General features: G+C 66.6%; 56 protein-coding genes and 1 tRNA gene (2 of these 57 running past the window's edge). 36 read left to right on the top strand and 21 right to left on the bottom strand.

Annotation, left to right across the window (positions count from 1 at the left end):
* The 3 genes in view from AC1DIN_RS06475 to upp are tightly spaced (at most 40 nt apart) and all read left to right on the top strand, a layout consistent with a single transcriptional unit that may run on beyond the window.
* Window positions 1–257, top strand: partial view of a GTP cyclohydrolase II gene (locus AC1DIN_RS06475; protein ID WP_476809109.1) — the end only. It extends 1,006 nt beyond the left edge of the window; 257 of the gene's 1,263 nt are visible here — the last part of the coding sequence; its start codon lies beyond the left edge, outside the window; its stop codon occupies window positions 255–257.
* A gap of 31 nt (window positions 258–288) precedes the next feature.
* Window positions 289–1,506: a URC4/urg3 family protein gene (locus AC1DIN_RS06470; RefSeq protein ID WP_441468810.1), complete on the top strand. Its 1,218-nt coding sequence runs from the start codon at window positions 289–291 to the stop codon at window positions 1,504–1,506.
* 40 nt (window positions 1,507–1,546) lie between these two features.
* On the top strand, window positions 1,547–2,188 hold the full coding sequence (gene upp / locus AC1DIN_RS06465; RefSeq protein ID WP_441468809.1) for a uracil phosphoribosyltransferase: 642 nt from the start codon (window positions 1,547–1,549) through the stop codon (window positions 2,186–2,188).
* A gap of 151 nt (window positions 2,189–2,339) precedes the next feature.
* On the opposite strand, the gene AC1DIN_RS06460 is transcribed toward upp, so the two are convergent.
* From AC1DIN_RS06460 to AC1DIN_RS06425, 8 genes are all read right to left on the bottom strand, one after another.
* The gene (locus tag AC1DIN_RS06460; RefSeq protein ID WP_441468808.1) at window positions 2,340–2,765 is read right to left on the bottom strand and encodes a DUF1236 domain-containing protein; all 426 of its coding nucleotides are present in this window, start codon (window positions 2,763–2,765) and stop codon (window positions 2,340–2,342) included.
* A gap of 137 nt (window positions 2,766–2,902) precedes the next feature.
* Window positions 2,903–3,334 (bottom strand): DUF1236 domain-containing protein, encoded by a 432-nt coding sequence (locus AC1DIN_RS06455; protein ID WP_476809108.1) that lies wholly within the window; start codon window positions 3,332–3,334, stop codon window positions 2,903–2,905.
* A gap of 239 nt (window positions 3,335–3,573) precedes the next feature.
* A complete protein-coding gene (locus tag AC1DIN_RS06450; protein WP_476809107.1) occupies window positions 3,574–4,548 on the bottom strand; it encodes a tripartite tricarboxylate transporter substrate-binding protein in 975 nt (324 codons plus the stop codon).
* Between the two features lie 65 nt (window positions 4,549–4,613).
* The gene (locus AC1DIN_RS06445) at window positions 4,614–6,125 is read right to left on the bottom strand and encodes a tripartite tricarboxylate transporter permease (RefSeq protein ID WP_476809106.1); all 1,512 of its coding nucleotides are present in this window, start codon (window positions 6,123–6,125) and stop codon (window positions 4,614–4,616) included.
* Between the two features lie 3 nt (window positions 6,126–6,128).
* Window positions 6,129–6,647 carry a tripartite tricarboxylate transporter TctB family protein gene (locus AC1DIN_RS06440; RefSeq protein ID WP_476809105.1) on the bottom strand — a complete coding sequence of 173 codons (519 nt, stop codon included), beginning with the start codon at window positions 6,645–6,647 and terminating at the stop codon, window positions 6,129–6,131.
* Complete coding sequence (locus tag AC1DIN_RS06435; RefSeq protein WP_441468803.1) at window positions 6,647–7,633, bottom strand: LysR family transcriptional regulator; 987 nt, start codon at window positions 7,631–7,633, stop codon at window positions 6,647–6,649. The genes AC1DIN_RS06440 and AC1DIN_RS06435 overlap by 1 nt, the downstream gene beginning before the upstream one ends.
* A 126-nt stretch (window positions 7,634–7,759) precedes the next feature.
* A complete protein-coding gene (locus tag AC1DIN_RS06430) occupies window positions 7,760–8,686 on the bottom strand; it encodes a DMT family transporter (RefSeq protein WP_476809104.1) in 927 nt (308 codons plus the stop codon).
* Between the two features lie 72 nt (window positions 8,687–8,758).
* Window positions 8,759–9,421 carry a glutathione S-transferase family protein gene (locus tag AC1DIN_RS06425; RefSeq protein WP_476809103.1) on the bottom strand — a complete coding sequence of 221 codons (663 nt, stop codon included), beginning with the start codon at window positions 9,419–9,421 and terminating at the stop codon, window positions 8,759–8,761.
* Between the two features lie 336 nt (window positions 9,422–9,757).
* Between AC1DIN_RS06425 and mgtE the strand changes: the two genes are divergently transcribed.
* Window positions 9,758–11,125, top strand: coding sequence for a magnesium transporter (mgtE, locus tag AC1DIN_RS06420; RefSeq protein ID WP_476809102.1), 1,368 nt, complete (start codon window positions 9,758–9,760; stop codon window positions 11,123–11,125).
* A gap of 133 nt (window positions 11,126–11,258) precedes the next feature.
* On the opposite strand, the gene AC1DIN_RS06415 is transcribed toward mgtE, so the two are convergent.
* A complete protein-coding gene (locus AC1DIN_RS06415; RefSeq protein ID WP_476809101.1) occupies window positions 11,259–14,216 on the bottom strand; it encodes a sensor histidine kinase in 2,958 nt (985 codons plus the stop codon).
* Window positions 14,217–14,438: 222 nt separating this feature from the next.
* On the opposite strand from AC1DIN_RS06415, the gene AC1DIN_RS06410 reads away from it, so the two are divergent.
* From AC1DIN_RS06410 to AC1DIN_RS06390, 5 genes are all read left to right on the top strand, one after another.
* On the top strand, window positions 14,439–14,834 hold the full coding sequence (locus AC1DIN_RS06410) for a phasin (RefSeq protein ID WP_441468798.1): 396 nt from the start codon (window positions 14,439–14,441) through the stop codon (window positions 14,832–14,834).
* 93 nt (window positions 14,835–14,927) lie between these two features.
* Window positions 14,928–15,851, top strand: coding sequence for a phasin family protein (locus tag AC1DIN_RS06405; protein WP_476809100.1), 924 nt, complete (start codon window positions 14,928–14,930; stop codon window positions 15,849–15,851).
* A gap of 151 nt (window positions 15,852–16,002) precedes the next feature.
* Window positions 16,003–16,079: transfer RNA gene (locus AC1DIN_RS06400), tRNA-His, on the top strand.
* Window positions 16,080–16,264: 185 nt separating this feature from the next.
* Window positions 16,265–16,693 (top strand): Hsp20 family protein, encoded by a 429-nt coding sequence (locus tag AC1DIN_RS06395; protein ID WP_441468796.1) that lies wholly within the window; start codon window positions 16,265–16,267, stop codon window positions 16,691–16,693.
* A 110-nt stretch (window positions 16,694–16,803) separates the two neighbouring features.
* The gene (locus AC1DIN_RS06390; protein ID WP_441468795.1) at window positions 16,804–17,070 is read left to right on the top strand and encodes a BQ00720 family protein; all 267 of its coding nucleotides are present in this window, start codon (window positions 16,804–16,806) and stop codon (window positions 17,068–17,070) included.
* A 22-nt stretch (window positions 17,071–17,092) separates the two neighbouring features.
* On the opposite strand, the gene AC1DIN_RS06385 is transcribed toward AC1DIN_RS06390, so the two are convergent.
* Complete coding sequence (locus AC1DIN_RS06385) at window positions 17,093–17,869, bottom strand: alpha/beta hydrolase (RefSeq protein WP_476764906.1); 777 nt, start codon at window positions 17,867–17,869, stop codon at window positions 17,093–17,095.
* Between the two features lie 107 nt (window positions 17,870–17,976).
* On the opposite strand from AC1DIN_RS06385, the gene AC1DIN_RS06380 reads away from it, so the two are divergent.
* Window positions 17,977–19,194: a glycosyltransferase family 4 protein gene (locus AC1DIN_RS06380; RefSeq protein ID WP_441468793.1), complete on the top strand. Its 1,218-nt coding sequence runs from the start codon at window positions 17,977–17,979 to the stop codon at window positions 19,192–19,194.
* Window positions 19,195–19,311: 117 nt separating this feature from the next.
* The gene (gene infC / locus AC1DIN_RS06375; protein ID WP_476809382.1) at window positions 19,312–19,854 is read left to right on the top strand and encodes a translation initiation factor IF-3; all 543 of its coding nucleotides are present in this window, start codon (window positions 19,312–19,314) and stop codon (window positions 19,852–19,854) included.
* A gap of 132 nt (window positions 19,855–19,986) precedes the next feature.
* Here the strand turns inward: infC and AC1DIN_RS06370 are convergent, their stop codons facing one another.
* Window positions 19,987–20,574, bottom strand: coding sequence for a TetR/AcrR family transcriptional regulator (locus AC1DIN_RS06370; protein ID WP_476809099.1), 588 nt, complete (start codon window positions 20,572–20,574; stop codon window positions 19,987–19,989).
* A 102-nt stretch (window positions 20,575–20,676) separates the two neighbouring features.
* On the opposite strand from AC1DIN_RS06370, the gene AC1DIN_RS06365 reads away from it, so the two are divergent.
* Window positions 20,677–21,885, top strand: coding sequence for an MFS transporter (locus tag AC1DIN_RS06365; RefSeq protein ID WP_476809098.1), 1,209 nt, complete (start codon window positions 20,677–20,679; stop codon window positions 21,883–21,885).
* 24 nt (window positions 21,886–21,909) lie between these two features.
* Here AC1DIN_RS06365 and AC1DIN_RS06360 read toward each other — a convergent pair whose 3' ends face one another.
* Window positions 21,910–22,935 carry an amino acid ABC transporter substrate-binding protein gene (locus AC1DIN_RS06360; protein ID WP_441468790.1) on the bottom strand — a complete coding sequence of 342 codons (1,026 nt, stop codon included), beginning with the start codon at window positions 22,933–22,935 and terminating at the stop codon, window positions 21,910–21,912.
* Between the two features lie 271 nt (window positions 22,936–23,206).
* Here AC1DIN_RS06360 and rpmI point away from each other — a divergent pair, with 271 nt between their 5' ends.
* Both rpmI and rplT read left to right on the top strand, forming a co-directional pair.
* The gene (gene rpmI / locus AC1DIN_RS06355) at window positions 23,207–23,407 is read left to right on the top strand and encodes a 50S ribosomal protein L35 (protein ID WP_377846399.1); all 201 of its coding nucleotides are present in this window, start codon (window positions 23,207–23,209) and stop codon (window positions 23,405–23,407) included.
* A 28-nt stretch (window positions 23,408–23,435) separates the two neighbouring features.
* The gene (gene rplT / locus AC1DIN_RS06350; protein WP_441468789.1) at window positions 23,436–23,810 is read left to right on the top strand and encodes a 50S ribosomal protein L20; all 375 of its coding nucleotides are present in this window, start codon (window positions 23,436–23,438) and stop codon (window positions 23,808–23,810) included.
* A 134-nt stretch (window positions 23,811–23,944) separates the two neighbouring features.
* On the opposite strand, the gene AC1DIN_RS06345 is transcribed toward rplT, so the two are convergent.
* Window positions 23,945–24,721, bottom strand: a complete 777-nt coding sequence (locus AC1DIN_RS06345) for an LOG family protein (protein WP_441468973.1) — start codon at window positions 24,719–24,721, stop codon at window positions 23,945–23,947.
* 113 nt (window positions 24,722–24,834) lie between these two features.
* Between AC1DIN_RS06345 and pheS the strand changes: the two genes are divergently transcribed.
* From pheS to AC1DIN_RS06310, 7 genes are all read left to right on the top strand, one after another.
* Complete coding sequence (gene pheS, locus AC1DIN_RS06340; protein WP_476809097.1) at window positions 24,835–25,917, top strand: phenylalanine--tRNA ligase subunit alpha; 1,083 nt, start codon at window positions 24,835–24,837, stop codon at window positions 25,915–25,917.
* Between the two features lie 28 nt (window positions 25,918–25,945).
* Complete coding sequence (locus AC1DIN_RS06335; protein ID WP_476809096.1) at window positions 25,946–27,127, top strand: ceramide glucosyltransferase; 1,182 nt, start codon at window positions 25,946–25,948, stop codon at window positions 27,125–27,127.
* Window positions 27,128–27,153: 26 nt separating this feature from the next.
* Window positions 27,154–29,577 carry a phenylalanine--tRNA ligase subunit beta gene (pheT, locus tag AC1DIN_RS06330; RefSeq protein ID WP_476809095.1) on the top strand — a complete coding sequence of 808 codons (2,424 nt, stop codon included), beginning with the start codon at window positions 27,154–27,156 and terminating at the stop codon, window positions 29,575–29,577.
* A 193-nt stretch (window positions 29,578–29,770) separates the two neighbouring features.
* On the top strand, window positions 29,771–30,682 hold the full coding sequence (locus AC1DIN_RS06325; protein ID WP_476809094.1) for an alpha/beta fold hydrolase: 912 nt from the start codon (window positions 29,771–29,773) through the stop codon (window positions 30,680–30,682).
* Window positions 30,679–31,755, top strand: coding sequence for a tartrate dehydrogenase (locus tag AC1DIN_RS06320; protein ID WP_476809093.1), 1,077 nt, complete (start codon window positions 30,679–30,681; stop codon window positions 31,753–31,755). The genes AC1DIN_RS06325 and AC1DIN_RS06320 overlap by 4 nt, the downstream gene beginning before the upstream one ends.
* An 88-nt stretch (window positions 31,756–31,843) precedes the next feature.
* Window positions 31,844–32,548, top strand: coding sequence for a TerC family protein (locus AC1DIN_RS06315; protein ID WP_476764913.1), 705 nt, complete (start codon window positions 31,844–31,846; stop codon window positions 32,546–32,548).
* Between the two features lie 21 nt (window positions 32,549–32,569).
* The gene (locus AC1DIN_RS06310) at window positions 32,570–33,310 is read left to right on the top strand and encodes a TerC family protein (RefSeq protein ID WP_441468782.1); all 741 of its coding nucleotides are present in this window, start codon (window positions 32,570–32,572) and stop codon (window positions 33,308–33,310) included.
* Between the two features lie 3 nt (window positions 33,311–33,313).
* Here the strand turns inward: AC1DIN_RS06310 and AC1DIN_RS06305 are convergent, their stop codons facing one another.
* Window positions 33,314–33,928, bottom strand: coding sequence for a 4'-phosphopantetheinyl transferase family protein (locus AC1DIN_RS06305; protein WP_476809092.1), 615 nt, complete (start codon window positions 33,926–33,928; stop codon window positions 33,314–33,316).
* Between the two features lie 183 nt (window positions 33,929–34,111).
* Here AC1DIN_RS06305 and AC1DIN_RS06300 point away from each other — a divergent pair, with 183 nt between their 5' ends.
* From AC1DIN_RS06300 to AC1DIN_RS06285, 4 genes are all read left to right on the top strand, one after another.
* Complete coding sequence (locus tag AC1DIN_RS06300; RefSeq protein WP_476809091.1) at window positions 34,112–34,771, top strand: AzlC family ABC transporter permease; 660 nt, start codon at window positions 34,112–34,114, stop codon at window positions 34,769–34,771.
* Entirely contained in the window at window positions 34,758–35,075 is a 318-nt protein-coding gene (locus AC1DIN_RS06295; RefSeq protein ID WP_476809090.1) for an AzlD family protein, read from the top strand. Before AC1DIN_RS06300 ends, AC1DIN_RS06295 begins: the two co-directional genes overlap by 14 nt.
* Before the next feature lie 126 nt (window positions 35,076–35,201).
* Window positions 35,202–36,074, top strand: coding sequence for a branched-chain amino acid aminotransferase (locus AC1DIN_RS06290; protein WP_441468778.1), 873 nt, complete (start codon window positions 35,202–35,204; stop codon window positions 36,072–36,074).
* A gap of 16 nt (window positions 36,075–36,090) precedes the next feature.
* Window positions 36,091–37,071, top strand: a complete 981-nt coding sequence (locus AC1DIN_RS06285; protein ID WP_476809089.1) for an NAD(P)H-dependent flavin oxidoreductase — start codon at window positions 36,091–36,093, stop codon at window positions 37,069–37,071.
* Between the two features lie 3 nt (window positions 37,072–37,074).
* Here the strand turns inward: AC1DIN_RS06285 and murJ are convergent, their stop codons facing one another.
* Together murJ and AC1DIN_RS06275 are read right to left on the bottom strand one after the other, a co-directional pair.
* The gene (murJ, locus tag AC1DIN_RS06280) at window positions 37,075–38,601 is read right to left on the bottom strand and encodes a murein biosynthesis integral membrane protein MurJ (protein WP_476809088.1); all 1,527 of its coding nucleotides are present in this window, start codon (window positions 38,599–38,601) and stop codon (window positions 37,075–37,077) included.
* A gap of 116 nt (window positions 38,602–38,717) precedes the next feature.
* Window positions 38,718–39,749 (bottom strand): glycosyltransferase family 2 protein, encoded by a 1,032-nt coding sequence (locus tag AC1DIN_RS06275; protein WP_476809087.1) that lies wholly within the window; start codon window positions 39,747–39,749, stop codon window positions 38,718–38,720.
* Window positions 39,750–39,872: 123 nt separating this feature from the next.
* Here AC1DIN_RS06275 and AC1DIN_RS06270 point away from each other — a divergent pair, with 123 nt between their 5' ends.
* Both AC1DIN_RS06270 and AC1DIN_RS06265 read left to right on the top strand, forming a co-directional pair.
* Window positions 39,873–40,706 carry a ChbG/HpnK family deacetylase gene (locus AC1DIN_RS06270; RefSeq protein ID WP_476809086.1) on the top strand — a complete coding sequence of 278 codons (834 nt, stop codon included), beginning with the start codon at window positions 39,873–39,875 and terminating at the stop codon, window positions 40,704–40,706.
* A 121-nt stretch (window positions 40,707–40,827) separates the two neighbouring features.
* Window positions 40,828–42,513 (top strand): methyl-accepting chemotaxis protein, encoded by a 1,686-nt coding sequence (locus tag AC1DIN_RS06265; protein WP_441468773.1) that lies wholly within the window; start codon window positions 40,828–40,830, stop codon window positions 42,511–42,513.
* A 71-nt stretch (window positions 42,514–42,584) separates the two neighbouring features.
* Here AC1DIN_RS06265 and AC1DIN_RS06260 read toward each other — a convergent pair whose 3' ends face one another.
* The gene (locus tag AC1DIN_RS06260) at window positions 42,585–43,184 is read right to left on the bottom strand and encodes a superoxide dismutase (protein WP_476809085.1); all 600 of its coding nucleotides are present in this window, start codon (window positions 43,182–43,184) and stop codon (window positions 42,585–42,587) included.
* Between the two features lie 288 nt (window positions 43,185–43,472).
* Between AC1DIN_RS06260 and AC1DIN_RS06255 the strand changes: the two genes are divergently transcribed.
* Window positions 43,473–44,831, top strand: coding sequence for a hypothetical protein (locus tag AC1DIN_RS06255; RefSeq protein ID WP_476809084.1), 1,359 nt, complete (start codon window positions 43,473–43,475; stop codon window positions 44,829–44,831).
* On the opposite strand, the gene AC1DIN_RS06250 is transcribed toward AC1DIN_RS06255, so the two are convergent.
* The gene (locus AC1DIN_RS06250; protein WP_476809381.1) at window positions 44,832–46,943 is read right to left on the bottom strand and encodes a S9 family peptidase; all 2,112 of its coding nucleotides are present in this window, start codon (window positions 46,941–46,943) and stop codon (window positions 44,832–44,834) included.
* 392 nt (window positions 46,944–47,335) lie between these two features.
* On the opposite strand from AC1DIN_RS06250, the gene AC1DIN_RS06245 reads away from it, so the two are divergent.
* From AC1DIN_RS06245 to AC1DIN_RS06235, 3 genes are all read left to right on the top strand, one after another.
* Window positions 47,336–47,752 carry a Ros/MucR family transcriptional regulator gene (locus AC1DIN_RS06245; RefSeq protein ID WP_441468770.1) on the top strand — a complete coding sequence of 139 codons (417 nt, stop codon included), beginning with the start codon at window positions 47,336–47,338 and terminating at the stop codon, window positions 47,750–47,752.
* A 193-nt stretch (window positions 47,753–47,945) separates the two neighbouring features.
* A complete protein-coding gene (locus AC1DIN_RS06240; RefSeq protein WP_476809083.1) occupies window positions 47,946–48,308 on the top strand; it encodes a helix-turn-helix domain-containing protein in 363 nt (120 codons plus the stop codon).
* Window positions 48,308–49,105, top strand: coding sequence for a DUF6456 domain-containing protein (locus AC1DIN_RS06235; protein WP_476809082.1), 798 nt, complete (start codon window positions 48,308–48,310; stop codon window positions 49,103–49,105). The genes AC1DIN_RS06240 and AC1DIN_RS06235 overlap by 1 nt, the downstream gene beginning before the upstream one ends.
* A 6-nt stretch (window positions 49,106–49,111) precedes the next feature.
* On the opposite strand, the gene AC1DIN_RS06230 is transcribed toward AC1DIN_RS06235, so the two are convergent.
* Together AC1DIN_RS06230 and AC1DIN_RS06225 are read right to left on the bottom strand one after the other, a co-directional pair.
* Window positions 49,112–49,540 carry a SufE family protein gene (locus AC1DIN_RS06230; protein ID WP_476809081.1) on the bottom strand — a complete coding sequence of 143 codons (429 nt, stop codon included), beginning with the start codon at window positions 49,538–49,540 and terminating at the stop codon, window positions 49,112–49,114.
* A 103-nt stretch (window positions 49,541–49,643) separates the two neighbouring features.
* Window positions 49,644–49,910 (bottom strand): hypothetical protein, encoded by a 267-nt coding sequence (locus AC1DIN_RS06225; RefSeq protein WP_476809080.1) that lies wholly within the window; start codon window positions 49,908–49,910, stop codon window positions 49,644–49,646.
* Between the two features lie 326 nt (window positions 49,911–50,236).
* On the opposite strand from AC1DIN_RS06225, the gene AC1DIN_RS06220 reads away from it, so the two are divergent.
* The 3 genes from AC1DIN_RS06220 to AC1DIN_RS06210 are packed head-to-tail and all read left to right on the top strand — an operon-like array spanning window position 50,237 to window position 53,002.
* Window positions 50,237–52,039 (top strand): sensor histidine kinase, encoded by a 1,803-nt coding sequence (locus tag AC1DIN_RS06220; protein ID WP_476809079.1) that lies wholly within the window; start codon window positions 50,237–50,239, stop codon window positions 52,037–52,039.
* Window positions 52,040–52,054: 15 nt separating this feature from the next.
* Window positions 52,055–52,648, top strand: a complete 594-nt coding sequence (locus AC1DIN_RS06215; protein WP_476809078.1) for a hypothetical protein — start codon at window positions 52,055–52,057, stop codon at window positions 52,646–52,648.
* A gap of 18 nt (window positions 52,649–52,666) precedes the next feature.
* On the top strand, window positions 52,667–53,002 hold the full coding sequence (locus tag AC1DIN_RS06210) for a DUF1491 family protein (protein ID WP_441468763.1): 336 nt from the start codon (window positions 52,667–52,669) through the stop codon (window positions 53,000–53,002).
* A gap of 9 nt (window positions 53,003–53,011) precedes the next feature.
* On the opposite strand, the gene AC1DIN_RS06205 is transcribed toward AC1DIN_RS06210, so the two are convergent.
* On the bottom strand, window positions 53,012–54,148 hold the full coding sequence (locus AC1DIN_RS06205; protein ID WP_476809077.1) for a DUF2336 domain-containing protein: 1,137 nt from the start codon (window positions 54,146–54,148) through the stop codon (window positions 53,012–53,014).
* Window positions 54,149–54,317: 169 nt separating this feature from the next.
* Between AC1DIN_RS06205 and AC1DIN_RS06200 the strand changes: the two genes are divergently transcribed.
* On the top strand, window positions 54,318–54,521 hold the full coding sequence (locus AC1DIN_RS06200; RefSeq protein WP_476809076.1) for a hypothetical protein: 204 nt from the start codon (window positions 54,318–54,320) through the stop codon (window positions 54,519–54,521).
* Window positions 54,518–54,747, top strand: partial view of a hypothetical protein gene (locus AC1DIN_RS06195; RefSeq protein ID WP_476809075.1) — the beginning only. It continues 568 nt past the right edge of the window; only the first 230 of its 798 coding nucleotides appear in the window; it begins with the start codon at window positions 54,518–54,520; its stop codon lies off the right edge, out of view. The genes AC1DIN_RS06200 and AC1DIN_RS06195 overlap by 4 nt, the downstream gene beginning before the upstream one ends.

Here is a 54,747-nt window from a genome sequence, read left to right as displayed (position 1 = left end):
TCATGCCGGATGTGCTGCATTGGCTCGGCGTCACCCATATCGACCGGCTGATGTCGATGTCGAACATGAAATACGACGCCATGGTCGAGAGCGGCATCACCATCGGCGAGCGCGTCGCCATCCCGCCCGAATTGATTCCACCCGACGCCTCGGTCGAGATCGAGGCCAAGAAGGCCGCCGGCTATTATTCGCCGGAAGGCACGCCCGGAGACAATGCGCTCAAGGCCACCGTCGGCCGTGACCTCGACAAGTTCTGATCCCGCCCCGCTCACGTCCCCCGAGTTGACGATGCCTGACCGCGATCCCGAGGCGTTCCGCGCCCTGTTGAAACCTGCCGCCGTGCGTGAGCGTGCGCGGGAGATGCTCGAGCTGGGACTCGCCGGCAAGCTTTTCCATTTCAGCGTCCAGCCCGAGCGGCTGGAAGCCTGCGCGGACTATGTGCTTGAGACCATCCGCGCGAATTATCCCACGCTCGAGATCCCCTTCCATGCGCGCTGGCGCCATTTTGTGGTCGCAGGCGATGATCGTTGGCAGCGGCTCGATCAGGCGAGGGGCTTCCCGGACCCGGCTGCCCGTGGCCGCGCCGCCTATGATCTTGCCGTGGTCAGCGTCCTGCTCGATGCCGGTGCCGGCCAGGACTGGCGCTATCGCGACGCCGCGACGGGCCGCGACATCGGCCGTTCCGAGGGTCTGGCGCTCGCTTCGCTCGACATGTTCGCCGCCGGCCTGTTCTCCAGCGATCCGGCCGATCCGCTGCGCGCCGATGCGGCCGGGCTGAAGCACCTCGATGCGGCGACGCTGGCGCGCGGCTTCCAGGCGGGGCCGGACAATCCGCTGCTCGCGCTCGAAGGGCGTGCCGCCCTGCTTAACCGCCTCGGCGAGGAGATGGAAAAGCAGGGCTTGTCGCGCCCCGGCGAACTCTTCGATCGTTTCGAAGCCGCCGCCGACACCGGCACGCTGCGAGCCGCGCATATGCTAGGCGAGGTGCTCGCGACCTTCGGTGGCATCTGGCCTTCGCGCCTGACGCTCGCCGGCGTCGCGCTCGGCGATACCTGGCGTCACCCCCTGATCGCGCCCGGCGAGGTGACGGAAGGGCTCGTACCTTTCCACAAATTGTCGCAATGGCTGACCTACTCGTTGATCGAGCCGCTGCAATGGGCCGGCATTGCCGTCATCGACATCGACGATCTCACCGGCCTGCCCGAGTATCGCAATGGCGGGCTCTTCCTCGACAGCGGCGTGATCGCGCTGAGGGACGAGGCGGATCGAACGAAGTCGCATGAGGTCGCATCGCCGCTGGTCGTCGAATGGCGGGCGCTGACGGTGGCGTTGCTCGACGAGATCGGCCTCTTGATCCGCAAGCGCCTCGGCCGCTCGCGCGAGGATTTGCCGCTTGCCAAGGTGCTCGAAGGCGGGACCTGGGCCGCGGGCCGGCGGATCGCGCGTGAAAAGCGTGTGGATGGCGGTCCGCCCTTGACCATTGTCAGCGATGGCACGGTATTTTGACGGTGAGCAAAGATGCGAGAGATAAAGGGGTAGCCGGCGTATGACTTCGAGCCAGGACGGCGTCACTGTCGTCGATCACCCGCTGGTCCAGCACAAGCTGACGCTGATGCGCCAGAAGGACCGCTCCACCAAGAGCTTCCGCCAGCTTCTCAACGAGATCGGCATGCTGCTCTGCTATGAGGTGACACGCGATCTGCCGACACAGATGATCGAGATCGAGACGCCGCTGACGACCTCGATGCAGCCGGTCATCGCCGGCAAGAAGCTGGTCTTCGCGCCGATCCTGCGGGCGGGCGTCGGCTTCCTCGACGGCATGCTGGAGTTGGTGCCGGCCGCGCGCGTCGCCCATATCGGCCTCTACCGCGATCCCGATACGCTCCAGGCGGTCGAGTACTATTTCAAGGCACCGTCGGACATCGCCGACCGCATGATCGTGGTGATGGACCCGATGCTGGCCACCGCCAATTCCGCCGTGGCTGCGGTCGAGCGTCTCAAGGAGCGGGGGGCCAGGGATCTGCGCTTCGTCTGCCTGCTGGCGGCGCCGGAGGGCATCGCTCACCTGCGCAGCGCGCATCCCGATGTCCGCATCTGGACCGCCGCCATCGACGAACGCCTCAACGAGCACGGCTACATCATGCCGGGTCTCGGGGATGCGGGCGATCGCATGTTCGGCACGCGCTGAGCACCGAAAAGGCCCATGCCGTCACTGGCACGGGCCTTTACCGCCTATGGCATCGGCCCGAAAAGCAGCATCCCCTTTCGGAAAATCCGATGCGACAACAAATAGATGGATCGCCGCCATCGCGTCCGACGGGGCGCGCGGCGATCGAGCGTCATTCGATGATTTCGACCACGCGGCGGGTGCGCGGCTCGACGACGACGGCTTCGCCGTTCACGATCGTATAGCGATAGCCGGGCGCGCCATATGCCGCCGGCACGTTGTGATAGACCACGCCCCGCGCCGGTAGCACAGTGCCGACCCCGATCGGTTCTGCATAGCGATACGACCGCATATGCTGTCCCATCACATACGTCCGGAACCCTGCGTCGTCGTTGATCATCGTACCGCCGGCGGGATCCCGCCTGAGGGGCGGAGCGAATACGTCGAACGGCATCATATTCGTCTCGGTGCCGACGAGGGCCGGGTCATGAGTGAAGCCGCCGCTGGCGGGGTCGCGGATGATAGGCCCCATGCTCTGTGCGAAAACGGTTGCGGGAATGGCTGCAAAAGCCGCAGCCAGTAGAATCCGCTTGATCATGATCGACCTCCGATATCTGCCTAGCCCCGGTACGAGAATGCGCGCCTTCTGCGGCAGTTCCGTGCCTCGACGATCACAAAAGCGAGAATGGCCCGCCCCGTTGCCGGGGCGGGCCGTTCCGTGCCGAGAGACGAGCGTCACTCGATGATCTGGACCACGCGGCGCGTCTGCGGCTCGACGATGAGCGTGCGATCGTTCACCACCGTGTAGTTGTAGCGCGAGGCGGACGGTCCGTACTCGGCCGGTACGCGGTGATAGACGACGCCCTGCGCTGGCAGGACCGTGCCGACCGCGACCGGCTCGGCATAGGCATAGGACGGGACGCGCTGCTCGACGACATAGGTGCGGAAGCGCGGCTCCGCAGCATCGCCGACGATCGCGCCGACCACGGCGCCGCCGACGCCGCCGACAACCGCACCGACAGGGCCGCCGACCACGGCGCCGCCGACGGCGCCGGCAGCTGCACCGCTGGTCGCACCGCCGACCGCACCGCCCGAAGGCTGGGTCTGGGCGAAGGCAATCGCCGGAGTAATGGTCAATACGGTAACAAGAGCGAGCTTCTTGAGCATGACGTTCTCCTTTCGAAGTGAACTTCGGGAAGGAAAACCGCAGCAAGCCGAAACAGTTCCCCAAAAACGGGGTCACGAGATGTTAACGTTTGCAATCGGCGTCGAGAAGATGAGGCGCAACAACGACTTGTCAGTTCATTGCGGAGGGGCGGAGGGGCGCTCGCCGGGCGCGGATGTTCGCTGGAAATGAAAACGGCGGGCACGAGGCCCGCCGCGAACACGATGGAATTGGCCTGATCTCACTGCTTCGGGGCTGCCGAAAGCGCAGGCGTCAGCTTGTCGGCATCGCGCTTGATCAGAGCAGCGAAGCCTGCCGGGGTGCGCTCCTCAGCCGTCGGCAGAACGGTGCCGAGGTCGAGCAGGCGCTTCTTGGTGCCTTCGTCGTTGAGCGCCTTGTTCAGCGCGTCGACCAGCTTGTCGACGGCCTCCTTCGGCATGCTCTTCGGGCCGGCGATGCCGTTCCATGCCTCGATCTGGTAGTCCGGCAGGCCGGCTTCCTTCGTGGTCGGCACGTCGGGCAGGGCCGGCGAGCGCTGCGCCGAGGCGACGGCATAGGCCTTGATCGAGTTGGCGCGGACCTGCTCGGCGACGGAGACGATCTGGTCACACATGAAGTCGACCTGACCGGAAACGAGATCGTTCAGCGCAGGCCCGGTGCCGCGATAGGCGACGGCGTTGATCTTCGGCGTGCCGAGGATGCCCTTGAGGAGGGTGCAGGTGGTCCAGGAGACCGAGCCGAGGCCGGCATGGGCTTCGTTCACCTTGTCCGGGTTCGCCTTCACATAGGCAGCGAATTCCTTGAGGTCTTTCGGCTCGAAATTCTTGCGCGCCACGATCAGGATCGGCGTCCCGCCGGCCAGACCGATCGTCTGCATGCCGTTTATCGGGTCGTATTTCAGGCCGGGATAGGTGGCGGGGGCCGCCGAGAAGGTGCCGAGATGGCCCATCGCGATGGTGTAGCCGTCGGGCGCGGCCGTGACGGCGCGCGCGATGCCGGTGGTGCCGCCGGCGCCCGCGACGTTCTCGATCACGATCTGCTGGCCGAGAGTCTTCGACATGTGATCGGCGACGATGCGGGCGATGATGTCGGTCGGCCCGCCGGCCGCGAAGGGTACGATCATGGTGATCGGTTTCGTCGGATAGCTCTGCGCCTGTGCGCCACCGGTTAAGGCCAACGCCGCAGCTGCGGCGAGGCCGAGAACGAACTTCTTCATCAGCATTCCTCCCAGAGATTGCTTGAAACGAAATTGGAGGGATTGCCGCCGTGGCGGCAACCCCGTCATTCGGTGAAGACTTCGTCGCGCTTCTTCGAGATCGAGGGCAGCAGGGCGATCGCGAGCACGAGGACGGCGACGATCAGCAGGCCGAGCGAGATCGGCCGGTTCTGATAGTCGATGAAGGTGTAGAACGAGCCGCGCGAGATGATCAGCGCCTGCCGGAGCTTCTCCTCCATCAGCTTGCCGAGCACGAAGCCCAGCAGCATCGGTGCCGGCTCGAAGCCGAGTTTGATCAGCAGATAGCCGAACAGTCCGAACAGCGCCGTGAAGGCGACGTCGAGCGGCTGGTTGTTCACCGAGTAGATGCCGATGCAGCAGAAGATCAGGATCGCCGGGAACATCAGCCGGTAGGGCACCTGGAGCAGCTTCACCCACATGCCGACGAGCGGCAGGTTGATGATGAGCAGCATCAGGTTGCCGATCCACATCGAGGCGATCATGCCCCAGAACAGGTCCGGGTTTCGGGTCATCACCTGCGGGCCGGGAATGATGCCGTGGATGGTCATCGCGCCGACCATCAGCGCCATCACCGCGTTCGGCGGGATGCCGAGCGTCAGCAGCGGAATGAAGGCGGTCTGGGCGCCGGCGTTGTTGGCGGATTCCGGTCCTGCCACGCCCTCGATAGCGCCCTTGCCGAAGCGCGACGGGTCCTTGGCGATCTTCTTCTCGATGGTGTAGCTGGCGAAGGGGCCGAGCACCGCGCCGTTGCCGGGCAGGATGCCGAGGATGCTGCCGATGAAGGTGCCGCGCAGCACCGGCGCTGCCGACTGCTTGATGTCCTCCCAACCGGGCAGCAGCCGGCCGATCTTGCCCTTCACCACGTCGCGGGCTTCCGGGCTCTCGAGGTTGCGCAGCACCTCGGCGAATCCGAACACACCCATCGCCAGAACCGAGAAGTCGATACCGTCCGCAAGCGCGGGAATGCCGAAGGTGAGCCGTTCCTGACCCGTTTCGAGATCCGTGCCGACGGTCGAGAACAGCAGCCCCAGCATGATCATGCAGAAGGCCTTGAGGATCGAGCCGCGCGCCAGCACCACTGCGAAGCACAGGCCCATCACCATCAGCGAGAAATACTCGGCGGGGCCGAACAGCAGCGCCATCTTGGTGAGCGGCGCACCGAGTGCCGCAATGATGACGGTGGCGACGCAGCCGGCGACGAAGGAGCCGATCGCGGCCGTGCCCAGCGCCACGCCCGCGCGCCCTTGCTTGGCCATCTGGTGGCCGTCGAGCGTGGTGACGACCGAGGTTGCCTCGCCGGGGATGTTGACCAGGATCGCGGTGGTCGAGCCGCCATACTGGGCGCCGTAGTAGATGCCGGCCAGCATGATCAGCGCGCCGGTCGGGTCGAGACCGAAGGTGATCGGCAGCAGGATCGAGATCGTCGCGATCGGGCCGACGCCGGGCAGCACGCCGATCAGCGTGCCGACAAGACAGCCGGCGAAGCAAAGCGCGATGTTCTTGAGCGTGAGCGCGACGCCGAAGCCGAGTGCAAGGTGGGAGAACGTCTCCATCATCGCTCAGATACCCAGGAGCCAGGGCGCGAGCGGGATCGGCAGGCTCAGCGCGTATTTGAAGAGAAGAATGCAGGCCGCCGACATCGCGATCGCGAAGATCAGCAGTTCCTTGAGCTTGCGGTCATCCGCGGCCAGCCCCGAGATGAAGATGAGCAGCGGCCCGGCGACGAGCAGGCCGAGCGCCGGAACCTGGATCGGGCCGAATTCGAAGCCGCGGATGGTCAGCGCGAACAGGCAGGCGCCGCCGAGTGCGAAGAAGATGCCCTTCCAAGACCAGCCCGAGAGGCTCTCGCCGTTGTAGCGCAGCGAGGCGAGCGCGAGCATGATGCCGAGCGCACCGCAGATCACCGCGAAGGCCTTCGGCAGCATGCCCGGGCCGAGCTGGCGCAGCGTTCCGACCGGAAGATCCCAGGAGAAGATGCAGGCGCCGATCGCCAGCACCACCATGAACAGGCCGCCGGCCAGATCCTGCGTCGATCGTATGCGCAAACCCTGCGCCCGTTCTATCTGATTGAGACTCATCAGGCTCCTCCGACTGGCGACCCGGGGCGGGCGGTCCGTTTCTGCGTTTTGGGGGAAGGGGAGAGGGGAACGCTGTGGCGCTCGTCGAGCAAGGTCACGCTTTCGCGCAGGATCGCCAGGAAATCGTCGCGCGCCGGCAGTTTCTGCTGGGGACGCCAGGCCACGCCGACCAGCGCGCCTGGCGGTGGCGGGTCGAGCAGCGCGCCGCGTAGCCGCCGCATCGTCACCCCGGGGAAGGAGAGGCGCGAGACCCAGTCCGGCGCCAGCGCCATGCCGAGCCCGGCCGCGACTGCGGACATCATCGCCGGCTTCTCGGTTGCCTCGATGGTGACGTTGGGCACCGCGCCGACGCTCTCGAAATAGGCCATGACGAGATCGTAGGCGTAGGGGCGGATGCGCTTGGACGGCACGACGAAGGGCTCGCCGACGAGATCGAGCATCGTCAGGTGCTCGCGGGCGGCGAGTGGATGGGCCTCGTTGAGCACCACGAGCGGGCGTTCCACCCGCAGGATCTCGAAGGCGCAGTCCGTCGGCTTGCGCGGTGGGCGGGTGAGGGCGAGGTCGAGCTTGCCGGACTCGAGCATTTGCACCAGCGCAGCCGTCATCGCTTCGACGAACTTGATCTCGATGCCGGGGAAGCGGGCGCGGAAGGCTACCAGCGCTTCAGGGACGAAGCTGGACGAGGCTGCGTCGATCGCCCCGACGCGCAGCACCTTGCCCGAGGCAAGAGAGGCCTCGCGCACGGCCCGGGATGCATGCTCCATCTTGACGAGAATGCTTTTGGCTTCCTCGAGCATGATCAACCCGGCGCGGGTCATCGCGACCTGGCGGGTGGTTCGCGTCAGCAGGCTGACGCCGAGCTCGTCTTCGAGCGCACTGATCTGGCGTGACAGGGCGGGAGGCGCGACGCCGAGCCGCTCGGCCGCGCGGCCAAAATGCAGCTCCTCCGCCACCGCGATGAAACATCGCAGTTGCCGCACGTCCATGGCCGTCCCCTGTTCCCCAGTATCGCTTCCCGCGATATCTCTGTCAGTGGCACGTGCCCTTAGCGCCTCCAGCCGACAAGTCGACCCTACTGCAATTCATAATTTTTTGGCAATAAACTCTTCGGCTCATGCCGGCCGTGTCCGTGCCTTCCGAAACAGCCTTCCATCGATCAGGGCAAGCCCGGCGAAGATAGCGGCCATCCCCAGGAAATGCCGCGGCTGCAGTGCCTCGCCGAGGAAAAGCGAACCGAGCAGAATCGCACTGACCGGGATCAGGAACGTCACCAGCATGACGTTGGTGCCGCCGGCGCGGCGCATGATCCGGAAGAAGATGACATAGGCGAGAGCTGTCGAAAGCAGTGCGAGTCCGACAAGCGAGAGCACGACCCGGGTGCTTGGGGTGGGCAGCTGCCAGGGCGGGTCGAAGGCAAGCACGAGCGGGATGGCCATCAGCGTCGTGGCACTGACCTGCCCGGCCGCCGTGACGAGGGGCGGCAGGCCGCGGAAGCGCCGGCCGAAAAGGCCTGCGAAAGCATAGGACAGGGCGGCCGCGAGGCAGGCGAGTTGCGGCAGGAGCGCTCCCGACAGGCCGCCGACGGCATCAGGGCCCATCAGGATCGCAACGCCGACCATGCCGGCGCCGACCCCGGCGAGCCTGAGCCCCGTCGCCTTCTCGTCCTGGCTGAAGAGATGGGCGACGACCACGCCGAAGAGCGGGGTCGTGGCATTGAGGATCGAGGCGAGGCCGCTGGCGATCTGCGTCTGGCCCCAGAAGATCAGTCCGAACGGGATCAGGTTGTTGAGCAGACCCATGCCGAACAAAGCGAGCCACATCCGACCGCCGACGCGCATGGACAATCCCGATAGCCTGACGACAAGGAGCAGAGCCGCTGCGGCCATGCCGACGCGCGCGAGGACGACAGCCAGCGGCGGCCATTCGGCGACGGCGATCTTGCCGAAGAAGAAGGCGCCTCCCCACAGCAGCGAGAGCAGCAGGAGCAGCAGCCAGTCGCTGAGATCCATGGCAGGCTGCGAGGTGGGGGAGGAGGACATGGCGAGCCTGCTGAAAAGGAACGAGCCGGAGCGATAGGCTCGCCCCGGCTCGTTCTCCACCCGTTTTCTGTTTCAGGCGGCTTCGGCGTCGCGCGCCTGCCACATCGCCTGGAAGGCCGGTCGCGCCTGACAGGCATCGAGCCAGGCCTTGACCCGCGGAGCGGCGTCGAAGAGCTGCGTCGCGGGCTTCGCATATCGGATGATCTCGGCGACGTTGATGTCGGCGACGGTGAAGCGGCCGCCCATCACATAGCCGTTGCCCTCGGCCAGCGTCTTGTCGAGCACCGCAAAGGGGCCGGGCAGGGCTGTAAGCGCCGCCTCGACCAGCTCCGGCTTGCGCTTCTCCGGCGGATAGGCGGCGAGATGGAACTGCAGGTTGAGCGCGTGGGTCTCGCACTCCGTCGCCGCCCAGAGCGACCACATCACCGCGAGGCCTTCCTCCTGCGCGTTCTGCGGTGCCAGGGGCCCGCCATGCTTGCGCGCGAGATAGAGGTTGATGGCCAGCGATTCGTGCAGCTTGAAGCCGTCATCGTCGATGCTGGGGATGTGGCCATTCGGGTTGATCTTCAGGAACTCGGCGCTGCGGGTATGCAGCGGCACGCCGGGAGCGTTCTGATCCGGCACGCGATAGGCCTGGATCACCGGCACGTGCGTGAACGGCAGACCGAGCTCGTTGGCGAGCCAGATGACGCGCGTGGCGCGCGAACGATAGCAACCGTAGATCGTCAGGGACATCGGCGGGATTCCGGTGAGAGATGGCGAGCTGGCGACTTGAGCCGGCGAAGGCGCCGATTCCGTCGCTGCGACATTAGGCGCGGGATCGCGCTGCGCCAATGCGGCAGCCCCCGATTGCCGCATGCAAAAAACCGTTTGACGCGGGCGCTTTGCGGGTGCATTGGCCCTCCTGCTCCCGGCCCGCGTGGCCGGCTGCTCACAGGAAACCTCAACCCGATGCCCAGCGACAGTCCCAGCCGACAGTCGAAGCCGTCTGCAGCCGCCTCGCGCGCCTGACCGGGTTGTCCGGCTCGCCTGCGATCCGGCCATGACGGCCCGATCGCAAGGAACAGAGCCATGAATGATACTGTCGCCACGACGGACCTCCTCGCCGTGACGCTGGCCCAGACGCTGGCGCAAGAGCACGTCGCCGACATCGTCGAGACGCTGAACGAACAGGACGAGGCGACGATCGCCCATGTCCTGGCGGAGCTGCCTTTCGACCGTGCCGTCGAGGCGCTCGATCAGCCCGAGTTCACCGCTGCCGCCGAGGCGCTGGCGCTGCTGCCGGATGGGCGCGCCGGCGCGCTGCTGTCGGCCATGTCGGCGGACCGAGCGGCCGACGTCTTCCAGGAGTTCGACGAGGAGACACGTCAGCGTTTGAGCGGTCGCATCGACCGCCAGACCCGCTCCGATCTCAAGAAGCTGCTGGCCTATCCCGAGCACAGCGCCGGCTCGATCATGACGACCGAGTTCGTGAGCGTGCCGAACAACTGGTCGGTGCAGCAGACGCTCGACCATATCCGCCGCGTCGAGCGCTCGCGCGAGACGGTCTATGCGATCTACGTGCTCGATTCCGTGACGCGCAAGCTGGTCCGCGCCGTCTCGCTGCGGCGCCTGATCGCCGGCGATCCCGAGGCGCCGGTCGAGTCGGTCGTTCCGGCGCACAAGCCGATTACCGTTGCCCCCGAGGTCGATCGCGAGGACGTGGCACGGCTCATCACGAAATACGACCTGCTCTCCGTTCCCGTCGTCGACGCCGACGAGCACATCATCGGCATCGTCACCTTCGACGACGTGATCGACGCCATGATCGCCGAGACGACCGAGGACGTGCAGAAGCTCGGCGGCATGGAGGCGCTCGACGAGCCGTACAACGAGATCGGCTTCCTCTCGATGATCCGCAAGCGCGCCGGTTGGCTCTCGATCCTGCTGGTCGGCGAGATGCTGACCGCCTCGGTCATGCAATACTTCGAGGGCGAGCTCGAGAAGGCGATCGTGCTGACGCTGTTCATCCCGCTGATCATGAGCTCGGGCGGCAATTCCGGTTCGCAGGCGACCTCGCTGATCATCCGGGCGCTGGCGCTGCGCGAGGTCACGCTGAAGGATTGGTGGCGGATCGCACTGCGCGAATTGCCGACCGGCCTCACGCTCGGCGCCATTCTCGGCGTGATCGGCGTGGTGCGGATCATGGTGTGGCAGTGGCTCGGTCTCTACGACTACGGACCGCACTGGATGCTGGTCGCCGCGACGGTGGGCGGCGCGCTGGTCGGTATCGTCACCTTCGGCTCGCTCGCCGGCTCGATGCTGCCCTTCGCGCTGAAGCGGCTCGGTTTCGATCCCGCCAGCGCCTCGGCACCTTTCGTAGCCACGCTGGTCGATGTCACCGGTCTGATCATCTACTTCGGTGTCGCTGCGGCGATCCTGACCGGGACGCTGCTCTAACCGAAGAGGCCCGTCATTCTCGGGCGGAGCGCAGCTCCGACCCGAGAATCTCAGGTAGGAAGAGGTTCCTGCACCTACCGGTTACGAGATGCTCGGGGCGAGCCCGAGCATGACGAGCGTTTGAAACGTAAGATCAGCTGGCCAGAACGCGCTGCGGCGGGAAGGTGATCTCGACCAGCGTACCCTCCTTCTTGACGCTGGTGATCGACATCGCGGCGCGGTTGGCCTCGACCAGCGCCTTGGTCAGCGGCAGGCCGAGGCCGGTGCCGCCGGCGCGTCGCGTCGTCGGCACCTGCCGGAAGGGCTCGAGCGCGAGCTTCAGCTCGTCGTCATCCATGCCGATGCCGGTGTCGCGCACCCGCAGGATCGCCTCGCCCTGATCGCCGAGCGCGGTCGAGATGATGACCTGCCCGCCGGCATCGGTGAACTTCACCGCGTTCGACAGCAGGTTGATCGCGATCTGGCGGATCGAGCGCTCGTCGGCGACCACTGGCGGCAGCTTCGGCGACAGGCCGGAGCGCAGTACGACGCGCCCGCGCTGTGCCTCGGGCTGCAGCAGCGCCACGGTCGACAGCGCGATCTCGTTCAGGTTGACGCTGGCGAAGTCGAGATCGAGCTTGCCGGCCTCGATCTTGGCGAGGTCGAGCAGGTCGTTGACGAGGCTGATGACGTAGCCGCCCGACTGATGGATGTCGCGCAGATATTCCTTGTAGCGCTCATTGGCGATGGGTCCGAAGCGCTCCTCGGCCATCACCTCGGCGAAGCCGATGATGGCGTTGAGCGGCGTGCGGATCTCGTGGCTGATCTTGGCGAGCACATCCGATTTCTGCGCACTCGCCATCTCGGCTGCCTTGCGGGCATCGACGAGCTCGCCCTCGGTCTTCTTCCAGGCGGTGATGTCGCGCAGCACCGCGCAGAAGCGCGGCTCGGTGCCATGCGCGATCTGGCCCATGGTCATGAACAGCGGGATCTTGCCGCCCTGGCGCACCCGGCCCTGCACCTCGCGCCCGTCGTTCAGCACCGAGGCGACGCCGCCGCCCTTCAGCCCCTCGAGGTAATCGAGTGCTGGCGCATGGCTCTCGCTGGCGAAGAGCAGCGTGAACAGCTCGCCGGTGACCTCGCGCTGGTCGTAGCCGAACAGCGCTTCGGCAGCCTTGTTGAGCGACAGGATGCGCCCGCGATCATCGACGGTAACGACGCCGTCGGTCGCCGTGTCGAGCATGGCTGTGAGCTCGGCGATGCGGCCGTCGCGCGCTTCGGCGTCGAGCCTGAGCGCTTCCACGCGGGCGGCCGATTCCGCCTCCTCGGCGGCGAATTCCGCAGCGAGTTCGGCTTCCTCCGCCTCTTCCGGCGTCAGCACCGGTACTTCGCCACCGCCGCCGTTCGGATGGCGGAAGGCCATCAGCGTCGCCGGCTCGTCCTGCCAGCTCACGCTGGAGAGCACGGCATCGACACTGACCAGATGACCGAGGCGGTCGATCAGCGTCATCGCGCCGCCATCGGCCCGCGACGCCTCCTTGATCAGCCGGCTGACATTGCCGCCGGCCTTCAGGTCGGCGAGGTCGGCGAAATCAAGCAGCGCGAGCAGGGTGCGGTTGGCATAGAGCGCCTCGTCGCCGCGGTTGACCAGGACCGCGATGGGCAGCCGGTCGAGCACGTCGGCATGGGAGTTCCGCTGCCGCGCCGGGGCCGTGACCGTTTCGGCCTCCGCTGCCGGCTTCTCAGTGACGGCGGCGGCCTCTTCCTGTTCCTTGACCTGGAGCGGCGCGACCGGCGGCAGGCGCGGGCCGCTGGGCTCTTCGTCGCCGGCGAGGCGCGCACCGAGCGCCTTGGCGATCTCGCGGAAGGCATTGCGCTCGGCCGAGCTCAGATGCGGCTTCGACGGCTCGAGAATGGGGCGCAGCGTCGTCAGCGTGCCGCCATTGCGCAATGGAACGATGTTGTCGGAGGGCGCCTTCGTCCGCTGAGCAGACCGCTCGTCGTCCGCTTGATCTGCGGGGGACGCTTCGGATTCGTCGCGCCCTCCCAGCTCCGAGAGCGGAATCTCGACGCTCTCGTCAGGGAGGTTTTCCGCTTCGGGCGCCACTTCGCGCTCTGCCGCGCGCTCCTCTGACGGCTCGTCTGCCTCGTCGGCTTGGGACCATCCCGCCTCTACGTCGGCAATGGCATGCGTCGCCTTGGCAGCTTCTTCCTGCTGATTCGCGTCCTCGTCCGCTAGGGTGGCTTCCACTGGCGCAACAGGCGCGTCCGCCGCGGCCTGTTCAGGCGCGACACTGGACGCAAGGAACGGCTCGCGCTCGTTCAGGCGGGCGATGCCGAAGCCGCGGAAGCCGGCGAGCGCGCGCGCCGCATCGAGGATCGGCACGCCCGACAGCTCGACGCGCGCGCCTTCACCGGGCGTATCTGTCTGCCAGAGCAGGTTGTGGCTGCTCCAGGTCGTGGCGGTGCCGAGCCGCTCGATCAGTCCGCCGTCACGGTCGAGAATGGTGGAGCCGAGGAGATCGTGCCAGCGCTGGCCGATCAGCCTGGCTGCTGCGTCGGCGCCCGTCAGGGCGGCGATCTGGTCGGACAGCTTGGTCAGCCGGGTCTCGCCGTCGCTCTGCCAGAGGAAGCGGATCGTCGACGGGCGTGGCGAGGTGGGCGAATCGGTCTCCGCCGACGGCGTGGCCGTCGCCGCTATGGCCGGCGTCGGCTCGGCCTTCGGAGGTATCGTGATGCCAAGGCGGCGCAGCTCGGCAGCGGGGATGGCGATCGCCAGGACAGTCTGCCCGTCCGGGCAGGGCAGGAGCTTGCAGCCGCAGGTGACGGGGATGGCCGCGAAGCCGGACGTCAGGCGCAATCGTTCGAGGCGGATGCCGGCCGCGGAGGCAAGGCCGCCGGCGAGCGCATCGAGCCGCCGCCGCGCCTGATTCGGAATGGCATCGGCCGCCTTGCCACCGAGCAGTGCCCAGCCGGCGTCGTTCGCGAAGCCGGGGCGCCCAACGGCCGCGTCCCAGAGCAGCAGGGCGCCGCCCGCGGCAAAGGACGCAAGGGCGGCGTCTTCAGCCGCCGCCACGCCCCGTCGCGTCCAGTCCTCTCCGGATTCGCTCATGCCTGCCCGCTCGTTCGATCCGCGCCTGTTATACCTAATGAATGCTTAATAGCTCCCAAACGGCGGCGAATCCATGGAACCAAAGATCGCTCTCCCGCTTCTCCTCGAAACAGCGTTAACATGCGCAGTGTCGCAACTGTCACGTTGTTGTCATTGCGGTGCAACAATGATATTGCAGTGCACAATGACGTAGGATTGGCTGTAGGACGACAGGAGGATCCCATGAACGGCAAACTGCCTTATGAAGTGCCGACCGAGATGCGCGAATTCGCCGAGCGTAGTGTCGAGCAGGCTCGCAAGGCCTTCGACGGTTTCATTGGCGCGGCTCAGAAGGCTGTGGACAGCGCCCATGGCTCCGCCGAGAGCGCCCGCGCCAACACCCATGATGCGACCCGCAAGGCCATCGCCTATGCAGAGAACAATGTCGCCGCCGCCTTCGACTTCGCCCAGAAGCTGGTGAAGTCAAAGGATCTCACCGAGGTCATGCAGCATCAGTCGGAGTTCCTGAAGTCGCAGATGGCGGCGCTCCAGGACCAGCTCAAGGATGTCGGCGCTGCCGCGCAGGAAGCTGCGGCCAAGGCTGCCGAGACCGTCAGCAAGGCCACGAAGGGCCGCTGAAACCTGACTGCCGGCGCGCGACGCGCCGGCATCGTCCTATCGGGCCGGGCCTTGCGCCCGGTCTCCGCTGTTTGCCGCTGAAGGAGAGCCGTCATGGTCAAGCCTGCTCCCACCAGGACGAAGTCCAAGGTCCCCGTCAGCCTGCCTCCGGTGAGGGCGCTGCCGTCCGTATCCGCCGAGCCGCAAGCTGCAACGCCGCCGTCGACGAGTGCCGAGGCCCGCCCCGCGACCAGCGCTGCGGTGCCCCCTCACGTCACTTTCGCCCCCGAATCGGCTGCGAAGCCCGCTTTGCCGACCGCAGCCGCTCCTCCGGTTGCCCAGAAGCCGTTGGTGACCGAAAAGCCGGTTTCATCCGCCATTCCGGCGCCGGTGCGGAACGATACGGTTGCTGCGGCCAAGGCGAATCCGGCCGACATGGCGCCGGCATCTGCGGCTGTGGTGAAGGCGGCTCCTGCCCAACAGCCGCCCGCGAAGATCGTTGCGTCCAAAATTCCAGCCACGGCCCCTGGGGCGCCGCTGAAGACCGCAGTAGCCAAAGCTTCCGTTGCTCCGAAGGCTGCCTCGCAAGAGACCGCCCCGCGCGTCAACGCCGCGCCGGCCGCGTTGAAGCCGGCTCGGGAACCCGCACGGTCGGCCGAAGCCGCGCCGTCTACCCCGGTCGTCAAGCCGGCCGATCCGGTCTCCGCGCCCGTGGCAGCCAAGCTGATCCAGCCGGTTTCGCTCGATTCGCTGCCGCTGCCGCGTCCGCCCGAGGCTGCAGCCGTCGCGTCTTCGACCATCATGAGCCAGGCGCTGACGATGGCGCGGGCCTTCGGCGCTCTGCAGGCCCACATGCTCGACCATGCCTGCGCCGAGCTTGAGGCGACGTTGCAGGATGCGCAGAAGCTGGCGCGCAGCAACAGCGCCTCGGAGGCCATCACGCTTCAGGCCAAGGCGGTTCGCCGCAGCTACGAATCCTATGCGGAGCACCTGAAGGAGCTCGCGCGCGTCGCCAATACGGCGCTGCGCAAGGACTAGGTGCGGGGACAGGATCGGCGCGCTTGTGGGTGCGCCGAAATTCCTGCGGTGGAAATCGAATTCCGCGGTTGCAAAAGCGGCACGTCGGCTCTAGGGTCCGCGCCGCTGGTGATCCCCGCTGCGGCGGCCGGGTTCCACGCCCCGGGTACGGGCAGCCATAGCTCAGTTGGTTAGAGCGCTAGATTGTGGATCTAGAGGTCCCCCGTTCAAGCCGGGGTGGCTGTACCATCCTTCAAGTTTTTCCCTCATCGTCATGCGGCGCGGTCGGCTGCGGCCGAGTCCGCGGTCCTCTTGAAGCGCGGCCATGGCTTCGCCATATCCTGCGCAAGCGAAAGGGTTCGCCTTTCGCCCGCGGGATGCTGCCGGCGGCGGGTCCCGATGTTCGTGAGGCGCCTTTCGAGGGCCTGGAAGAGATGACGCGTACGCCTAGCCTGTCACACCCGTTCCTGCTCGGCTTCGACGATATCGAGCGTGCGCTCGATCGCGTGGCCAAGGGCGCGAGCGAGGGTTACCCGCCCTACAATATCGAGCGGCTGCCCCGAACGGAGGACGAGCCCGATTGTCTGCGCATCACGCTGGCCGTGGCGGGCTTCTCGCGCGAGCAGCTCGAGATCACGCTGGAGGAGAACCAGCTGACGATCCGGGGCCGCCAGGGCGACGACAAGAATCGGCAATTCCTGCACCGCGGCATCGCCGCCCGTCAGTTCCAGCGGAGCTTCCTGCTGGCCGACGGCATGCAGGTTCTCGGCGCCGATCTGTCGAACGGCTTGCTTGCGATTGATCTCGTCAGGCCGGAACCGGAACGGCTCATCCGGCGTATCGATATCATGAGCCGAAAGTAGAGGACGGGTCCCCGTCCAGCTTCGAAGGATGCGGCCGCGGTTTTCGCATCTGTTCATAATTGAAGGCGCAGTATCAGAACCGCATTCGCACTGCTCTGAAGGAGGGCGCGATGAAACAGGACAGAATCCTTATCCAGGCCGACCCGCTGACCCCTGCGGAATTCGCCGCGCTCGGCACCGGCGAGGTCGCTTACGTCAAGCCGATGACCTCTGACGAGTTGATGCGGATCTTTCCGCAGGCTCCGAAGATCGAGTCCGGCTTGCAGCTCTTCACTCTGCTCTCGGCCGACGGCGCGCCGATCCTCGTCACGGATTCGCGCGAGGCCGCCACGGCCAATGCCTGGGAGCATGATCTGAAGATGGTCAGCGTCCACTGACGCTGACCAGGCTTCCAGCCGCTCAGGGCGCGGTCGCCATCCCGGCGACCGCCGATTGCAGCCTCACAATATCCTCCGGCGTGGACAGGCGATGATCGCCGTCCTTGATCAGCGTCAGGACGACTGGATCGCCGCTGAGATGTTCGACGAGCTTCAGCGCCTGGCGCCAGGGCACGTCGGGATCGCGCATGCCCTGCAGGATGTGGACGGGGCAGCCGGCCTTGATCTCGCCGCCGAACATCAGATGCTGGCGCCCGTCCTCGATCAGGGCGCGGGTGATCGGAGTCGGATCGGGTGAATATTCGGAGGGGCGCTGCCAGACGCCCTCTTCGAGAATCGTCCGGCGGATGGCATCGGGCATCTGCGCCCACATCAGCTCCTCGGAGAAATCGACGGCGGGCGCGATCAGCACGAGGCCGGCCGGCTGCAGCGGCGTGCCGAACAGGCGGCGCGCAGCGAGCAGCGCGATCCAGCCGCCCATCGAGGATCCCACGAGGATCGGACTCTGCCGGCATTGGGTCTGGATGACCGCAAGCGCGTCCGCCAGCCAGTCCGACAGGGTGAAGCTGGCGAAGTCGCCTTCGCTCTCGCCATGCCCGCCATAGTCGAAGCGCAGATAGGTTCGCCCCGCGTCTCGGGTCCAGTCTGCAAGCGCCTCGGCCTTGGTCGCGCGCATGTCGGAGCGGAAGCCGCCGAGCCAGACCACGGGGGTTCCCGTGCCGTCCTGGATCAGATAGGCGAGGCGGCGTCCGGCGGGCCCATCTCCGACCTTGAGCCATTGCGGCGGCTGGCGCTCCAAGGCAAATCTCCTGTGACGAATCGCGCGGCCGCGGCGATTAAAGGCTGCGGCGGCTCTCCGATAGGGGCATATTCGCCCAAACGAATGAAAGTCCAGACCAAGAGAGCATGTCCTTCAAACCGGGTGCCCATCTTTCGCTGCCTTCTACCGAAACGCATCCGCTGGCGGGGCGGACGATCCTGCAGATCATTCCGGAGCTCGAGGCGGGCGGTGCCGAGCGGACCGCGGTCGACATCGCCAAGGGACTGACCGATGCGGGCGCCCGCGCGCTGGTCGCGACCGAGGGCGGGCGCCTCGTCGCCGAGCTTCAGGCCAAGGGCGGGGTTTGGCTGCCTTTCCCGGCGGCGTCGAAGAACCCGGTCGCGATGGCGCTCAATATCCGCAAGCTCGTGCTGCTCTGCCGGCAGGAGGGGGTGGAATTGATCCATGCCCGCTCGCGCGCGCCGGCCTGGGTCGCGCTCGGCGCGGCGCGGCTGCTGAAGCTGCCCTTCGTCACCACCTATCACGGATCCTACAACAGCCGCTCCGCGGTGAAGACGCTCTACAATTCGGTGATGGCGCGCGGTGATGTCGTCATCGCCAATTCCGGCTACACGGCCGAGCTGATTCTCGCGAAGCATCCGATGGCGCGGGACCGGATCAGGGTGGTCAACCGCGGCACCAATTTCTCGGCTTTTGCACCGGCAGCCGTCGGGGCGGAGCGGATCCAGGCGTTGCGCAAGGCCTGGGGGGTCGAGCCGCATCAGCGCATCGTTCTGCTGCCTGGCCGACTGACCGGCTGGAAGGGCCAGCGCGTCCTGATCGAGGCTGCACGCCTGATGCGGGACGGTGGTGATACCGATACCGCCTTCATCCTCGCCGGCGACGCCCAAGGGCGCGACGGCTATGTGAAGGAACTCGACGGGCTTATTGCCAAGGCGGGGCTGGAAGGCCGTGTCCGGCGCGTCGGCCACTGCACGGATATGCCGGCGGCGATGCTTTCGGCCGCGGTCGTTGCCGTGCCCTCGACCGAGCCCGAAGCCTTCGGCCGCGTCGCGGTGGAGGCGCAGGCGATGGGCGCGCCCGTCGTGGTCTCCGATCTCGGCGCCGTGCCCGAAACGGTGCTCGCGCCGCCGCAGGTCACTCCCGGCGAGCGCACCGGCTGGCGCGTCCCGCCGGGCGACGCGACCGCTTTGGCGGCCGGTCTCGCCGAGGCGTTGTCGCTCCGGCCTTCCGCGCGCGATGCGCTGGCGAGGAGAGCGCGCGAGCATGTGGAGAAGCACTTTTCGCTGGAAGCGATGGTCACCGAGACCCTCGACGTCTACTGCGCGCTGCTGGAACGCTGAGGTGTCAAGGCGCGGGCGAATGCCTGCCGCAGCGGCGTCATGCATTGACAACGCGCATCATTATGCAATGTGTCTGAATCAACGGCGCGAACTGCGCCAAATACAGGAGAATACCCCATTCGTCGCCCTTACCGTGCTGCCCCGGCCCCGACCAAAGAAGGTCCCCGCTCGAACCGCGACATCCGCGGAGTTCGCGAAGTCCAGCTCATCGACGATACCGGCGCCAATCGTGGCGTGGTTTCGTTCTTCGATGCGTTGAAGCTCGCCGAGGATGCCGGTCTCGACCTCGTCGAGATCGCCCCGAACTCCGTCCCGCCGGTCTGCAAGATCCTCGATTACGGTCGCTTCCGCTTTCTCGAGCAGAAGAAGGCCTCGGAGGCGCGCAAGAAGCAGCGCACCATCGAGATCAAGGAAATCAAGCTGCGCCCTGGCATCGACAAGCACGACTACGACGTGAAGATGAAGGCCATGCACGGCTTCTTCGAGGAAGGCGACAAGGTGAAGGTCACCCTGCGCTTCCGCGGCCGCGAGATGGCGCATCAGGACCTCGGCGTGAAGGTGCTCGAGCGCGTCAAGGTCGATACCGCCGAGATCGCGAAGGTCGAAAGCGACTGGCAGCTCGAAGGCCGCCAGATGGTGATGGTGCTCGCACCGCGCTAACGCGAACGATCTCACGATCTCGTTCGGGTCGAGAAATGGGGCGCCTCCGGCGCCCTTTTTCATTCCGGTCGGAGCACTCTCGAGCGAAGTGTGTGCCGGTTCGCGTGAAGAAAATGCACTAAAAGCAAAGAACTAGCGCAGGAGCCCGCCGAGCATCGCGTCGAAGGCGTCGGTCGCAGCCTGAAGGGCGGCTTCGGGTTCCGGCGCATGCGCGATCCATTGCGCCGCATGCTGGGTCGCGCCGACGATCAGTCGCGCCACGGCCTCCGGATCGAGCGGCGCCAGCACGCCTTCCGCGACGAGCTCTCCCAGTCCTCTGGTCATCATGTGGATGCAGTCGTTCTGGATCGGCCAGTTCCAGGGATCGCCGAGCACGGCCGGCCCGTCGCGCAGGACGATGCGCTGGATCTCCGGTTCCAGCGCCATGGCGAGATAGGCTGCGCATTCGTCGCGGAAGCCGGTCCAGCGATCCTCCGCCTTGGCCGAGACGGCGCGCAGCCTGACCGTCATCTCCGCGTCGATCTGGTCGAGCACCGCGGCGAAGAGGCCCTTCTTGTCGCCGAAATGATGGTAGAGCGCGCCGCGGGTGAGGCCCGCTGCCGCGGTGAGGTCGTCCATCGATGCGGCCGCATAGCCGACCGAGCCGAACGCCTCGCGCGCGGCGGCGATCAGGCTGGCGCGGGTTTCCGCGATCATGTCGGCGCGAAGTCTGCGGGCCATCACATCCCTTTCACATACATCTCGTATGTTAATTGACATACGCGGCGTATGCAATTATCCATCTGTATATGCGGCATATGTCCGCTTCCTTCGGGACAAGCCATGCCTAACCCTTACCGCGAGATCTTCCGGGTGCCCGGCGCGCTCGCTTTTTCCTCCGCTGGCTTCGTCGCACGTCTGCCGGCCTCGATGGTCGGCCTCGGTATCGTCACCATGCTGTCGGAGCGACGCGGCGAATACGCCCTTGCCGGCGCTGTCGCCGCCGTGTTCGCGCTGGCCAGCGCGCTGATCACGCCGCAGGTCTCGCGTCTCGTCGATCGCTATGGCCAGCGCCGGGTGCTGATGCCGGCCGCCGGGGCAGGAGCCCTGGCGCTGAGCGGCCTCATGATCTCGACCTGGGCGGGCGCCCCGAGCTGGCTGCTCTTCCTCTTCGCGCTGCTCGCCGGCTTGATGCCGAGCATCGGCGCGATGGTGCGGGCGCGCTGGACGGAATTCTACCGCGACACGCCGCAACTGCGCACGGCCTTCGCCTTCGAATCGGTGGTCGACGAGGTCATCTTCATCGTCGGGCCGATCGTGGCGATCGGGCTGAGTGTCGCCCTGTTCCCCGAGGCGGGGCCGCTTGCCGCCATGATCTTCCTGGTGGTCGGCGTGCCGCTGCTCTGCGCCCAGCGCCGCACCGAACCGCCTGTCCGAGCCCGCTCGGCGGGAATGGATGCGTCCGTCATCCGGCTCGGCGGGGTTCAGGTCGTCGTGCTGGCGATGATTGCCGTCGGCGCGATCTTCGGCACGGCCGAGATCACCGCCGTCGCCTTCGCCGAGGCGCAGGGGCAGAAGGCGATGGCGAGCGTCGTCCTCGCCACCTATGCCGCGGGCTCGCTGATCGTCGGTCTCGTCTTCGGCACGCTGCGGTTGAGGGCCTCGCTCGCGACGCAGTTCGTCGCGGCGATCGCGCTCGCGGCGGCCACGACGCTGCCGTTGCTGGCAGTGACCGGCCTGGCTTCGCTGGCGCTGGTCTTCTTCATGGCAGGCGCGGCCGTCTCGCCAACGATCATCATCGCCATGGGGCTGATCGAGCGGCTGGTGCCGCCGCGCCAGCTCACCGAGGGCATGACCTGGGGCATCACCGGCATCGGCATCGGCATGGCCTTCGGCGCCTCTGCCGCCGGCACTCTGATCGATGCTTTCGGGGCGCGCAGCGGCTTCTGGATCTCGGTCGCGGCCGGCGCCGTAGCGCTGATCGTCACGCTCCTCGGCTACAGCCGGCTGCTGGGCGAGCGGAAGGAGACGGTGGTTTGCGAGCCGGCCTGATCGGCCGGCCCGCATTTCGGCACGTCAGCGGATCGGCGGGCCATATTGCAGGCCGCCCTGCGTCCACAGCTTGTTGACGCCGCGCGGCAGCGGGTTGCTGGTCTTCGGACCGAAATGGCGCTCGAAGCTCTCGCCGTAGTTGCCGACGGCCTTGATGATGCGCACCACCCAGTCGTTGGTCAGGCCGAGACCTTCGCCGAACTTGCCTTCGGCGCCGAGCATGCGGCGGACTTCGGGGTTCTGCGAGGTCTTCGCCAGCTCTTCGACATTGGCCTGGGTCACGCCGAGCTCCTCGGCATTGATCGTCGCGATCACGGTCCAGCGCACGAGATCGAACCAGGCCGGATCGTTCTTGCGGACCCAGGGGCCGAGTGGCTCCTTGGAGATGACCTCCTGCAGCAGCATGTGCTCGTCGGGATTCTTCAGCCTGCCGCGCGTGCCGGCCAGCGCCGAGAGATCGGTGGTGTAGGCGTCGCAGCGGCCGGCCTCATAGGCCTGCACCGTATCCTCCAGCGTTGCGAAGGCGACGGTCTCGAACTTGATGCCGTTGGTGCGGCCGTAATCGGCGAGGTTGAGCTCGGTGGTCGTGCCCTGCGCGACGCAGACCGAAGCGCCGTTGAGGTCCTTGACCGTGTTCACGCCGAGCTTCTTGCGGACGATGAAGCCCTGGCCGTCATAATAGTTGATGGCGGTGAAGGTGACGCCCTGGCCGATGTCGCGGCCGAGCGACCAGGTTGTGGTGCGGGCGAGCACGTCGATCTCGCCGGACTGCAGCGCGACGAGGCGGTTCTTGCTGGACAGCGAGAGATAGCTCGCCTTGTCCGGGTCGTTGAAGATCGCGGCGGCCAGCGCCCGGCAGACATCGGTGTCGAAGCCCCGCCAAATGCCGTTCTTGTCTTGCAGGGAGAAGCCGGGCACGCCTTCGCTGGTGCCGCAGATGATGTTGCCGCGTGCCTTGATCTTATCGAGGGTCGACTGGGCAAGCGCTGGGGCCGAGGCGGCAGCCGTCAGGGCGAGGCCTGCGGCGAGGCTGAGCAGAAGCTTCTTCACGGGGGGATTCTCCAGATGCAGAACGCGCCTGTTGACCTTACGTTGTGACAGGCGTCTGAAGGAAGCGCGTGGATTGCTGCTGCTTTTACGGGCAGCCTCACATGGCATTGCCGGCTTCGCACTTGCCAGAACGGCACTTTTCTGCGATAGGGCCGGCCTTCGATCGCCCGGCTGATAAGGGCTGCCGTGGCGGTCGTGCTTTGCTTCCTGAAAGCAAGACATTGGCAACGCGTTCAAAAAAGCGCAGCGCCGCGACCATTGAGGAGCTGAAATGCCCAAGATCAAGACTAAATCGGCCGCGAAGAAGCGGTTCAAGATCACCGGAACCGGCAAGGTGATGTACGCCCAGGCCGGCAAGCGTCACGGGATGATCAAGCGGACCAACAAGCAGCTCCGCAATCACCGCGGCACCACCGTCCTGTTCGAGGGCGATGCGGCCAACGTGAAGAAGTTCTTCCTCCCCAACGGCTGACGCCCCCTGACATTCCGGAGATCATGACATGGCTCGCGTGAAACGGGGCGTAACGTCCCACGCCAAGCACAAGAAGACACTGAAGGCCGCCAAGGGCTTCTATGGCCGCCGCAAGAACACGATCCGCGCCGCCAAGGCGGCCGTCGATCGGTCGATGCAGTACGCCTATCGCGACCGCAAGAACAAGAAGCGCTCGTTCCGCGCTCTCTGGATCCAGCGTCTCAACGCTGCGGTGCGTGAGCACGGCCTGACCTATTCGGTCTTCATCGGCGGCCTGATCAAGGCCGGCATCGAGCTCGACCGCAAGACCCTGTCCGCGATGGCCATCGACGATGCGGCTTCGTTCGCCGCCGTGGTCGAGACGGTCAAGGGCGCGCTCGGCGCGCAGGCCCAGGCCGCCTGAGCGGTTTGATATCGCTGAATTGGGAAAGGCCGGCGGTGACGCCGGCCTTTTTCTATGGGCCGCCTTCCCCCGTCATTCTCGGGCCGCGCCAGCGCGGACCCGAGAATCTCTGGTCGAAAGAGGCACAGGCCGCGTCACGTCTGCACGCTGCCGTTGCCGGGCGGGTTCCAGCCGTCGCCGGCGCCCGCGACGATCCGGTCATAGGCCTCTTCCGGCGTATCGGCATAAGCGAACAGCTTCAGATCCGCCGGGCGGATGAAGCCGGCCGCTTCCATCCGGTCGAGGTTGAGCAGGCCCTTCCAGTACCCGGAATCGTAGAGCACGATCGGCACCGGCCCCATCTTGCCGGTCTGCACCAGCGTCATGATCTCGAACAACTCGTCGAGTGTGCCGAAGCCGCCGGGGAAGACGACGAGGGCCGCGGCGCGCATCGCCAGATGCATCTTACGCATCGCGAAATAATGGAAGAGGAAGGTCAGGTCGGGCGTCGACCAGGCATTCGGCTCCTGCTCGTGCGGCAGAGTGATGTTGAAGCCGATCGAGATCGCGCCGGCTTCGGTGGCCCCGCGATTGGCCGCTTCCATGATGCCGGGCCCGCCGCCCGTGGCGATGACGTGATGGCGTCCGGCCTCGCCGTCCAGCAGCGCGCCACCGCGCTCGGAGGCGATGCGGCCGAATTGCCTTGCCGCCTCGTACCAGGGATTGCCCTCGCGCACGCGTGCCGAGCCGAAGACGACGATGGTCGAGACGACGCCGCGCGCCCGCAGATGATCCTCGGCCTTCTGGTATTCCAGCATGAAGCGCACGCCGCGGGTCGAATCGCCGAGGATGAAATCCGGGTCGAGTGCGGCGAGCCGGTAGGACGGCGATTCCTTCTGATGGGTGTTGTCGGGCAAGGCATCCTCCTGCATCGGCATCGGCTGCGCCGGGTTGTTCGGCAAAGCGTCGCTTCGCTCTGGCATAAGCCGGCCGTTCCCGCTAGAACGCGCCCGTTCCCACGCCTTCAAACGCTTGCGACCTGTTCATGACCGATATCGCCACCCTGGAACGCGACGTGCTCGTTGCGATCGACACCGCCGCCGACGAAGCCGCCGTCGAGGACGTGCGGATTGCTGCACTCGGCAAGTCGGGCTCGATCTCGGCGCTGCTGAAGACGCTGGGCGCGATGACGCCCGATGAGCGCAAGGAAAAGGGCCCGCAGATCAACGGCCTGCGCGATCGCGTGCAGGGAGCGATCGCCGCCCGCAAGGAGGCGCTGGGCGAGGCTGCTCTCGAAGCCAGACTCGCTTCCGAGCGCGTCGACGTGTCGCTGCCGGTTCAGGACGGCCCGGAGGCGCGCGGCCGCATCCATCCGATCAGCCAGGTCATCGACGAGATCACCGCCATCTTCGGCGACATGGGCTTTGCCATCGCCGAAGGGCCGGATGTCGAGACCGACGATCTCAACTTCACCAAGCTGAACTTCCCGGTCGGCCATCCCGCCCGCGAGATGCACGACACCTTCTTCTTCGCGCCGGACGCGAACGGCGAGCGCAAGCTGCTGCGCACCCACACCTCGCCGGTGCAGGTCCGCACCATGCTGGCCCAGCAGCCGCCGATCCGCGTGATCTGCCCGGGCCGGACCTATCGCAACGACTCCGACCAGACCCACACGCCGATGTTCCATCAGGTCGAAGGGCTCGTCATCGACAAGTCGGCTCATCTCGGCCATCTGAAGTGGATCCTCGAAGAGTTCTGCAAGTCGTTCTTCGAGATAGACGACGTGAAGATGCGCTTCCGCCCGTCCTTCTTCCCCTTCACCGAACCCTCGATGGAGGTCGATATCCAGTGTTCGCGCAAGGGCGGGGAGATCCGCTTCGGCGAGGGTGACGACTGGCTGGAAATCCTCGGCTGCGGGATGGTCCATCCGAACGTGCTGCGCAATTGCGGGCTCGACCCGGAGGTCTATCAGGGCTTCGCCTGGGGCATGGGCATCGACCGCATCGCCATGCTCAAATACGGCATGCCGGACCTGCGCCCCTTCTTCGAGGCGGATGTGCGCTGGCTCGCCCATTACGGCTTCCGCCCGCTCGACCTGCCGACGCTGACGGGTGGCCTCTCCTCATGACGGCACGGACCGGGCGGGGGAGGGCGCGATGACGCCTGCGGGCTGGGCGGCGGCGATCGCCGTGCTGCTGGTTGCGATGAACCTGGTCAGCCAGGCCATCGCGCTCTGGCGGCTGCGCCGGCCCATGCAGCGCTCCGCCCTGCTCGACAGATTGCCGCCGGTCACGATCATCAGGCCGGTGCGCGGCATCGAGGCTTTCAGCCGCGAGACCGCGGTCTCGGGCCTTGAGCTCGATTATCCCCGCTACAGCACGATCTTCTGCGTCGCCGATGCCCACGACCCGATCATCCCGCTGATCGAGGAGCTGATCGGAACCCATGGCACGGAGAAGGTCCGGCTCATCGTCGGCGACGTCGCCGTCAGCGCCAATCCCAAGCTCAACAACTGCGTCCGGGGCTGGGAAGAGGCGACGACCGATTGGGTCATCCTCGCCGATTCCAACGTGCTGATGCCGAAGAACTATATCCAGCGCATGCTCGCAGCCTGGCAGCCTGATACCGGCCTGGTCTGCTCGACGCCGGCCGGCTCGCGGCCGCAGAGCTTCGGCGCCGAGGTCGAATGCGCCTTCCTCAATGCCTTCCAGGCGCGCTGGCAATATGTCGGCGAGGCGCTGGGGCTCGGCTTCGCGCAGGGCAAGTCGATGCTCTGGAACAAGCCTTTCCTGGATGCGAATGGCGGGATTGCCGCGCTCGGGCAGGAGATCGCGGAGGATGCCGCCGCCACCAAGCTCGTGCGCGGGGCCGGCAGGCATGTCCATCTCGTCGGCCAGCCCTTCGAGCAGCCGTTGGGGCCGCGCCGTCTGGCGGATGCGGTGCAGCGTCAATTCCGCTGGGCGCGGCTTAGGCGTGTCACCTTCCTGCCGTTCTTCATGCTGGAGATCCTCTCCACACCGTTCCTGGCGGCCGTGCTGGCGGCTGTTGGTGCCTCGGCTGTTGGCCTGCCCTTCTGGGCGCCGCCGCTGCTGGTGCTGTTGCTCTGGTATGCCGGCGACATCATTCTGTCGGCGAGCGTCGGCTGGTTCCTGAACTGGCGCGCGCCCATCGCCATGCTCGTGCGCGATATCTCCTTCCCCGGCGTCTGGGCCTATGCCTTCGTCGGTGGCGAGGTGAGCTGGCGCGGCAACGCGATGAAGATCCGCGCTGACGGCACCAATGAGCTCAACGATACGGCCCCGAAGCTTTCGGCGGCGAACGCGAAGATTTCCGACTGATCCGAAGATACTGACCCGATAGCGCGATGAAATTCACGATTTCCTGGCTCAAAGAGCACCTCGCCACCGACGCCTCAGTCGCCGAGATCGCCGAAACCCTCACCCGTATCGGCCTCGAGGTCGAGGCGATCGAGGATCGCGCCGCCGCGCTGTCGGCCTTTACCATCGCCTATGTCATCGAGGCGAAGCAGCACCCGAACGCGGATCGCCTGCGCGTCTGCATGGTCGACACCGGTACCGGTGAGCCCGTCCAGGTCGTCTGCGGTGCGCCGAACGCCCGCACCGGCATGAAGGGCGTGTTCTCGCCGCCGGGCAGCTACATCCCCGGCAAGAAGGTCACGCTGGGCAAGGGCGTGATCCGCGGCATCGAATCGAACGGCATGCTGGTCTCGGAAGCCGAGCTCGAGCTCTCGGACGACCATGACGGCATCATCGAATTGCCCGCTGACGCGCCGGTCGGCCAGCCCTATGCGACCTATGCCGGGCTCGACGACGCCGTGATCGAGATCGCCGTGACACCGAACCGCGCCGATGCGCTGGGCGTCGCCGGTATCGCTCGCGACCTGGCGGCCGCCGGCATAGGCAAGCTCAAATCGCAGCCGATCCAGCCGGTGCGCGGCTCCTTCCCGTGCCCGGTCAAGGTTACGCTCGACTTGACTGACGAGGACCGCAAGCTCTGCCCGGCCTTCGCGCTGCGTCTCGTGAGGGGCGTGAAGAACGGCCCGTCGCCGGATTGGCTGCAGGCGCGTCTGCGCGCAGTGGGCCTGCGCCCCATCAACGCGCTGGTCGACATCACCAATTTCATGACGCTCGACCGCAACCGGCCGCTCCACGTCTTCGATGCGGCCAAGGTGACGGGCAATCTCACCGTCCGCCGCGCCAGGGCGGGCGAGACCATCCTCGCCCTCGACGGCAAGACCTATACGCTCACCGACGAGCAGGTCGTGATCGCCGACGAGCACGGCGTCGAGTCGCTCGCCGGCATCATGGGTGGCGAGGCTTCGGGCAGCAGCGAAACGACGACCGACGTGCTGATCGAGAGCGCGCTCTGGGACCCGCTCAACATCGCCCGCTCTGGCCGCGCACTCGGTATCAACTCGGATGCGCGCTATCGCTTCGAGCGTGGCGTCGACCCCGATTTCGCCCGTCCGGGCCTCGATCTCGCCACGGCGATGGTCATCGAGCTCTGCGGTGGCGAGGCCTCCGAGATGGAGTTCGTCGGCGAATTGCCTGGCAGCCCGGCCACGATCGATTTCCCCTGGTCCGAGGTCAAGCGCCTGACCGGGCTCGACCTGCCGCAGGACGAGATGAAGCTCGCGCTGACCTCGCTCGGCTTCCACGTCTCGGGCGCGGGCGACCGGGTCAAGGTCGCGCCGCCGTCCTGGCGCGGCGATGTCGGCGGCAAGGCCGATCTCGTCGAGGAGATCGTGCGCATCGCCGGCCTCGACCGCGTCGCCTCGACGCCGCTGCCGCGCATCAAGGGGGAGGTCGTCAAGCCGGTCCTCACCGTGCTCCAGAAGCGCACGCGCATCGCCAAGCGCACCCTGGCGGCGCGTGGCCTCGTCGAAGCCGTGACTTGGTCCTTCATCTCGCATGACCAGGCCAAGCTCTTCGGTGGCGGCTCGCCCAAGCTCGCGCTCGCCAACCCGATCGCCGCCGATCTCTCCGACATGCGCCCGTCTCTGCTGCCGGGCCTGATCCGGGCGGCGCAGGCCAATGCCGACCGCGGTCTCCCCGACGTCGCTCTGTTCGAGGTCGGCCAGGTCTTCAAGAGCGACGAGCCGGAAGGACAACTCATCGCCGCGACCGGCTTGCGTCGCGGCACCGCCCGCCTCGACGGCGTTGGCCGTCATTGGGACGGCGGCGCCAAGAATGTCGACGTCTTCGACGCCAAGGCCGATGTGCTCGGCCTGCTCTCCGGCCTCGGCGTCCCGACCGGCGGCTTGCAGATCGTTCCGGGCGGCCCTAGCTGGGCCCATCCCGGTCGCTCGGCCACGCTGCAGTTCGGCCCGAAGGGCATCGTCGGTGCCTTCGGCGAGGTCCACCCTCGCATCCTCAAGGCACTCGACGTCAAGGGGCCGCTGGTCGCCTTCGAGATCCATCTCGATGCGCTGCCGCTGCCCAAGTCCAAGCCGACCAAGGTCAAGCCGAAGCTCGCCCTCTCCGATTTCCAGCCGGTGACGCGCGACTTCGCCTTCATCGTCGACAAGGCAGTGGCGGCCGGTGACATGGCCAGGACGGCGCAGGGCGCGGACCGGGTCCTGATCGCGAATGTCGGCGTCTTCGATCTCTATGAGGGCCCGGGTGTCGAGGCCGGCAAGAAGTCGGTCGCGCTTGCGGTGACGCTGCAGCCGACCGAGAAGACCCTGACCGAGGCCGAGATCGAGGCCGTCGGCTCGAAGATCGTCGCAGAGATGGGCAAGCGCTACGGCGCAACTCTGCGCGGCTGAGAGCGACACCACGCCTGCGTCATGCTCGGGCTTGACCCGAGCATCTCCTGATCGGGATTCTCGAGTCTGCGCTTCGCTCCGCCCGGGAATGACGGCCCCGGCCACCATTGATCAGGATTATGTAATAATCCGCAGAAGAAATCCCTGAGCTTTCAGGGTATCGGCTGGCGCATTCTTGCATCGCCGCGATCTGATGACACTCACCGAACGTCCCGTTGCGGACAATCTGTTTCCCGGTTTTCGTCTGCTCGACGTCGAGACGTCGGGCGCGCGTATCCGTGTCCGCACGGGCGGAGAGGGGCCGCCGCTCCTGCTGCTGCACGGCTACCCGCAGACCCATGCGCTCTGGCACAAGGTGGCCGAGCGGCTGAAGGACCGCTTCACGCTGGTCTGCGCCGACCTGCGTGGCTATGGCGACAGCGAGAAGCCGGCGACCGACGCCGAGCACGCGCCTTATTCCAAGCGCGCCATGGCGCAGGACATGGCGGAGGTGATGACCGCGCTCGGCCATCACAGCTTCTTCGTCGGCGCCCATGATCGCGGGGCGCGGGTCACGCATCGCCTCGCGCTCGACCATGCCGAGCGTGTCATCCGCCTCGCTACGCTCGACATCGCGCCGACGCGCGAGATGTACGCCCACACGACGGACGCCTTCGCCCGCGCCTATTGGCACTGGTTCTTCCTGATCCAGCCCGCCCCCTTTCCGGAGCGGATGATCGGGGCCGACCCGGAGGCTTACTGGCGCAAGAAATGTGGCTCGGGTTCGGCCGGGATGACGCCCTTTGCGCCGGAGGCGCTCGCTCATTACCTGCGCTGCTTCGCCGATCCGGCGACGATTCACGGCTCTTGCGAGGACTATCGCGCTGCCGCGACCATAGACATCCGCCATGACGACGAAGATGGCGGCCGCAAGCTGACGCAGCCGCTGCTCGCGCTCTGGGGCGCCAACGGCATTATCGGCAAGTGCTTCGACCCTCTGGCCTTGTGGCGTGAGCGTGCGCAGGATGTGCGTGGCCACGCCCTCCCGGGCGGGCACTACCTCGCGGAAGAGGTCCCCGACCTCGTTGCCGCGGAATTCAACGCCTTCTTCGGAGCAACATCATGAGCGGGACCAATCGCGTCTATCGTATCGCCGTCATCCCCGGCGACGGCATCGGCAAGGAAGTCATGCCCGAGGGACTGCGCGTGCTGGAGGCCGCTTCCAAGAAGTTCGGGTTCGAACTGCGTCTCGACGAGTTCGATTTCTCTTCCTGCGATTACTACGCGAAGCACGGCAAGATGCTGCCGGACGACTGGAAGGAGAAGATCGGCGGCCACGACGCGATCTATTTCGGCGCGGTCGGCATGCCCCAGCAGGTGCCCGACCACATCTCGCTCTGGGGCTCGCTGCTGCTGTTCCGGCGCGAGTTCGATCAATACGTCAACCTGCGCCCCGTGCGGCTGATGCCGGGCGTTCCCGGCCCGCTGGCCAACCGCAAGCCGGGCGAGATCGACTTCTTCGTCGTGCGCGAGAACACCGAGGGCGAGTATTCCTCGGTCGGCGGGCGCATGTATGCCGGCACCGAGCGAGAGATCGTCATCCAGGAGACGGTGATGAGCCGCGTCGGCGTCGACCGCGTGCTGAAATACGCCTTCGAACTGGCGCAGCGCCGGCCGCGCAAGAAGCTGACCTCGGCCACCAAGTCGAACGGCATCTCGATCACCATGCCCTATTGGGACGAACGGGTGAAGGAGATGGCCAAGAAGTTCCCGGATGTGGCGGTCGACCAGTATCATATCGACATCCTGACCGCGCATTTCGTGCTGAATCCGGACCGTTTCGACGTGGTCGTCGCCTCCAATCTCTTCGGCGACATCCTCTCGGACCTCGGCCCGGCTTGCACCGGCACGATCGGCATCGCGCCTTCCGGCAATATCAACCCGACGGGCGATCATCCCTCGCTGTTCGAGCCGGTTCACGGCTCGGCGCCGGATATCGCAGGCCAAGGCATAGCCAATCCGGTCGGCATGATCTGGTCCGGCGCCATGATGCTCGATCATCTCGGCGAGCACGAGGCTGCCAAGGGCATCGAGGCGGCTGTCGAGCGGGCGCTGGGCGATGCCCGGACGCGTACCCGCGATCTCGGTGGCTCGCTCGGAACGGAAGCGGCGGGCAAGGCGGTCGAACAGGCTCTCTGATCGGCGACGAACAGGGACGTCAGATTGCAACAAGACGAGCCCCGGCCGCTTCGACCGGGGTCATGAGGCTGAGAACGGATTTGAGCTCATGGATATTTCGTCGATTTCCATCGTCGACCCCCGGATGTGGGGCAAGCTTGCAGAGATCATCGCCCTCAACATCGTGCTCTCGGGCGACAATGCGGTCGTGATCGCGCTCGCCTGCCGCGCGTTGGCGCCGGCACAGCGCACCAAGGGCATCGCACTCGGCGCCGGCGTCGCCGTCGTGCTGCGCGTGGTCTTCACGGTGCTGATCGCCTCGCTGCTCAATGCGCCCTTCCTGCGCATCGTCGGCGCTGCGCTGCTGATCTGGATCGCGGTGAAGCTGATCGTCGAGGACGAGGGGCAGGACGAGAACTCCGTCGCCGCCAGCAGCAAGCTGTGGAAGGCCGTGCAGACGGTCGCCATCGCCGACATCGTCATGAGCCTCGACAATGTGCTGGCCATCGCCGCCGTCGCCAAGGATTCGATCCCGTTGCTGGTCGCCGGCCTGATCATCTCGATCCCGCTGATCGTGCTTGGCGCCTCGCTCATCACCAATCTCCTGAGCCGCTTCCCGATCCTCGTCTGGGCCGGCGCGGCGCTCCTGGGCTGGGTCGCGGGCGAGATGTTCGAAAGCGATCCGTGGCTGGTCGACCGGTTCGGCGCGGAACTGCTGCACAAGCTCGAATATCCGGCCGCGATCCTGGGCGCTCTGCTCGTGGTCGGTCTCGGCTACTTCATCAAATCGCGCCGGCCCGATCCGGCTCACTGAAGAAAAGGGGCAGACCGAGTGATGGATTTTTCCTCCTCCACCTTCTGGATATCGTTGCTGCAGATCATCTGGATCGACCTGCTGCTCTCCGGCGACAATGCGGTCGTGATCGCTCTCGCTTGCCGTTCGTTGCCGGAGAACCGCAGGAAGATCGGCATCTGGCTCGGCGCCGGCGCGGCCGTCGGCCTGCGCATCATCTTCGCGCTGGTCGTGACCTATCTGCTCGGCGTGCCCTATCTGAAGGTGATTGGCGGCATCCTGCTGTTCTGGATCGCGATCAAGCTCGCGGTCGGAGAGGAAGAATCCCACGGCAATATCGAGGCGAGTGAAAGCCTCTGGAAGGCGGTGCGCACCATCGCCATCGCGGACGCCGTGATGAGCCTCGACAACGTCATCGCCATTGCGGCGGCGTCGCGTGGGCATGCCGAGCTCTTCATCTTCGGTCTGCTGCTCTCGATCCCGCTGATCATCATGGGCGCGCAACTGCTCACCTCGATCATCGAGCGCTTCCCGATCTTGATCTGGCTCGGTGCTGCGCTCCTGGGCTGGATCGCTGCCGAGATGATCCTTGGCGACATTGCCGTGCTGCAGTGGCTGCAAGTGAACTGGCCGGATTGGGTCAAGCCGGTTCCGACGGATGTCAGCCCGATCGGCATCGGCCCGGCAAACCTGCCGCACTATGCGGCGGCAGTCATCGGCGCGCTCTTCGTCTGCGCCGTCGCCTACGCGCTGAAGCGCAAGCCGGTCGACCAGCCAGGCTGAACGTTAGCCTTCATCCAGAACGATCGCCGCGGCGGCCAGGATTTCCTGGCCGCCGTTTTTCATGATGCGCAGATGCCCGCCCGCTTCGGCCCGGAGCGATGGGTCGGTTACGCGAAAGGCGCTCTCCGACAGGAGCGATACCGCAAAGCTCTCCGGCGCTCGTCGGAAGCCGACGCCAAGCGCCTTCACATAGGCCTCCTTCGCCGCCCAGATTCGCGCGAAGAGGAGCGGGCGAAGGGCGCTGGCCGCCGTGGCGAGGAACCCGCGTTCGTCCGGATGCAGCAGGTCGAGAGGGGCGGTGCCCTCCGTCTCGATGCGCTCCAGATCGACGCCGATGGGTCGTGCTGCCATGCCGACGGCGACGACGCCGGCCCGCGTCGCGAGCGAAAGCTGAAGCCCCGACCCCTCGGGCCGGACGAGCAGCGGTCGCCCGGCCGGGTCATGCGCCATGACGACATCCTCTCGCGCGCAGCCGAGCTGCCGCGCCAGCAGGCGCCGCGCCACGCTACGCCTCAGCTCGGAGCGCTCCGCGAGGTTGCGCGGGCTTGCACCCGTCGGGATCAGCCAGACGGCCGGGAGGGCAGGGGCCGCGCTGTCGGCGGAATCGAGCCAGAGCATGGCCGGACTCTACCGGTGCTGCCGCATGCTGTCGCGCTCTGCGCGCCATTCATGCAGCTGTGCCTGTGATGCGCGTTGACGGGTGGCGGGCGTTTCTCCTTCTGGAAGACGATGCTTTCAGATCAGAACACAGAGCGGACAGCCCCAGAGGCGCCGATCACCGGCGCCGGCATGAGGCTGGGTGTGCGCAAGGTTTCCGTGCTGATGCCGGGCATCGTCGTCTTTGCCGTTGCCTTTGGAGCGGCGGCGGCGGCGAAGGGGCTCTCCCTTCTCGAGACCTTGTCGATGAGCGCGTTCGTCTATGCCGGCGTCGCGCAGCTGGTGTCGCTGGAACTCTGGCGCCCCGAATGGAGCTGGGGCGCCATCGTCGGCGTCGCCGTCGTCACGGCGACGGTCAACGCGCGCATGGTGCTGCAGGGTGCTTCCCTCCAGCCCTGGTTCGCGAAGTACCCCAAGACGCTCAATGCCTTTAACCTCTTCTTCTTCACCGACGCGAACTGGCTGATCGGCACGCGCTACCAGGCCGAGGGCGGGCGCGACCTCGGCGTACTCGTCGGGGCTGGGCTCGCGCTCTGGCTGGTCTGGGTCGTGGCGACGGGCGGCGGCTACATGCTCGGCGCGTTGGTGAGCGATCCGCGCCGCTACGGCATCGATCTCGTGATGCCGATCTTTTTCGCCGCGATGATCGTGCCCCTCTGGCGCGGCCGGCGCGGCATGGTGCCCTGGGTCGTCGCCGGCCTCGTCGCGCTGGTCACGGCCAAGCTCGTCGACGGCTATGCCTTCATCATCGTCGGTTCGCTCGCCGGCGCCGTCACGGGAGCGTTCCGCGATGACGCTGCCTGATCCGGGAAGCTGGGGCGCCGTCCTCGCCATCGGCGCGATGGCGATCGCGACCTATCTCTGCCGCATCGCCGGCGTCGTGCTGATGAGCTTCATCCCGCTGACGCCGCATGTCCGGCGCGGGCTGGCCGCGCTGCCCGGCTCGATCGTGGTCGCGACCGTGCTGCCTCTGATCGAGCGGCTGGGGGCGGGCGCCGCCGTCGCCCTGCTGGTCGCGATCGGCACCATGATCCTGCGACGCAGCGAGTTGCTGGCGCTGCTGACCGGCATGGCCGCGATCTCCGCCCTGCGCGCGTTCGGCTTCTGATCCATCACTCCCGCCGATTGCTTCCATCACATCACGTCATCCCGATATGCGCCGGCGCATGTTGACGACGAAGGGCGGTGGGAGGACGGTGCGTCACAGCAAAACCGGCTAAAATGGAGCGCCGTCATGGCATGGTATTCTCAGACGTGGACGTGGTTCGATGGCGCCTGGCATGAGGGCAACCCCGGCCTCGTCGGTCCGCGTAGCCATGTGCTGTGGCAGAGCTCCTCGGTCTTCGACGGCGGTCGCTATTTCGACGGCGTCGCGCCCGACATCGACCTGCACGCCGCCCGCGTGAACCGCTCGGCGCTGGCGCTCGGCCTGAACCCCACGGTCACGCCGGACTTCATCGTCGAGAAGATGTACGAGGGCGCCAAGAAATTCGCTCCCGGCACCGCGCTCTACGTCAAGCCGATGTACTGGGCCGAGGCCGACGGCCCGTCCACCATCATGCCCGATCCCGAGTCGACCCAGTTCGCGCTCTGCCTGTTCGAGGCAGCGATGCCGCAGCCGACCGCCGGCTTCTCGGTGACCAAGGGCATCTATCGCCGCCCGAGCTACGAGACCGCGCCGACCGACTCGAAGGCGGGGTGCCTCTACCCCAACAACGCCCGGGTGCTGAAGGCGGCGAAGGCCGCCGGCTTCGACAACGCGCTGGTGCTCGACATGCTCGGCCATGTCGCGGAGACCGCGACCTCGAACATCTTCCTCGCCAAGGACGGCGTGGTGAAGACCCCCGTGCCGAACGGCACCTTCCTGAACGGCATCACCCGCCAGCGCGTGATCAAGCTGATGCGCGAGAGCGGCGTGCCGGTCGAGGAGTGCAGCCTGCGCTACGAGGATTTCGAGCAGGCCGACGAGATCTTCATGTCGGGCAACTATTCGAAGTGCATGCCGGTGACGCGCATCGACAACCGCACGCTCCAACCCGGCCCGCTGTTCCGCCGTGCCCGCGAGCTCTACATGGACTTCGCCCACAGCAAGGCAAAGGCCGCCTAAGGCGGCGGCTCGCCTCGTGACGGCGCGCCTCGCGACGCGGCTCACCGAGCGGCTCGGCATCGCCCATCCCATCCTGTCGGCGCCGATGGCGCTGGCCGGCGGCGGGGCGTTGGCAGCTGCGGTGAGCAACGCCGGAGGCCTCGGCCTCATCGGCGGCGGCTATGGCGATGGCGCCTGGATCGAGCAGCAATTCTCCGCAGCCGGCAATACGCAGGTCGGCTGCGGCTTCATCACCTGGTCGATGGCGCGGAAACCGGAGCTGCTGACGCAGGCGCTGGCTCACAGGCCCGCCGTGCTGATGCTCTCCTTCGGCGACCCACGCCCCTTTGCGATCGAGATCGCGGCGGCGGATGTGCCGCTGATCTGCCAATGCCAATCGCTCGATCATGTCCGGCAGGCGCTGGAGGCCGGCGCCGCGATCATCGTTGCGCAGGGTGCCGAGGCCGGCGGACATGGCGCCAGCCGCGCGACATTGCCTTTCGTGCCGGAGGCGGCGGATCTCATCGCCCGCGAAAGCCCCGATACGCTTCTTCTCGCCGCGGGCGGGATCGCGGATGGCCGCGGCCTCGCTGCCGCGCTGATGCTCGGCGCCGATGGCGTGCTGGTCGGTACGCGCTTCTGGGCAAGCCGGGAGGCGGTGGTCCACGAACGCCACCATGCAGCGGCTGTGGCGGCGACCGGTGACGAGACCGTGCGCTCCTCATTGCCCGACATCGCACGCCGGCTCGATTGGCCGAAGCCCTTCGATATCCGCGTCTCCAACAACGCCTTCATCGCCAGATGGGCCGGGCGCGATACAGAGCTGAAGGCCGCCATCGAGACGGAGGCGCCCGTCTATCGCGAGGCCTTCATGGCCGGCGATCCCGACAGGGCGGCTGTCATTTTCGGTGAAGCGGCGGGGCTGATCTCCGACATTCCCGGCGCCGGCGAGATCGTCGAGCGCATGGTGGCGGAGGCCGCGACGCTGTTCGGCCGCGCCAGCCGCTTTCTCGTCTGACCGTCAGCGCAGCAGCTTCAGCAGCCCCGCTGCCTTCAGCCCGCCGCCTGCGATGAGCGCGTAGAGCAGAGCCGTGGCGGTAGAGATCAGCAGCACCGCGACCAGCAGCGGCTCGAAGGACAGGGATGCGGTGAGCTTGATCACGAGCGGCGCCCCCCACCATGCCAGCAGGCCGCAGAGGGCGGCGGCGCCGCAGACAATTGCCGCGAAACCGGGGAGGCGTCGGTCGGGCACTGTCCAGCCGCGCCGGCGCGCCAGCACGAACAGCGCCAGCAGATTGACCCAGGCGCCGGCTGCGGTCGCCAGCGCCAGGCCGGGTGCACCCCAGTCGCGCCAGAGCACGAGCTTGAGCGCGAGATTGCAGGCGATGGCGGCGAGCGCCACCAGCATCGGCGTCGTCGTGTCGCCGCGCGACTGGAAGGCGGAGACCTGCGTGCGGATCATCACGATCGCCGGCAGGCCCAGCGCATAGGCGAAAAGCACGGCGCCGGCGGCGGCGCTCGCATGGGCATCGAAGGCGCCGCGCTGGAAGAGCCCCGCTACCATCAACTCGGGCACTGCGACGAAGGCCGCGACGAAGGGGGCGCTGGCGACGAGCGAGATCGCGATCGCGCGGTTCTGCGCCCGGTTGGCGGCAGCCTCGTCGCCGCGCGCGACCGCGCGGCTCATGGCGGAGAGCGCGACGGTGCCGACCGCGATGGCGATCAGCCCGAGCGGTAGCTGGTAGAGCCGCTCCGCATAGTAGAGCGCCGCATAGCCGCCGCGCGGCAAGAGCGAGGCGATGATCGTGTCGGCGAAGATCGCGATCTGCTGCCCGGCCGAGCCGATCACCGCCGGGCCGAAGGTCTTGAGGAAGCGCCGGACGCCGGCATCCATATGCGGCCGCACGATCGTGCTGGAGACTTTGGCACGCTTGGCCGCGACATAGAGCAGGATCCACTGCGCCACGCCCGAGACGGCGACGCCCCAGGCCGCGGCATAGGCCGCGCTCGGGAACAGGAAGGGCACGGCCAGCGCCGCCATGATGAAGAGGTTGAACAGGATCGGCGCGGCCGCGAAGGCGGCGAAGCGGTCGACCGCATTCAGCGTTGCGCCCAGGAACGTGACCATGGTCACGAACAGCAGATAGGGGAAGGTGATCCGCGTCAGGGCGACGGCGAGATCGAAGACGGCGGGGTCGTTGACGAAGCCCGGCGCCAGCAGCGTCACCAGCCAGGGCATCAGCGGCAGTGCCAGCACCAGCAGCACGATCTGCACGACGAGGAGAACGGTGAAGAGCCGGTCCGCGAAGAGATTCGCCGCCTCCTGGCCCTGCCGCTCGGCGACATGGGCGTAGGTCGGCACATAGGCCTGGTTGAAGGCGCCCTCGCCGAAGATGGCGCGGAAATGGTTGGGCAGGCGCAGCGCCACCGAGAAGGCGTCCATCATCGCGCCGGCGCCGAGCACCGCCGCGAGCATGACGTCGCGAGCGAAGCCGGTGAGGCGCGAGATCAGCGTATAGCCGCCGACCGACAGGATGTTTCTGAGCATTTGCAACCTCGTCATGCTCGGGCTTGACCCGAGCATCTCGGGACGGCGAGGCGCCTGAGCCTCTTCCTGAACGAGATTCTCGGGTCAAGCCCGAGAATGACGCCCTGCCATGTTCTTCAACGGATCAACGGCGGCAGCGCGTCGCCGCGCGGGTGGTCGACGGTGCGCGCGTCGAAGCCGACGCGTTCGCCGATCAGGTAGAGCGGCCGGCGCTTCACCTCGGCGAAGATGCGCCCGACATATTCGCCGATCATGCCGAGCGAAAGCAGCTGGATACCGGAGAAGAACATGATCGAGACGATCAGCGACGGGAAGCCGGGCAGGTCGGTGCCGAACAGCAGCGTGCGCAAGAGGAAGTAGACGGCGCTCAGAGCTGCGATCACAGCGATGATGGCGCCCGACCAGGTCGCGATCTTGAGCGGGACGGTGGAGAAGGAGGACAGCCCGTCGAAGGCGAAGGAGAACAGCTTGCGATATTTGAATTTGGATTGGCCGTGCTCGCGCTCGGCGACATGGAAGGGCACGCCGATCGAACGGAAGCCGACCCAGGCATAGAGCCCCTTCGAGAAGCGCGCGCGCTCCGGCAGCGCCCGCAGCGCATCGACGGCCTTGCGGTCGAGCAGCCGGAAATCGCCGGCGCCCTCCGGCAGATCGGTTTCGCCGAAATAGGAAAAGATTCGGTAGAAGGCCTTGGCGAAGTTGCGCTTCAGCGGGGTTTCATCCTCGCGGTCGACGCGCTGGCCGTAGATGTTGAGATAGCCCTCGTGCCATTTCTCCAGAAAGGCCGGAATGACTTCCGGCGGATGCTGGAGATCGGCATCCATGATGACCACGGCATCACCTATCGCATGGTCGAGCCCGGCGGCGATGGCGATCTCCTTGCCGAAGTTGCGGCTGAAGGAGACGGCGCTGATTCGAGGGTCGGCGGCGTTCAGGCCTCGGATCACCGACAGCGTGTCGTCCCGGCTGCCGTCGTCGACGAAGACGATTTCCCAGGAGGAAACCTGACCCTCGAGCACGCTGCGCAGCCGTCCGACCAGCAGCAGCAGGTTCTCGGCCTCGTTGTGCACGGGCACGACGATCGAAAGCTCCGGCCAGCGGGCCGCCCGGGGCGCGCGCTGAACCGGCTGGGATGCGGAATCCGACACGAACAACCTTTCCACGCGCCTCCTCGACAAGGTGACGCGCGACGCACAGAACCTTAAAGCTTGCCGGCCGACAAGCTCGGCGCGCTATACCGCGATCCGGCTGAACGAGGGACAACAAACGGCATGGCGAAAGGCTTCATCCTCTGCGCCGATGATTTCGCCATGACCGAGGGCGTCAGCCGGGGGATTCTGGATCTGTTGGCGCGCGGCAGGCTGACCGCCACCGGCGCCATGACCAACCGACCGCACTGGCGGCGGCTGGCGCCGGAGCTCGCCGCTTTCTCCGGCACGGCCGATCTTGGCCTCCATCTGAACCTGACCTGCGCGGCCCCGATTGGCACCATGCCGCGCCTTGCCCCCCACGGTGCCCTGCCGGGGTTGAAGGACGTCGCGCGTGCCGCTGCGGTCTCGGGCGTGGTCAGAGCCGAGATCGCCGACGAGATCGCGAGACAGCTCGACGCTTTCGAGGATGCGATGGGCCGCCCGCCGGACTTCGTCGATGGTCACCAGCATGTGCATGTCTTGCCGGGCGTGCGGCGGGCGCTGCTCGACTTGCTCGCCCGGCGCTATCCCGCCGGCTCGCTCTACGTGCGCGACCCGGCCGATCGGATCGCGGCAATTCGTGCTCGCGGCGTGGCGGTGGGCAAGGCGCTCGTCATCGCCGGGCTTGCGGCGGGTTTCCGTAGCGCGGCGCTCAGGCGCGAGTTGCGCGTCAACTCCGGCTTCGCGGGAGTGGCACCGTTCGACCCGCATCGCGATTTCGGCGCTGATCTCGCCCGCTTCCTGATCGCTCCCGGCAAGCTGCATCTCGTCATGTGCCATCCTGGGTGCATCGATGCCGAACTGGCGGGGCTCGACCCGGTCACCGCGACGCGCCCCATCGAGCATGCGGCCTTGGCCGCCTTCGAGCCGCCGCCCGACATGCCGCTGCGACGCTTCCACCAACTGGCGGGCTGAGGCACGCCGGGCCCGATACGCAAGCGATTTGTTTACCGGGATCGGCGAATGTCGCCGCAGGGGTTGGATTGGCGGGCCGCTTAGCAGCTGCTGGCGCCGGATTTCGAGGATGTTCGGGGCGATGACGTGGTTCAGACGCGCCTCGGTTGCGGGCGAGTTGGCGCAGCCGGTCGGGCGGGACCTTGGTTCGCTCAGCCGACAGATCGCCGCCGCCGCCGTGGCGATTGTTGCAGTGACAGTCGTCCTCGTCGTCATGGCGATCGCGCGTTACAATGATGCCCGCACACGTGCCGATCTCGATCAGAAGGTCACGGCGCTCACCCTGATGGTGGTCAATGCGGCGCCGTCGCTCATCCTGTCGCGGGACACCAATACCCTCGGCTACATCCTGACCTCGTTGCAGCGTGATCCCGATTTCGATGCCGGCGTGGTCGGGGATGATCTTTCCGCCCTGGCATCGGCCGGCCGCACCGAGGAGGCGCGTCTCTCGCTGACACCTCGGTGGTTGACCGGTATCGTCGGCGAGGAGCCCTGGAAGGCCTTGCAGGGCCGCGACGAGATCGCGATCGAGGACGATGTCTTCGTGACCAAGATTCATGCCGTGCGCGTTGGCAGCCAGCGCAAGCTGATCGGCTATGTGGCGTTGCGCTTCGACAAGACTCGGCTCGTGGCGCGTGCTGCCTGGGAGCAACTCGTCACCATCGGGCTCGGCCTGCTCATCCTGGTCGTGCTCGGGCCGCTGCTCTGGTTCTCGCTGTCGCGGGCGATGCGCCCCCTGCGCAACATGACGAAATCCATCGTCAGCATTTCTGACGGCAAGCTCGACACGCCGATCGATGCGCTGGAGCGACGCGACGAGATCGGTGCGATCGCCCGCGCGCTCGGCGTGCTCAAGGTTCGTCTCGCTGAGCGTGCGACGCTGCAGCAGAACCAGAGCGCGTCGGAGGATGAGCAGCGCGCGCGCCAGCAGGGCGTCGACATGGCGATCACCTCGTTCCGCAGCGAGGTCGGGCTCGCGCTCGAAGCTTTCAAGAACAATGCGGAGCGGATGCGCGAGGCGTCGGACGGTCTCGCGCGCGTCGCGGCGGAATCCTCTCAGCGTGCCGCACGGGCTGCCGACAATGCCCACGGCGCTTCCGGCAACGTCGAGAACGCCGCCCAAGCCGCCGAGGAGATGGGCGCGGCCATCCGGGAAGTCGAATTTCAGGTGCGGCGTGTTCGTACCGAGATCGTCGAGGCGGCTTCGGCCTCGCGCGATACGGCGGGCTCCGTGCGTGAACTCGACGAGACGGCGCGTGCGATCGGCGAGGTCGTCAACCTGATCCGTGACATCGCCTCGCAGACCAATCTGCTGGCGCTCAATGCCACCATCGAAGCCGCGCGCGCCGGTGAGGCAGGGCGGGGATTTGCTGTCGTCGCCTCCGAGGTGAAGTCGCTTGCTGCACAGACAGCGGACGCGACCGACCGTATCGTTGCTCAGGTCGCCGCCATCCAGGGCGCCACCGGCCAGGTCGTCGGTGCGATCCAGAACATCGCCGAGCGTATGAATGCGATCGAGAAGTTCGCGAATTCGGTCGCGACCTCGATCGAGCAGCAGGCGATCGCTACCGGCGAGATCGCCAGCGGTGTGGCGATGGCGAGCTCGTCTTCGCTCTCGGTTTCGAGCGATCTTAGCGTGCTGGCCGACAGCGTCGAGGAAACCGGGCGCTCGGCTGAGCAGGTACGCAGCGCCGCCAGCGAGGTTTCCACTCAGGCACAGCGCCTCGATTCAACGGTCGACCAGTTCCTGCGCAATGTCGCATCCTGAACGGCTGCCGGACCTGCGATAAAAAAAACGGGGCCGTGAGGCCCCGTCTGCATTTGAGCGTGCCGACAGGCTCAGGCCTTGGCGGCGTCGTAGAGCTCCGCAACATACTCCCAGTTCACCAGGCTCTCGAGGAAGGCCTTCAGGTAGTCAGGGCGACGGTTGCGATAGTCGATGTAATAGGAGTGCTCCCAGACGTCGACGCCGAGGATCGGCGTGGCGCCATGGACGAGCGGGCTTTCGCCGTTCGGGGTCTTGCTCACGGCGAGCTTGCCGCCCTTGACCTCTAGCCAGGCCCAGCCCGAGCCGAACTGGCCGATGCCGGCCGCGACGAAGTCTTCCTTGAACTTGTCGACCGAACCGAAGGAGTCGACGATCGCCTTCTCGAGCGCGCCCGGGAGCTTGCCGCCGCCATTCGGCTTCATCCACTTCCAGAAATGGAGGTGGTTGTAGTGCTGGCCGGCGTTGTTGAAGACGGCCGGGTTCTTGCCGTAGGAGCCCTTGACGATCTCCTCGAGCGACTTGCCCTCGAATTCCGTGCCCTTGATCGCGTTGTTGCCGTTGGTCACGTAAGCGAGGTGGTGCTTGTCGTGATGATACTCGAGCGTCTCCTTCGACATGAAGGGCTGGAGAGCATCATGAGCGTAGGGCAGATCAGGAAGAGTAAAAGACATGAGGCCTCTCCTTGGGCTATGAAAATCGCTTGAATGAGAATGGCTTGCCGTCAATGGACGGGGGCAGGGAGGCCCTGCCATTCCACGCGATAGTTAAGCCTCCCGGCGCCGGCCGACAACCGCTCCCACCGCGAAATGCGCATGTCTTCTCGACAGGCGGCCACAATCACGCCAATTTCCTCCGCCTAAGCGGTCCGGATTGGAAACTCTCCCTTATTCAATACGTTAGATAGTCGCACGCCTTTGCTTCACTTCAGCGTCGGCGCGGCTCATGCCAAGGATGCGAAATTGATCGCGATTTTTACCGTTCTGGGCCTCGTTCTCTTCGGCGGCGGTGCCTACGCCGTCTATGACGGCTGGCCCTATCTGGTCCTCGAGCGCGGTTTCACCCAGGTCATCATCGGCTCGATCGCAAGCAGCGCCGGCCTGATCCTTCTGTCGCTTGCCTGGGTGCTGCGCGAGATTGCGGCGCTCAAGCGGTCGCTGGCGGAAGGCGTGCAGATGCGGGCGGACGTGCAGCCGGCGCCGGCTGCCGCGGAGCCGGTTCGTGCGCCATGGGAGGCTGCACGCGAGGAGCGCCTCGCGCAACAGTCGGCGATAGCGCCAGCGGCGGTTGGCGCTGCGGCTGGTGCCGTCGCTGTCGGCGCGGTGGTCGATGCGTTTGCGGCGCCGGCGCGGGAAACGGCGGCGCCTGCTGCCGAGCGCGCGTCGCCCCCGGATCGGGATCTGTTCGGAGCATTGGTGGCAAAGCGTCTCGAAGAGACGGAGCCCCAGCAGGATGGCGAAGGGGACACAACGTCCCGAGAGCCTGCCGAACCGCTGCCGGACATGTTCGAGGAGATGGCGTTCGGGGAACCCGAAGAGCCGAAGGACGCTCCGATCGCGATCGAGACGGAGAGCCATGAGCCGGCGGAAATCGTCGCCGCGAAGATCCAGTCGATGGGGGAGGACGAAGCCCTGGCGCATGCGGTCGAGCCGGCCCCTGCTGCTTCCGAACCTTCGCAGGAGCACGAGAATCCGTTCGCGGCTGGGCAGGATGAAAGCAAGCCTGCCGGACGTGATGCCGATCTCGACGAGTTCAGCGCGCTGCGCGAGAGCCTGGCCGGTCACCTGAACGAACCTGTCCAGGCCGGCACGCGGATCGAGCCCACGCTCGAGCCGGAGACCGATCCCTTCGCCGAGGCGGAAGCCTGGATGGACAAGGCCTCTCCCCGCAAGGAACCATGGTTCGAGAACCCGGAACCGGCGGAGGAAGCCGCTGCCGAGGCCGCTTCGCCGCCATGGCCGCCGCGCACGGAGGCGCTTGAGTTTGCCGCTCCTGCCGAGCCGGCAGCGGTGGAACCCGATATCGAGGCGCAGGCTGAAGCTGCCCTGGACGATGCCGTGCCGGATGAGGACGCACAGGCTGCGCCCGCCACGCACGCTCCGGCCGTCGAGGGCAAGGTCGAAGACGATCAGGCACCTTCGCCGGAGCGGGCGGCTTCCGATGAAGGCGTCGTCGGCGCCTATCAGGTCGGCGACGCCCATTTCACCATCTATGCCGACGGCTCGATCCGGGCCCGCACCCCCGATGGCGAGTATAGCTTCGCCTCGATGGACGAGCTCAAGGTCTATCTCGCCAGCGAGAAGAGCCGCTTGGGCGTGTGATCAGGCGTCCCCGGCGTCCGGCCAGCCTTCGCCAACCGTCTGGATTGCGAAGGCATAGGCCAGCGCCGTCTCCTTCAGGGAGTCGAAGCGGCCGGCGGCGCCGCCATGGCCGGCCTCCATGTTGGTGTGAAGCATGATCGGCCCGCCGCCGGTCATCGTGGCGCGCAGCCTCGCCACCCATTTCGCGGGTTCCCAATAGGTCACGCGCGGATCGGTCAACCCGCCCATGGCGAGGATCGGCGGATATGCTTGCGCCGTGACATTGTCGTAGGGCGAATAGCTGCGGATCGTCTCGAACGCCTTCGCGTCGCGGATCGGGTCGCCCCATTCGGGCCATTCCGGCGGCGTCAGCGGCAGCGTGTCGTCCAGGATCGTGTTGAGCACGTCGACGAAGGGCACCTCTGCGACGATGCCGGCGAAGAGCTCGGGCGCCATGTTGGCGATCGCGCCCATCAGCATGCCGCCCGCGCTGCCGCCTTCGGCGACGATGCGGCCGCGGCTGGTGAAGCCGGCCTCTGCCAGCGCCTCGGCCGCAGCGATGAAGTCGGTGAAGGTGTTGCGCTTGTTCTCGCGCTTGCCGTCGAGATACCAGCGCCAACCCTTGTCCGTGCCGCCGCGAACATGGGCGATCGCGTAGACGAAGCCGCGATCGACCAGACTGAGCGGCCGTGTCCGGAACGACGCCGACATCGCCGAGCCATACGATCCATAGCCATAGAGCAGGCATGGCGCCGAGCCGTCGAGCGGCGTGTCGACGCGATGCAGGATCGAGATCGGCACGCGCTCGCCGTCCTTCGCCGTCGCGAAGATGCGGCGCACCTTGTAGGCGGCTGGGTCATGGCCCGAAGGGATCTCCTGCCGCTTCAGCAAGGTTCGCTCGCCGGTGGCGAGGTTGTAGTCGTAGGTCTCTGCCGGCCGAGCCATCGATGCGTAGATGAACCGCAGCGTATCCGTGTCGAATTCGTAGCCGGGGTCCATGCCGAGACCGTAGGCCTCTTCTTCGAAGGCGATGCTGTTCTCTGCGCCGCCGGCGAGATCGCGGATGATGATGCGGGGCAGTCCGTCTTCGCGTTCCAGCCGGATCAGCCGTCCCTTCAGGCAGACATGGCTGAGGATCAGCCGCCCCGGCTTGTGCGGCACCAGATCACGCCAGTTCTCGAGCGCGAGCTCGGAGAGGGGTGCGCTGACGATTTTGAAGTCTTCGGCGCCGTCGGCATTGGTAAGGATCAGGAAGTCGTCGCCGTGATGCTCCAGCGCGTATTGCCGTCCGGTGAGTCGCGGCGCGATCAGGACAGGCCTGGCATCGTCCTCGCCGAGGTCGACCACGCGCGTCTCGGATGTCTCGTGGTCGCTGATGGTGATCAGCAGGAATCGGCTCGATTGCGTCCGGTCGATGTCGACGAACATGCCGGCATCCGCCTCGTCGTGCAGCAATTCATCCATGCTGTCGGGTGTGCCCAAACGATGGCGCAGCACGCGCGACGGACGATGATCTGCATCGAGCGCGACATAGAAGAACGAGCGTGAATCATTCGCCCATACGATATCGCCGGTTGTATCCTCGATCTGGTCCGGCAGATCCGCGCCGCTCTCCAGGTCACGGACGCGGATCGTATGTAGTTCCGAGCCGGCTTCATCGGCGCTCCAGGCAAGCAGCTTGTGGTCGGGGCTGTGCGCAGTATCGCCAAGGTCAAAGAAGTCCTTCCCTTCGGACAATGCGTCGGCGTCGAGCATGATCTGCTCGCGTGTCGCTTTCCCCGCATCGGCCGGGCCGCGTGGGCGCCGGCAGATCAGCGGATGCTCCGCGCGCTTGCGATAGCGTGAATAATAGAGGAACGGGCCGTCCGGTTGCGGCACGCTGGAGTCGTCCTCCTTGATTCGCCCGCGCATTTCCTTGACGAGGTCGCGTTGTAGGGCGCGTGTCGGCGCCATCAGCTTCTTGCAATAGGCGTTTTCTGCTTCGAGATAGTTGCGGATATCGCCCGGCAATGCATCGGGATTCCGCAGGACGTCTTTCCAATTCGCCGCCCGCAACCAATCATAGTCGTCGCGTAGTACGACGCCATGGGCGACGGTCTCTTTCGTCCTGATCTCGGCGCTTGGCGCCTTCATCTGGCCACCGCGGCGGGACGGCGGTGTGCCGCGAACCTGACGATGCTGATCCGAGCGCATGGGAATTCTCCGATAAGTGCCGCGACAGGTAGAGAGCGGCGCGCGCGCTGGCAAGATACCTCCGGAAACGTGCGGTTGATTTTGCGGTGCAATGAAAAGCACTCGCGCTAGGGTTGAATTATAGAGCTTTCCAGAATTTCAATTGTTGGGAATTGTTCTCTTGCATGAATAGACGGCATAGACTAAACGCTTATCTCGATCAGTCCGCGTTGTCCGATTCTGGGCGCGGTAGTGCTTGATCCGCTATCGCAAAGTTTGGTCAGAAATTAGGCAGAGAAAAACGGGCGATCCTCAGAAAACCGCTACCAAGAACGATAAGGAGTGACACCGCCATGACCGAACACGAGGGGTCGGATTTCATCGAACTGACCGCGGATATCGTATCCGCTTATGTTTCGAACAATTCCGTGCCTGCATCCGAGCTGCCTGCTCTGATCAGCGAAGTTCATTCGGCGTTGAATCGCGTCATCGGTGGAGCAGCCCCGGTTGTTCAGGCGGAGGCGCCGAAGCCGGCCATTCCGGTAAAGAAGTCGATCACGGCCGATTACCTGATCTGCCTCGAGGATGGAAAGAAGTTCAAGTCGCTGAAGCGGCATCTGCGTACGCAGTACAACATGTCGCCGGAGCAGTACCGTGAGAAGTGGGGCCTCCCGCCGGACTACCCGATGGTTGCGCCGAACTATGCCGAGGCACGCTCGCAGCTCGCGAAGAAGATGGGCCTGGGTCAGCAGCGCCGGAAGCGCCGCTGAGTCCCGGTCCGACCAGCCGACTTGGCAAATAGGAAGCCGCCGGTTCCCCGGCGGCTTTTTTCATACCTGTCAGCCCGTGGCAGGAGCCGGGGATAGGCTGTCGCTAAGGCTTGCAAGTCAGAATTTAAGATTATAGTCCTATTTCGGCAATGGATCGCCAGCGGCAGGTGTTGCCTGAAAATAGGAACATATCATGAACATCTATGTTGGGAGCGAGACCTCCTTGCGCGCCGCGGCAGGGGCGCGGCTGGCTGAGGCTGCGGTTGCCGGAATGGCACGCGTTCCTCTCACCGCTCTGCGCGGTGCCACGCGTGGCCCTCGGCAGGTGGCCCTGGCGCGGCAGATGGCGATGTATCTCGCCCATGTCACTTTCGGTCTCAGCCTGACGCGCGTGGGCACGTGTTTCGGTCGCGACCGGACGACGGTCCGGCATGCTTGTGCCCTGGTTGAGGATCGCCGCGACGACCTGCGTCTCGAATGCGGGCTCAACGCTCTCGAAGCAGCGCTTCTTGCCTTGATGAGCAGGTTGGAGCGCCGCGCAGGGGAGGCGCACTGATGACAGCCGGACAGGATCGCAAAGAACGGCATCGCTTGCTGCGGCACCTCGCACAGCCCGGTGGCTATGCCGTCGCCTCACCGCTGGGATGTGGCCGCATCGCGCTCTATCGGGAGGCGCGAGGCGCCAGCCTGGGCGCGGGCTACGTCTCGGCGGAGACGGTGACCGTGCTGATTGCCGATGGGGAGATCGCATGGAGCGGAACGGGAAAGGCGGCGCGGCTCGTTCTCTACGGGGGAGCAGCGGCTTGCCCGTTGACGGAGGAGGCCCCGTTGGCGACGGCGGGTCCGCCCCAGCCCGTACTCGACGAGCGCGAGAGTCCGCTGCTCTGGCTCTATCGCCGCCCCGGAAAAGACGGAAAGCCGCAAATGAGCGACGAGGAGTTCGCTGCCGGCGAACGTTTCCGGGCCGATATCACGATGGCGCAGATGCTGCCTCGTACGACGATGAACTGGGAGGCGGCTTTCACGCCTGAACAGCGCGGTCCGGGCCCCCGCGACATGGCGGGAGCGTCCGATACCTCGCTCGCCGCCCGTCAGCGCGTCAGGCTGGCCTGCGACAAGCTGGGCCCGGAGCTGTCGGGGCTCGTCATCGACGTCTGCGGCTTTCTGAAGGGGCTCGATCTCGTCGAGAGGGAGCGCCGCTGGCCGGCACGCTCGGCCAAGGTCGTGCTCCGCATCGCGTTGGCTACGCTGGCGACGCATTATGGCTTGGACCGTTCTGCGCGGCCGGCCGCTTTCAGAAATTGGCACGCTGGGGACGCACGTCCCACGCTCTTCCCGGCAGCGGCCGGATGAGGCCGCTCAGCCTTCTGCGGCAGCGCGGGCGTCGCCTTTGATCCGATCGATCATCGCGCGCACGCCGTTCGAGCGCTGCGGCGTGAGGTGGGCGGCGAGCCCGAGCCGCTCATAGATGGCGAAGGCATCGGTTGCGAGGACCTCGGAAGCTGGCCGCCCCGAGAAGATGGTCAGTGCCAGTGCGACCAGCCCGCGCACGATATGGGCGTCGCTGTCGCCGCGGAAATGCAGTCGTGTCTGCGGGCCGGGGCCGCCTTCGCGCCGCGCTTCGAGCCAGACCTGACTCGCGCAGCCGCGCACCTTGTTGGCGTCGTTGTGTGCGGCTTCGGACAGTGGTTCGAGGCTTTTGCCCAACTCGATCAGGTAGCGATAGCGGTCGTCCCACTCGTCGAGCAGCTCGAAATTGGCGACGATCTCGTCGAGGCTTGCTGTCATGACCTGCCTGGCTGCGATTGCCCCCTTCAGATAGGGCGCGCGACCTCTTCCCGCGAGGGGAGTTCCGCGTCAAGCGCGCAAAGCCCGGTCTCTCCCTGCGCCGCTAGCGCGTCGTTGGCTTTGCCGTCGCGGTCGTCATCGCCGCGTTCAGGATGCGCTCGCGCATCACAGGATCGAGACCGGCGAGGATCTCCGCCGCCTCGCGCGCGGCGGTGAGGCTGCCGGCGGCGTTGCGGGCGCTCGCCTGGGCGGTTTCGACGGCGTGGCGGACGGTCTGCGGCAGCGTCGTCTCGGCGGGCTTGTTGCCGTGAACCGGAGAGTTCACCGCAATCAGCCCGATGATCGCGACCTTGCGCAGGAAGTGAGCCATCTCGATCTCCATCGCCGATGCCTTCCTTCGGCACCGGGCAAGCGAGATTAGGCATCGATCCGGAAAAATCGCGTCATTCCGGATGTTCAAATGCGAGTCGAATGCCACAGGCGATCTTCAGGTTCCATTCACCCTGCCGCGAACATCGAGCGCCATCACGGAAACGCGCGATTTTCACCTAAGTACATGAAAAGCAATGGGTAATTCCGGTTTTACGATTCGGTCGGAAGTTCCGGGACTTTGCGCCTTAAGTCCCGCTTAAACCGCACGTGGCGAGATGCGTGACGCGGACGGGTGGTCCGCAAAGTTTAGGCGTTGCGTTCCGTATGGCGATCACTGCACTGAGGACACAGGCGGCGGCACTGGTACATGCATCGGTGCGGTCGAACCCGGCTGAGCGTTTGCGCCATGAGCGCTTCGTTCTGTCGCGTTTGCTCGTCGGAGGCGGTGCACTCAGTCTCGCTCCAGCCTATCTGGCCTGGCGCGGAGCGCTCGGAGCTTTCGAGGCGGTCATGGTTGTGGCTGCGGCCCTTCCCGTCCTGGCCGTCGTGCTGCTCTCCCGCACCGGCCGGCTCGACATCGCGCATCTGATTTCTTCGGCGGCCCTGTCTCTCTTCATCGTTGCGCTCGCCGCCGTGACCGGCGGCCTGTCCTCGCCGCTGCTGCTGTGGCTCGTCGTCGTTCCGGTCGAGGCAGCGTTTTTCGGTTCGCGTGACTTCGTCCTGAGGGCAGGCTGGATGGCTGTTACTGCCTTGGCGGCCGCCATCGGCCTGCAGCATCTCGGCCTCCTGGCCGGGCCTGCCGTCTGGACCAGCGAAGCAATGTCGATGCTGGTCATCGCGGCCCTGGCGCAGGTGCTGATCGCGACCGCGATCATGCTGCGTCGGCGCGATGTCGCGGAACGCGCGCACCGTGCGGCGGATACGCGGGCGCAGCTTCTCCTCGATCACGTCGGTGATCTCGTGACCTGGCATGACGCCGGCGGCGCCGTCGTCTTCGCCAACGCCGCGGCGCGTGCGCTCGCCGGTGCCGAGCCGCGCGAACTGCTCGGGCGCGGCCTGCTTGATCGCGTCCATGTCGCGGACCGTCCGCTCTTTCTGAAGGCGCTGAGCGATGCCGCCCATGGCGATGGCACCGCCACGGCCTGCTTCCGCACGCTCTTCGTCCCGCGGGAAGGGGATAATCGCCGGCCGGTGTCGCTCTGGCTGGAAATGCAGGCCTATCGCACGGGGGAGGCCGAGGCGAAGGACGGTGCCGCCGTGGTCTGCGTGATGCGCGACGTCACGGAGCGCCGGGCCGCCGACGAGGAGCGCGATCGCGGCCACGCCGAGGCCTTGCGTGCGAATGACGTCAAGGCGCAGTTCCTGGCGACGGTCAGTCATGAACTGCGGACGCCGCTGAACGCCATCATCGGCTTTTCCGAGATGCTGGGCTCCGAGGAGAACGGCTGGATCGATGCGGCCAAGCGGCTCGAATACGCCCGGATCATCCATGCCTCCGGCCACCACCTGCTCGAAGTCGTCAACACCCTGCTCGACATCTCGAAGATCGAGAGCGGCGCGATGGAGATCGAGCGGGACCCGCTCGATCTCGCCGAGCTTGCCCGCGACTGCTGCACGCTGATGGCGCTGCGCGCCGAGAACGGCGGCATTGCGCTCGACCGTGTCGCCGGCCCGGCGCTTCCGTCGATCGAGGGCGATCGGCGTGCGCTGAAGCAGGTCGTGCTGAACCTGCTGTCCAATGCGATCAAGTTCACGCCGGCAGGCGGGCGCGTCGTGCTCGCTATCGTCCGCGACGGCGATATGATCGACCTCTCCGTTTCCGATACCGGCATCGGCATCGCGGCCGTGGACCTGCCGCGGCTGGGCGATCCCTTCTTCCAGGTCAGGGGCGCCTATGACCGCAACCATGAAGGCACCGGCCTCGGCCTCTCGGTCGTACGTGGCCTGGTCGGCCTCCATGGCGGGCGCATGACGGTCGAGAGCGCGCTCGGCGTCGGCACGCGGGTCTCGATCCGGCTCCCGGTCGGCTGCGCCGAAGCCGTCGAGCCGCTGGCCAAAATCGTCACTTTCGCACGGGCTCCGCGGAAGGGGCTCGAAACCAAAGAACCACTCCGTCTGACTGCCTGAAAACCGAGCTGACCGATGTCCGTGACCATGGCCGCCCGCGCCCATTCCAGCGCCTCCCTGTCCGCCCCTGTCCGGCGCGCGCAGCCGGCACGCCGCAAATCGTCCTGGCTCGGGCGGATCAGCCGCACGGTCGGGCGGCGGCCGGGCCGGGCGATCCTGCTTCTCGCCTTCGGTATCGTTTCCTGTGCGATCGTCGCCAATGCGCTGATGTTCCAGAAGGCGCGCCACCCGGCGCCGATGCTCTCGGCTGCACCGGCGGCGCCGCCGCGCGCGGCGGCTGAACGCCGCGCCGAGCCGGCCCCCGCGCCGATCCAGGACGCTGCACCGGCTCCGCTTCCGACGCCGGCCGCGGTGCCGTCGCGGCCGCCAGCGCGGCCGGCCGACCTTTCGAATGCGCAGCCGGTCCGCGAGGCGGCGCCGCGTCCGCCGGCCCCGGTCGCCAGCCAGCCGCGCACGGCGCAGTCCGCGACAACGTCGGTACCCAAGGCCGCGTCGGTCCGCGACCCGATTGCCGACCTCATCAACGGTGGCGATCTCCGCCCGCCGGCCGACGTCAAGGGCGCGGCGTCCCGCTCCGCTGCCGCGCCGCGTCGATCGGCCGAGAACTGAGCCGGGCGGCGCCGGGTGATGGCGCGCCTGACCAGCGAATTCTGGGTATCGGCCTATCTGCGCCAGGCCGGTCTCGACGGGCTTTTCGCGGTGCTGCGGCGGCGGGGCGCGCGCGAGGCCGGTGCGATCTTCGTCAAGCTCGATCGCCTCGACGGCACGGCCGCCCTCTACGGCCCGGCGCCCCAATCATTGGCCGAGGACGATGGCGAGCGCCGCTTCCAACTCCTGATCGAAGCCGATCCGCTCACGGTCGAGGATCGGGTCGATAGGGAACTGCGCTTCGACAGCGATCTCTGGCTGGTCGAGATCGAGAATCGGATCGGCGATCCGCGCCTCAAACTGGCCGACGGATAGCGCTTTCTCTCAGCCCCGCTCGCGCTTTGAGCCGATCCGGCCAAGAACCTMGGTGAGACCGAGCTGAGCATCCGGGCGGGAAGCGCCGGGCCGGGCCGGCGTTCCGCTCGGGTCCATCGCCGGCTGGTGCTGGCCTTTGCGCGGCGAAGCGGACACCGGCAGTACGCCGGCAATCTGCATCGCCAGCCGAAACGCGATCGATGGCTTGACCAGGCGCATCAGATCGACCAGCGCGAAGATCCGTTCGACCGAATGCGCCGTCTCGTCGCCGAGGCGGATCAGGAAGCGCGTAGCGTCTTCGACGCGCACTCCGCTGGCGATGAGGCTAAGAGCCGCAAGATCACGTGAATCATCCTCTACCATCGCAGCAGCGAACGGCGCGCCGCCGCCGAGATGCCCGGCGACCGCGGCGAATGCGCTCGTGCGGTCTTCGCCGGCCAGGATGAGCCAGTCGGCAAAGGTCGAGCTAGCGACCGCCGGCCGCCGCTCGCTCGGATGCAGGGCCTCGCGCGCCATCAGCGATTCGAGAATGGCGAGGCGGCGCTCCGGCCCTGCGCGGAGGAAAAGTGGAGCCAGTTCGAGATTGGACAGGTCTTCGCGTGCCAGCAGGCCGAGCTGATAGGCCGCGTCGACCCGCGAGCGGGCGATCAGCGTGTCGACGGCGGCGCGGGGCAGCGGGGCCTCCCGATTGCCGATCAGGGCGAGATCGATGGCGCGTTCGGCTTCGGAAACCAGCAGCAGGACCGCGGTGTTGGTGAGGTCCTTGCGGACGGAGAGGGCGCTACGGATCGCGGCGTCGCCGGTCTCGGCAAGCCGTTCGAGCTCGGCAGGCGAAATCGGCATGCCGTGACGCAGCATCTCGATCAGGACCGCGCCGCCGCGCGCGGCCAGCGTTGTCAGCACCGCGAGTGGGGTATGCCGCCAACCCGCGAGCTTGCGCGCCAGGATCAGCGCGGTCGGCTCGTCGACGGTCGGAACCAGCATCACCGCCATCTCGTTGAAGGCAGCGATATCCTCCCGCGGCGGCTGCGGGGTCGACATCAGCAGGTCGGCCTTCACCCGCAGCGAGACCTGGCTGAGGCCGAGGTCGCCGTCGCGGGCGAGGCGGGCAAGATCGGCGAGTTCCTGGGAGATACGGGCAGGCATGGTTGGCTCGGCTGCGAATCCGAAGGGTTCGCTCAAATTATCCCCGAGGCATTAAGGCCACGTTAACCATGCTGGAGCCTGATGTCCTTGAGGGCCTGCGTCGGGTGCGGCCTCGCGCACCAGGACGGCTCTCGCGATTGCAACTCGGGCGCTGGATAGGAGGCGCTGCATGGCCGTCATCATCCCCTTTGCGCTCTACCGCTACCCGCAGGCGCGGTCCTGCCCGTTTCCGCGACGCACGGCGGAAATCCTGTTCTTCACCGGTGTCCGCTATGAGCGCTCCGCCGAAACCTCGCCGCTTCAGGCCAAGGCGCGCCCCGCGCGGCGCCCGCGCAAGGCGGTGCGCAAGATGGATCACAGGCAGCCCGCGTGAGACGACGACTACCCGATGAAACGCGGCCGCTCCGGCGCCGGTCCCGAAGCGTTGCCGCCCTGGCGCTGTCGTCAGGGCTTGCCCTTTCCGCGTGCTCGGCGACCGACGGCGATCTCGGCCGCCCGCGCCCGACCGTCTGGTCACAGCTGATCGCTCCGGAGGCGGGCTTCCTGTCGGCGGCCGGGCGCGGTGAGGCTGCGTCCTATTTCCGCCTGACTGACGATGA

It is taken from the genome of Allobosea sp. 05T438, assembly GCF_056396025.1.
Note: the sequence above shows the minus strand (reverse complement) of the source record. Positions and strands in the feature narration are given on the sequence as shown.

Bases quoted from the DNA above. Each gene is read 5' to 3' on its own strand.
- AC1DIN_RS06470 (WP_441468810.1), top strand. From the start codon at position 289: ATGCCTGACCGCGATCCCGAGGCGTTCCGCGCCCTGTTGAAACCTGCC.
- upp (WP_441468809.1), top strand. From the start codon at position 1,547: ATGACTTCGAGCCAGGACGGCGTCACTGTCGTCGATCACCCGCTGGTC.
- AC1DIN_RS06460 (WP_441468808.1), bottom strand. From the start codon at position 2,765: ATGATCAAGCGGATTCTACTGGCTGCGGCTTTTGCAGCCATTCCCGCA.
- AC1DIN_RS06455 (WP_476809108.1), bottom strand. From the start codon at position 3,334: ATGCTCAAGAAGCTCGCTCTTGTTACCGTATTGACCATTACTCCGGCG.
- AC1DIN_RS06450 (WP_476809107.1), bottom strand. From the start codon at position 4,548: ATGAAGAAGTTCGTTCTCGGCCTCGCCGCAGCTGCGGCGTTGGCCTTA.
- AC1DIN_RS06445 (WP_476809106.1), bottom strand. From the start codon at position 6,125: ATGATGGAGACGTTCTCCCACCTTGCACTCGGCTTCGGCGTCGCGCTC.
- AC1DIN_RS06440 (WP_476809105.1), bottom strand. From the start codon at position 6,647: ATGAGTCTCAATCAGATAGAACGGGCGCAGGGTTTGCGCATACGATCG.
- AC1DIN_RS06435 (WP_441468803.1), bottom strand. From the start codon at position 7,633: ATGGACGTGCGGCAACTGCGATGTTTCATCGCGGTGGCGGAGGAGCTG.
- AC1DIN_RS06430 (WP_476809104.1), bottom strand. From the start codon at position 8,686: ATGTCCTCCTCCCCCACCTCGCAGCCTGCCATGGATCTCAGCGACTGG.
- AC1DIN_RS06425 (WP_476809103.1), bottom strand. From the start codon at position 9,421: ATGTCCCTGACGATCTACGGTTGCTATCGTTCGCGCGCCACGCGCGTC.
- mgtE (WP_476809102.1), top strand. From the start codon at position 9,758: ATGAATGATACTGTCGCCACGACGGACCTCCTCGCCGTGACGCTGGCC.
- AC1DIN_RS06415 (WP_476809101.1), bottom strand. From the start codon at position 14,216: ATGAGCGAATCCGGAGAGGACTGGACGCGACGGGGCGTGGCGGCGGCT.
- AC1DIN_RS06410 (WP_441468798.1), top strand. From the start codon at position 14,439: ATGAACGGCAAACTGCCTTATGAAGTGCCGACCGAGATGCGCGAATTC.
- AC1DIN_RS06405 (WP_476809100.1), top strand. From the start codon at position 14,928: ATGGTCAAGCCTGCTCCCACCAGGACGAAGTCCAAGGTCCCCGTCAGC.
- AC1DIN_RS06395 (WP_441468796.1), top strand. From the start codon at position 16,265: ATGACGCGTACGCCTAGCCTGTCACACCCGTTCCTGCTCGGCTTCGAC.
- AC1DIN_RS06390 (WP_441468795.1), top strand. From the start codon at position 16,804: ATGAAACAGGACAGAATCCTTATCCAGGCCGACCCGCTGACCCCTGCG.
- AC1DIN_RS06380 (WP_441468793.1), top strand. From the start codon at position 17,977: ATGTCCTTCAAACCGGGTGCCCATCTTTCGCTGCCTTCTACCGAAACG.
- AC1DIN_RS06370 (WP_476809099.1), bottom strand. From the start codon at position 20,574: ATGGCCCGCAGACTTCGCGCCGACATGATCGCGGAAACCCGCGCCAGC.
- AC1DIN_RS06365 (WP_476809098.1), top strand. From the start codon at position 20,677: ATGCCTAACCCTTACCGCGAGATCTTCCGGGTGCCCGGCGCGCTCGCT.
- rpmI (WP_377846399.1), top strand. From the start codon at position 23,207: ATGCCCAAGATCAAGACTAAATCGGCCGCGAAGAAGCGGTTCAAGATC.
- rplT (WP_441468789.1), top strand. From the start codon at position 23,436: ATGGCTCGCGTGAAACGGGGCGTAACGTCCCACGCCAAGCACAAGAAG.
- AC1DIN_RS06345 (WP_441468973.1), bottom strand. From the start codon at position 24,721: ATGCAGGAGGATGCCTTGCCCGACAACACCCATCAGAAGGAATCGCCG.
- pheS (WP_476809097.1), top strand. From the start codon at position 24,835: ATGACCGATATCGCCACCCTGGAACGCGACGTGCTCGTTGCGATCGAC.
- AC1DIN_RS06335 (WP_476809096.1), top strand. From the start codon at position 25,946: ATGACGCCTGCGGGCTGGGCGGCGGCGATCGCCGTGCTGCTGGTTGCG.
- pheT (WP_476809095.1), top strand. From the start codon at position 27,154: ATGAAATTCACGATTTCCTGGCTCAAAGAGCACCTCGCCACCGACGCC.
- AC1DIN_RS06325 (WP_476809094.1), top strand. From the start codon at position 29,771: ATGACACTCACCGAACGTCCCGTTGCGGACAATCTGTTTCCCGGTTTT.
- AC1DIN_RS06320 (WP_476809093.1), top strand. From the start codon at position 30,679: ATGAGCGGGACCAATCGCGTCTATCGTATCGCCGTCATCCCCGGCGAC.
- AC1DIN_RS06315 (WP_476764913.1), top strand. From the start codon at position 31,844: ATGGATATTTCGTCGATTTCCATCGTCGACCCCCGGATGTGGGGCAAG.
- AC1DIN_RS06310 (WP_441468782.1), top strand. From the start codon at position 32,570: ATGGATTTTTCCTCCTCCACCTTCTGGATATCGTTGCTGCAGATCATC.
- AC1DIN_RS06305 (WP_476809092.1), bottom strand. From the start codon at position 33,928: ATGCTCTGGCTCGATTCCGCCGACAGCGCGGCCCCTGCCCTCCCGGCC.
- AC1DIN_RS06295 (WP_476809090.1), top strand. From the start codon at position 34,758: ATGACGCTGCCTGATCCGGGAAGCTGGGGCGCCGTCCTCGCCATCGGC.
- AC1DIN_RS06290 (WP_441468778.1), top strand. From the start codon at position 35,202: ATGGCATGGTATTCTCAGACGTGGACGTGGTTCGATGGCGCCTGGCAT.
- murJ (WP_476809088.1), bottom strand. From the start codon at position 38,601: ATGCTCAGAAACATCCTGTCGGTCGGCGGCTATACGCTGATCTCGCGC.
- AC1DIN_RS06270 (WP_476809086.1), top strand. From the start codon at position 39,873: ATGGCGAAAGGCTTCATCCTCTGCGCCGATGATTTCGCCATGACCGAG.
- AC1DIN_RS06265 (WP_441468773.1), top strand. From the start codon at position 40,828: ATGACGTGGTTCAGACGCGCCTCGGTTGCGGGCGAGTTGGCGCAGCCG.
- AC1DIN_RS06260 (WP_476809085.1), bottom strand. From the start codon at position 43,184: ATGTCTTTTACTCTTCCTGATCTGCCCTACGCTCATGATGCTCTCCAG.
- AC1DIN_RS06250 (WP_476809381.1), bottom strand. From the start codon at position 46,943: ATGAAGGCGCCAAGCGCCGAGATCAGGACGAAAGAGACCGTCGCCCAT.
- AC1DIN_RS06245 (WP_441468770.1), top strand. From the start codon at position 47,336: ATGACCGAACACGAGGGGTCGGATTTCATCGAACTGACCGCGGATATC.
- AC1DIN_RS06240 (WP_476809083.1), top strand. From the start codon at position 47,946: ATGAACATCTATGTTGGGAGCGAGACCTCCTTGCGCGCCGCGGCAGGG.
- AC1DIN_RS06235 (WP_476809082.1), top strand. From the start codon at position 48,308: ATGACAGCCGGACAGGATCGCAAAGAACGGCATCGCTTGCTGCGGCAC.
- AC1DIN_RS06230 (WP_476809081.1), bottom strand. From the start codon at position 49,540: ATGACAGCAAGCCTCGACGAGATCGTCGCCAATTTCGAGCTGCTCGAC.
- AC1DIN_RS06225 (WP_476809080.1), bottom strand. From the start codon at position 49,910: ATGGCTCACTTCCTGCGCAAGGTCGCGATCATCGGGCTGATTGCGGTG.
- AC1DIN_RS06220 (WP_476809079.1), top strand. From the start codon at position 50,237: ATGGCGATCACTGCACTGAGGACACAGGCGGCGGCACTGGTACATGCA.
- AC1DIN_RS06215 (WP_476809078.1), top strand. From the start codon at position 52,055: ATGTCCGTGACCATGGCCGCCCGCGCCCATTCCAGCGCCTCCCTGTCC.
- AC1DIN_RS06210 (WP_441468763.1), top strand. From the start codon at position 52,667: ATGGCGCGCCTGACCAGCGAATTCTGGGTATCGGCCTATCTGCGCCAG.
- AC1DIN_RS06200 (WP_476809076.1), top strand. From the start codon at position 54,318: ATGGCCGTCATCATCCCCTTTGCGCTCTACCGCTACCCGCAGGCGCGG.